The organism is Nitrobacter sp. NHB1 (assembly GCF_036964665.1).
Lineage (GTDB): Bacteria > Pseudomonadota > Alphaproteobacteria > Rhizobiales > Xanthobacteraceae > Nitrobacter.
The window spans coordinates 1-57223 of the sequence record NZ_JBAMDA010000001.1 but is presented as its reverse complement, the minus strand read 5'-3'; the positions used below and the strand labels follow the sequence as shown (position 1 = coordinate 57223).

Below are 57223 nucleotides of genomic sequence, written 5' to 3'. Positions count from 1 at the left end.
ACGTCAAAACCTGATGTAAGCCGCGTTGGCGCGTGAGACAACCGGAGTTTGACGCGGTACGGTAGCGGGGCTATGTCATGCACTCATGACCACATCGGAAAACGCCTCAGCCTGGCCGGACCTCAAGCCGACCGCGCTTCTCGTGCTCGCCGACGGCACCGTGCTCGAGGGCTTCGGCCTCGGCGCAGAGGGCCAGGCAGTCGGGGAAGTCTGCTTCAACACCGCGATGACCGGCTACGAGGAAATCCTCACCGATCCCTCCTATGCCGGGCAGCTCATCACCTTCACCTTCCCGCATATCGGCAACGTCGGCACCAACGACGAGGACATCGAAACGGTGAACATGGCGGCGACGCCGGGCGCGCGCGGCGTCATCCTGCGCAGCGCCATCACTGATCCCTCGAACTACCGTGCCGCCAAACACCTCGACGCCTGGCTGAAGGCGCGCGGAGTCATCGGCATCTCGGGCATCGACACCCGCGCGCTGACCGCACTGATCCGCACCAAGGGTATGCCCAACGCGGTGGTGGCGCACGCCAAGGACGGCCAGTTCGATCTGCACGGATTGAAGGAGGAGGCGCGCGAGTGGCCCGGCCTCGAGGGCATGGACCTGGTGCCGATGGTGACATCGAGCCAGCGCTACACCTGGAACGAGACGCCGTGGGCATGGGGCAACGGGTTTGGCCGGCAGGAAAGCCCTGAGTTCAACGTCGTCGCCGTCGACTACGGCATCAAGCGCAACATCCTGCGCCTGCTCGCCGGCGAAGGCTGCAAGATCACGGTGGTGCCGGCGACCACTTCGGCGGAAGACATTCTGGCGATGAAGCCCGATGGCATATTCCTGTCGAACGGCCCCGGCGATCCGGCCGAGACCGGGAAGTACGCCGTGCCGATGATCCGGAAAGTGATCGAATCGGGCACGCCGACCTTCGGCATCTGTCTGGGCCACCAGATGCTCGGTCTCGCGGTCGGCGCGAAAACGAAAAAGATGCATCAGGGCCACCACGGCGCCAATCATCCGGTCAGGGACGAGACCACCGGCAAGGTGGAGATCACCTCCATGAATCACGGCTTTGCTGTGGACGAGGCGACGCTGCCGAAGGGCGCGAAGCAGACCCACGTCTCGCTGTTCGACGGCTCCAACTGCGGCATCGAACTCGAGGGCAAGCCGGTGTTCTCCGTGCAGTATCACCCGGAGGCTTCGCCGGGGCCACGCGACTCGCACTATTTGTTCAAGCGCTTCGCGGAGCTGATGCGCGGGAGCAAGCGGACTTAACGTCGAATGCCGTCATTGCGAGCGGAGCGAAGCAATCCAGACTGGCTCAAAAAGAGAACTGGATTGCTTCGCTACGCTCGCAATGACGGGAGAACGCGCAACTTCATGAACGTCGGGAATCAGAATCCGGCGATCTCCTACGGCCTCGCCCGGAGAAGCCGCACAGCCCGGTGACGAATCCCTTCCGATCAGGCCTCGTTGCCGCCTTCCTGACGACTCGCCTCGAACAGGAACCAGGTGCGCCGCTCAGTCGCGTCGATGAAATTCTCGAGCAGGCTCGCGGTCGCAACGTCCTCATACTTGTCGCAGATATCATGGGCCTTGCGCATGGCCGCTACGACTTTCTTGTTGTCGTTCATCAGTTCGCGCAGCATCTCGCGCGGCGGGACATAGCTCTCGTCGTTGTCTTCGAGGGTCTGTAGCTTCGCGACCTGACCGATCGAGCGTAGCGTCGTGCCGCCGATTTTGCGAACCCGCTCGGCGATATCGTCGGTGGTGCCGAAAATCTGCTGCGACTGCTCGTCGAGCAGCAAATGGTAGTCGCGGAAATGCCGGCCGCTGACATGCCAGTGGAAGTTCTTGGTCTTGAGGTAGAGCGCAAAGGTATCGGCCAGGATAGTGTTCATGGCGGCCGAAATCTTGTCGACGCCTTCCTGCGAAAGATCGGTCGGCGTATCCAGCTCGGGATTGACTTTCCGCTGCGAAAGGGAACTTTTGGCTTGGGTCACGATGCACCCTCCTGTTATGAAAAGGCAGACAAATCGGGATTTTCGGCGCGCGATGCGAAGCCGGAAAACCCGCTCCAGACCCTGCAAACGCGCTATTCTGCGACAGTTCGCTAACGTGCTATTCTGCGACAGGTTCCTGGCGCGGAACATGAAGATTGGCTCAGACCGTCATGAATGACTGGATCGAGTACTACGACTCCCCCCACACGATTTACGTCAGCAAGCTGCACCGCGACGTGCATTTCAGGATCATCGCCCGCGACATCGTCGGCTACATCCCGTCGAAGCATTCCGCCGTACTGGACTACGCCTGCGGCGAAGCGCTCTCCGCGGAAACGGTGGCCGATGCCTGCGGCCGGCTTATCCTGGCGGAGCCCGCGCCGGGCGTTCGCGGTCGGCTGGTCGCGCGGTTCGCGCCCAACACAAAAATCCGGGTGCGCTCGCTGGAGGAACTCCGGCGCATGGAGGAGAAGTCCGTCGATCTGGCGGTGATGAACTCGGTCGCACAGTACATGACGCCGACCGCGCTCGACGCCGCATTCGCCGTGATCCGCCGTCTGCTCAAGCCCGCCGGCCGTCTGGTGCTGGGCGACATCCTGCAACCGAATGTAGGAATGACCGGCGACGTGGTCGCACTGCTTCGCTTCGCGGCGAAGCATGGCTTCGTGAAAGACGCGCTACGAGGGCTGGCCCGCACGGCCCTGTCCGACTATCGGCAGCTCCGCACCAGGATCGGGCTGCAACGTTACAGCGAGGCGGAGATGCTGGCCAAGCTCGCGGCCGCCGGATTCACAGCGACGCGGGCGCCGGCGAATATCGGCCATAATCCGTCGCGCATGACGTTTGTGGCACGGCACGCCTTCGAGCGTGGCCGCAACGCGGATGCCGCAAGGTAGGCGCATCGAAACAGACGCTTTGGTCAACCGAGCGGTTAACGTTAAGCGGCATTAAGACTCGCCGGCCGCCAATTGTTGCGGAATATTGCGGTCGGCCCGGTGGCGGAATGTCTACGCGGGGGCGCCGCAAACGCTTCACATCCTGGTTCAAGTCCAGGCTGGGCCTCCAAACGTTCTCCTCTCCACAAACTTTCGACGTGACGGATGCTGCGGCCGGATCGCAGCACCAGACAACGGCATGCGCGTTTTATCGCAAAGAAAAAGCCCGCAAAGTGCGGGCTCCTTCCGGCCGTCTTACCAGCGACGCCAGTGACGATGACGCCAGTGACGGTGACGGAACCGCGGCGGACCGTAGTAGCCCCATGCGCGATAATGGCGCCTGCTGGGCACGCAGCGGCCCCGGCCATTGACGTGCCAGCCGGGTCCGCAGCGCCAGCCGACTTGCGTGACGGCGCCGGTCGTGTCGTGCAGCGGCGCGGCAGGCATCGCTTGCGCCGACGCCATGCCGAGACCGACGGCGAAAGCGATAGAAGCCAAGAGTTTCACGTTGCTTTCCTCCTCGAACTTGGAAAGCAGAATCTCATCGCAACACCGCTGAACATGCGATGAAGGACTCCGCCGGGTTTTCGCCTCAGTCCAGCCTCCGTGGCTCCGCATTTCCGAGACGCGGCACGACCGATCCGGGCCGGATCTCCGCGTCCCTCATCACCTTCATGCTGTGACGGCGAAACGCACGCCGTCACAGACCATTCGTGCCCTCGCCAACTGAAATCGAATGATCGGCAAGCTGCACGCGTCCTGACGACGCGAAAAATCGCAAAAGCCGCAGGGGGCCGCGGCCGCGATTGTGATGGAGCGGATTCGATGAATCGAACATCGGTCTGCGACCTGGAAGCCGCTGCTTTGCCACTAAGCTAAACCCGCACGACGCAAAGATAGCACATCGCCGCCGCTTATGCGCTGAAGTTGCGATTAACGTTACAGTGAACAATCGCTCGACCCGGCGGGAATATCTGCAAATATGCCCGCGGCCCGGTGGCGGAAGTTCGACGCGGGAGCTGTGCAAAGCTTTTTATCCTGGTTCAAGTCCAGGCTGGGCCTCCAATTTCCTCGTTTTTGAGGACTACGCGATCGCCGCATCAGTCGCAGCGGCCAGCTTGCTCTCCAACCCCTTCGCCGCAGCATGGAGCTTGTCGCTCTCGGCGTCGAATCCGTGGCGAGCGAAAACAGCCGACATGTACGCCGCATCGTTATAGCTGACATAGACCTTGCCGGCCTGATCCTGCCAGACCAGCATTTTCAGCGGCAAATCGATGGCCAACATCGGATGCTGAAGAAACAGCGGCGTTCCGCCTTGTGGACTGCCGACCACCAGAACCGTCGCCGGCGGCATCTCAAGACCGACGGCCTTTGCCGCAGCGGCGTGATCGAGGCGCGTAAAGACCTTCAGACCGCTGTCCTTCACCGCCGCTTCCAGACGATCAAGCGTGGCCTCGAATGGGTACGAGCTTTGCTTCGTCACCAGATCAGTCGCAACTTGCGCCAAACCAGCCATAAAAAGCTCCAGACTGCGTGATCTTAACACAAGACCCTCGCCCGTGCGTGACACAACGGGTCGGCGGCGGAGCAGCAGCCGATTTGTTTCATACCCTGCCCCGCGGGGTCGCCTCAACCAGGGAACAGACGGCGCCGAAAGGACTTTTTGCGCGTCCAAACCGGGAATTGCCGGTTGATGAAGCCCTTATAATCCTTCCCCGACCTGGAAATCTGGTCTAAAGACACACCGCGCGCAAAGATCGCGCTCTTGCTCAAGGGACGCGCGACACGCGCGCCCTTTTTTTGTGCCCAGTTTTCATCCCCGGAACTTAATGCCTAAACGCACCGACATATCGACCATCCTCATCATCGGCGCCGGGCCGATCGTCATCGGTCAGGCCTGCGAATTCGACTATTCCGGCACCCAGGCGGTGAAGGCGCTGAAGGAGGAGGGTTACCGGGTCGTCCTGGTCAATTCCAATCCGGCGACGATCATGACCGACCCGGAGCTTGCGGACGCCACCTATATCGAGCCGATCACCCCGGAAATCGTCGCCAGGATCATCGAAAAAGAGCGCTACGTCATTCCCGGCGGTTTCGCGCTACTGCCGACCATGGGCGGCCAGACCGCGCTGAACTGCGCGCTGTCCTTGCGCAAGCAGGGCACGCTCGATCAGTACGACGTCGAGATGATCGGCGCGACGGCGGATGCCATCGACATGGCCGAGGATCGGCAACTGTTCCGCGAGGCCATGACCAGAATCGGCCTCGCGACGCCGAAATCCCGTCTCGCCAATGCCTCCGCGCTCAAGAAATCCGATCGCGACCGCCACCTCGCCGAGAAGGAAAAGCTCTCCGGCGACGCGCTCGCCGAATTCGAGCGGCAATGGACGCTCGGCGAGAACGAGCGCCGCAAGCGTTACCAGCAGCAGGCGATGGCGGAAGCGCTGATGGCGCTGTCGGAGATCGGCCTGCCTGCGATCATCCGCCCCTCCTTCACCATGGGCGGCACCGGCGGCGGCATCGCCTACACGCGCGACGAGTTTCTCGACATCATCGAACGCGGCCTCGACGCCTCCCCGACCAACGAAGTCTTGATCGAAGAAAGCGTGCTCGGCTGGAAAGAGTACGAGATGGAGGTCGTCCGCGACAGACACGACAACTGCATCATCGTCTGCTCGATCGAGAACCTCGACCCGATGGGCGTGCACACCGGCGACTCCATCACGGTGGCGCCGGCGCTGACGCTGACCGACAAGGAATACCAGATCATGCGCGACGCCTCGCTGGCGGTGCTGCGCGAGATCGGCGTCGAGACCGGCGGCTCCAACGTGCAGTTCGGCGTCGATCCTGCCGACGGCCGCATGGTCGTCATCGAAATGAATCCGCGCGTGTCGCGTTCCTCGGCACTCGCATCAAAAGCGACGGGTTTCCCCATCGCCAAGGTCGCGGCAAAACTCGCGGTCGGCTACACGCTCGACGAAATCGCCAACGATATCACCGGCGGCGCCACTCCAGCATCGTTCGAGCCCAGCATCGACTACGTCGTCACCAAAATTCCGCGTTTCGCCTTCGAAAAATTTCCCGGCGCCTCGACCACGCTGACCACCTCGATGAAATCGGTCGGCGAGGTGATGGCGATCGGCCGCACCTTTCAGGAAAGCCTCCAGAAGGCGCTGCGCGGACTGGAGATCGGCCTCACCGGCCTCGACGAGATCGAGATCGAAGGCCTGGGTCAGAGCGACGACAAGAACGCGATCCGGGCCGCGCTCGGTACGCCGACCCCCGATCGCCTGCTACAGCTCGCGCAGGCGATGCGGCTCGGCTGGAGCGACGAGGATATCTTCAATTCCTGCAAGATCGACCCGTGGTTCCTCGCCGAACTGCGCGGCATCGTCGAGATGGAGAACAAGGTCCGCGCCCACGGCCTGCCGGGCCACGCGTTTGGTATGCGCACGCTCAAGGCGATGGGCTTCTCGGACGCGCGCCTCGCGGTGCTCGCGGGCAAGCCCGAGGCGGAGGTCAAAACGCTCCGCCGCGCACTCGGCGTGCGCCCGGCCTACAAGCGCATCGACACCTGCGCCGCGGAATTCGCCTCACCGACCGCGTACATGTACTCGACCTACGAGTCGCCGTTCGCGGGCGCGGTGGCCGACGAGAGCGCGCCGTCGGACAAGACAAAGGTCGTCATCCTCGGCGGCGGTCCCAACCGCATCGGTCAGGGCATCGAGTTCGACTACTGCTGTTGCCATGCCTGCTTCGCGCTGTCGGACGCCGGCTATGAGACCATCATGGTCAACTGCAATCCGGAAACAGTGTCGACCGATTACGACACCGCCGACCGGCTCTACTTCGAGCCGCTGACGGCAGAAGACGTGCTGGAGATCATCGACACCGAACGGCAGAACGGAACGCTGCACGGCGTGATCGTGCAGTTCGGCGGCCAGACGCCGCTGAAACTTGCACGCGCGCTGGAGGCAGCCGACGTGCCGATCCTCGGCACCTCGCCCGAAGCCATCGATCTCGCGGAAGACCGCGACCGCTTCAAGCGCATCCTCGACCGGTTGAAACTGAAGCAGCCGAAAAACGGCATCGCCTATTCGGTGGAGCAGGCGCGACTGGTGGCGGCCGATCTCGGCCTGCCGCTGGTGGTGCGGCCGTCCTACGTGCTGGGCGGCCGCGCCATGCAGATCATCCGCGAGGAAAGCCAGCTCGGCGACTACCTGCTCGGCACCCTGCCCGAGCTTGTGCCCGCCGACGTCAAGGCGCGCTATCCGAACGACAAGACCGGCCAGATCAACACCGTGCTCGGCACCAACCCGCTGCTGTTCGATCGCTATCTCTCCGACGCCACCGAGATCGATGTCGATTGCCTCTGCGACGGCAAGGACACCTACGTCGTCGGCATCATGGAGCATATCGAGGAAGCCGGCATCCATTCCGGCGACTCGGCCTGCTCGCTGCCGCCACGCTCGCTCGATGCGGCCACCATCACCGAGCTGGAGCGGCAGACCCGCGAGCTTGCGCTCGGACTCGATGTCATCGGCCTCATGAACGTGCAATACGCCATCAAGGACGGCGATATCTACGTGCTTGAAGTGAACCCCCGCGCCTCGCGCACGGTGCCGTTCGTCGCCAAGGTGGTCGGCCTTCCCGTCGCCAAGATCGCGGCGCGGATCATGGCCGGCGAGAAGTTGGCCTCCTTCAAGCTCAAGCCACAGAAGCTCGGCCATGTCGGCGTCAAGGAATCGGTCTTTCCCTTCGCGCGCTTCCCCGGCGTCGATACCGTGCTCGGTCCGGAAATGAAATCGACCGGCGAGGTGATGGGCATCGACCGCTCGTTCGAGATCGCCTTCGCCAAGAGCCAGCTCGGCGGCGGTACACGTCTGCCGCGCAAGGGCACGGTGTTCGTCTCGGTCCGCGAAACCGACAAGATGCGCATCCTCGAAACCGTGAAGCTGCTGTCCTCGGTCGGCTTCAGGGTGATGGCGACTTCGGGGACGCAACGCTACCTGTCCGACAGTGGTGTTCCGGCCGAGAAGATCAACAAGGTTCTGGAGGGCCGGCCGCATATCGTGGACGCGATCACCAACGGCGAGGTGCAACTGGTGTTCAACACCACCGAGGGACCGCAGGCACTGGCCGACAGCCGCTCGCTGCGGCGCGCTGCCCTCTTGCATAAAGTGCCGTATTACACCACTCTTTCAGGTGCCGTGGCAGCCGCGCAGGGCATCCGCGCCTATCTGGGCGGGGATCTTGAGGTTCGCACGTTGCAGAGCTACTTTTCCGAGACGTAGGCCTGAATCGGACTTAATTGGCCCGATAACCGGTTTGCAGGAGCGCTGACAGAGCTGGAACCTGCCGGCCACGGAGACGTTTGTTCCGACCGAGGCCGGTCGTAAACAGCCAGGCGAATGCGGATTTTGCGGCCCAGGTCCGGAACCAGGAAGCCGCTTCGCGTAACGCCGCGGGACCGATGAAGTGAAGGACGAAGTGAGATGATCGAGAAGGTTCCGATGACCCGAGGCGGCCATGCCGCCCTCGCAGACGAACTGAAGAAGCGCCAGTCGGTGGACCGGCCGCGCATCATCGAGCATATCTCCGAGGCGCGCTCGCATGGCGATCTGTCGGAGAACGCGGAGTATCACGCCGCAAAGGAAGACCAGTCGCACAACGAGGGCCGCATCGCCGAACTCGAAGACAAGCTGGCGCGCGCCGAGATCATCGACGTCAGCAAGCTGTCCGGCGACACCATCAAGTTCGGCGCCACCGTGACGCTGATCGACGAGGACACCGACAAGAAGGCGGTATGGCAGATCGTCGGCGAAGCCGAAGCCGACGCCAAGAAGGGCCGCATTTCAATCACCTCGCCGCTCGCACGCGCCCTGATAGGCAAGAAGAAAGGCTCCTCGGTCGAAGTCGTCGCGCCCGGAGGCGCCAAGGCCTACGAGATCACCAAGGTCGAGTGGCGATAGCGGAGCGATCAAAGTCTCTCTCCGCCATTCGTTTGGCGAACACCTCTGTTCGTTTATCGAACACCTCCCTACGGCCGGATTTCGTTTTTTCTTGAACTGATTTTATTTCAACTTCGGCGGAACAGGATGAACGCGGTATGCGGCTTTCCCGTTTAAGCCTCGCAACCGTGATGACGGCGGCGATCGTCACTGGCGCGGCCCCCGCCGCCGATATGGATATCCCGCGACACCCGCCTGCGACGGAGATTTCGGTGCAAAAAGGCCCGCCGAATTGCGGCCGATGGACCGACGGCTGCGTGAATTGCGCGCGCGACGCCAAGACCACAACGCCACTTTGCTCGAATACCGGTTTTTCCTGTCAGCCCAAACCGGTCCGCTGCCTGCAGCCATGACCATCCGCCTTTGAGGCTGAAAGCCGGGGACACCGTCGCTGCCGGGACGCAATGACGCAGGACAAGCAAGCATCAGCGTGTTCCATATATGGAACAATTCAAGAGCCAAGCCATTGCCGTTTACGTCAGCCTCGGTGACGGATGCCAGGCGAGTGCCAAGATTTGCAATGTCGTAATCGGGGAAATCCGACATGGACCAGATGTTTTCAAAATGGCAGCCGACGGTGCTGAGCCTGCTACGTTTCATGAGCGGGCTTCTGCTGTTGCAACATGGCACCGCCAAGCTGCTCGGTTTTCCCGCGCTGCCGATGTTCGCCGATCTGCAAATCGGCTCGATGGTCGGGATCGCAGGAATCATCGAACTGGTCGGCGGTGCGCTGCTGGTGGTCGGGCTGTTTACGCGCGCAGCCGCCTTCATCGCGTCGGGCATGACGGCGGTCGCCTACTTCATGGTGCATGCGCCGCAGAACTTCATGCCGATCCTCAATCACGGCGAACTGGCCGCGCTTTACTGCTTTGTTTTCTTCTACCTGGTGTTCGCCGGCGGCGGTCCGATCAGCCTCGATGCGATGCTGCGCAAGAAGGGCTGATGCCACCAGATATCGTCATTGCAGGCTCGCGGCAAAATCAGCGCTTGTCGAACCTCAGCCCGGCACCTTCAGTTCGAGCGGCACCGCGGCGGCGTATTTTGAGTTGTGCAGCACCAGCGAGGTTCGCACATTGCGCACATGCGGCGCAGCGGTGAGATGCGAAACGAAATCCTGAAATGTCGTCATATCGGGCGCCACGCATTTCAGGATGAAATCGACCTCGCCCGACAGCATCCAGCATTCGCGCACCAGCGGTTCTCCGCGCACGAACTCCTCGAACGCGCGCAAGTCAGCCTCGGCCTGACTCGACAGATGCACCGACGCGAAAACGGTAACCTCGAAACCGAGCCGCTGCGGATCGAGCAATCCGCGGTAGCCCTGGATGTAGCCCTCCTCCTCCAGCGTCCGGACCCGGCGCAGACACGGCGGCGGCGAAATGCCGACCCGTTTAGCCAGTTCGACGTTGGTGATCCGGCCGTCGGCCTGAATCTCGCTCAGAATCTTAAGGTCGATCTCGTCCAAGCTTTTCGACACGCGCGTGCAAACCCCGAAGCTGGGCCCAAACGAAGAGAATCTCCGCGAGCCAAGCCTATTAACGTGGATCGGGCAGCCTGCGCAATTTTATTGCGCAGCATCCCCACTTTCGCGTTTAGAGGAATTTTTGCAGTGACGGGTTGCAAATCCCGCATAGCTAGCCAGATATTACGAACACCAATTTGACGCTTTTCCCGCCGCCTCCGCACCGCCTCCACAGGCCTTTCGCCGCCGGCGCGCGGACCAGTTTCTCCCCATGGGGTCCCGACCGATGCCTGCTTCCGCCCACGCCAAGGTTGTCATCATCGGCTCTGGTCCAGCAGGCTATACGGCGGCCATCTATGCTGCGCGCGCCATGCTGGAACCGGTGCTGATCCAGGGCATCCAGCCCGGCGGCCAACTCACCATTACGACCGATGTCGAAAACTATCCCGGCTTTGCGGACGTGATCCAGGGGCCATGGCTGATGGAGCAGATGGAGAAGCAGGCGACGCATGTCGGCACCAGGATCGTCACCGATATGGTGAATTCACTCGATGTGTCGCAGCGGCCGTTCCGGCTGACCTGCGATAGCGGCGAGGTCTACCTTGCCGAGACCGTGATCCTTGCCACCGGCGCGCAGGCACGCTGGCTCGGTCTGCCGTCCGAGGACAAGTTCAAGGGATTCGGCGTCTCGGCCTGCGCCACCTGCGACGGCTTCTTCTACCGTGGCAAGAACGTGATCGTGGTCGGCGGCGGAAACACCGCGGTCGAGGAAGCGCTGTTTCTGACCAATTTCGCCTCGCAGGTCACCCTCGTTCATCGCCGCGATCATTTCCGCGCCGAACGCATCCTGCAAGATCGCGCATTCAAGCATCCCAAGATCAAGGTGGTCTGGGACAACGTCATCGACGAAATCTGCGGCGCCGAAAATCCGCCCAAGGTCACCCATGCCCGGCTAAAGAACGTCAAGACCGGCGCCGTGAGCGAGGTCGCAGCCGACGGCGTTTTCGTCGCGATCGGCCACGCGCCGGCCACCGAACTGGTGGCGGGCAAGGTCAAGCTGAAAAGCTCGGGCTACGTCGAGGTTGCACCGAACTCGACGGCAACGTCGGTGCCCGGCCTGTTCGCAGCCGGCGATGTCGCGGACGAGGTTTATCGCCAGGCAGTCACGGCCGCGGGCCTTGGCTGCATGGCTGCACTGGAGGCCGAACGGTTTCTCGCCGCGCATGCGAGCGACCGCGCGGCTGCGGAGTAACAATGCTACGGAATCGCGACGGTTTTACCGACATGGACTGGGACAAGCTGAAGGTGTTTCATGCCGCCGCCGAGGCCGGCAGCTTCACACACGCCGGCGAACAGCTCGGGCTGTCGCAGTCTGCCGTATCACGGCAGGTCGGCGCGCTGGAGCAAGAGCTTTCGGTGGCGCTGTTTCATCGCCATGCGCGGGGACTGATCCTGACCGAACAGGGCGACCTGCTGTTTCGCACCGCGCACGAGGTCTTCATCCAATTGCAGGCGGCGCGCGCCAAGCTCACCGACAGCCGCGAGCGGCCGAGCGGGGACCTCAAGGTGACGACGACGCCGAGCGTCGGCATCAACTGGCTGATTCCCCGGCTTGGCGAATTCACCGCGCTCTATCCGGAGATCCGGATCTCGCTGATTCTCACCGACGAAGAACTCGATCTGTCGATGCGCGAGGCTGATGTCGCCATCCGCACACACAAGCCGACCCAGCCCGATCTCATTCAGCGCAAGCTGTTTGCGATCGGTTTTCACGCCTACTGTTCGACCGAATACGTCAAACACTTCGGTACCCCGCGGACACTGGAGGAACTCGACGGACATCGCATCATCCTGCTCAGCGATACATATGCGTCGGCTCATCTCCAGAATCGCAATTGGCTTGTCCAGGCCGGCCGCAACGGCTCAGGACCGCGCCAACCGTACTTTACCGTTAACAACATACTGGGCCTGTTCAGCGCCTGTAAGCAGAGCCTCGGCATAGCTGCGCTGCCGGATTATCTGGTCGGCGAGAACAACCGCCTGGTGCAACTGTTCAGCGAATCCGATTCGATTCAGCTCGATACCTATTTCGTGTATCCTGAAGAGTTGAGGGCCGTCGCACGTATTCAGGCCTTCCGCGATTTTGTGGTCAGCAAGGCGCAGCGCTGGCCGTCCTGATCCGCCCGCGGCGGATTTTTTGCGATGCCCAGGCTCGCGACAGCGTCGTCCAAACTCCGGACTCCGCATGACAGACATGCGGTCTCGTCGATTGTCGCGACGCCCCGGCGAGGATCATACTTCACATATGCCAAGGCTTCGCGCGCCGTACTTTGCCCCCTCCTCCCAGCGGCGGCGGGGCCTGGCTATCAGTTTTGTATGGCGACTATGTTGGCCGCACATACCGGTTCGCGTGAAGAAAACGCGTCAAATCAAAATCATAGAGGCCCGCTTCTGATACCGTCAGAAGCGGAAAAGTTCTACGCTGCGTGCTTGTGCATGGTCCCGCTCGAGGACACCGCGCCACGGATCGCCTTGACGGAGCGTTCGATCGCCGCCCACAGCCGTCCGATTTCCGAGGCGGCTCGGCCCTGGGAATCGTATTCGCGAGCGCCTTCGCCATGTGCAAGCGCCAGCAGCAGGTCGGCGCGATTGGTAATCTGACCGCTCCAAACCGGAGCGCGAAATTTCGCAAGAGCCTCGCGGGCAATGGTGACGATCGGGCTTTCGGAGCCATCGCGCATTGCCGGCGCGCCGTTGATGACAACGGCATAAGGCCTGCGCGCGGACCGGCAGGTCTGGATGGTATCCTGAACGGCATTGACGTCGAAGACGCCCGGCCGCGCCGGGATCACGACCATGGTCGCATTCCGGATGGCGTCATCGACGACGGCCGACAGGTTCGGAGGCGTGTCGATAAAGACCCACTCGAAACCGTCGCGCTTCGCGGAGTTGATGATCTCGGTTACGGAACGGTTGGCTGTCCGGATCGGAGGTTCGTTGGTGCCGCGCAGCTTGTGCCAAAGCGTCAGCGATCCCTGCGGATCTGCATCCACCAGCAAACAGGGCCTCGAAGCCTTATGAACCTGCGCGGCAAGATGAGCGGCCAGGGTGCTTTTGCCTGAACCGCCTTTACGCGATGCGAAAACAATAACGTTCATACCTTGGTCTCCAGATTGACCCGGGAGACTAAGATGAATCAGCATGCTGATTCGTTAAAGACAAATCTTACTGTCAATTGCCGCCGCGCGTGGATTTTTCATGCCGTACTGGCATTTGAGTCACACCGCCGTTTGATATTTGAGTCGCGCATGCGCGTTTCGCGGCTTTCCGCTCCATCCATTTGCGTTCGACCCAGCCGAGCATCCGCGCCATCGGTCCTTGCAGAAACGGCAGATCCTGCGCGATCAGGATGAGTCCCAGCGGCAACATCCACAGCCCCAGCACCGGCAGAAAACTGAAGATGCCGCCGACGATCAGCACGATCGCCAGCGGAATACGCACCAGCCGCGATGACGGCTTGCGCACCCAGCCGATGAATTTCGCCAATCGTGGCGGCATTTTGCCTTCGAACCAGGCAAAATGCCGATCCAACTCTGCTCGGTGATCGTTGCTCACTGCTCGCTCCGTAGCGGAAAGATGTCGATCGGTCACCGTGGAACAACGCGGCGGGATGTCGCGCAAACAACCCGACCGCTGAATAGCCCGAGTCCCTTCATTCGGTGTCGGAAAAATCGGCTTTCAAATTAGAGGCCGAACGTCCAGACGACACCCACCACCGCCAGCGTCAAGAGCGTGCTGAGCATCCAGCCGATGGCGTAGTTTGTCTCTTCGGGCACGATCCCGCGCATGTCCTCGATAGGCATGCCATGGGGCGGACGCCAAAGGTGCAAATCGGTCATTGAAACCTCCCTTCGCGGACGTTGCCGCAGGGATTCAATGGCGAACGGGCGGCGCGGGTTCCACTCGGCGGCAAATCTTCGAAATCGCTAGAGCCTGTTCCGCGTGGCTTGACGCAACCGCGCACAACCGTCATGCGTATCACGTCAGTCGGCTGGACGGCCGCTCCCGCTATGGTCGAAAGGCTGCGGGAGAGGAAAGTCCGGGCTCCATCGACATACGGTGCCGGATAACGTCCGGCGGGGGCGACCCCAGGGACAGTGCCACAGAGAACGAACCGCCTCCTCCCCGGAGCAGGCAAGGGTGAAAAGGTGCGGTAAGAGCGCACCGCGTCTCCGGCAACGGGGACGGCATGGCAAACCACACCGGGAGCAAAACCGAATAGGGACGGCATCGCGAGAGGTTCGCCTTCGGCGATAACATCGCAGGGCCATGTCGGGCCCGCTGTCCGGGTAGGTTGCATGAGGCAACGTGCAAACGTTGTCCCAGAGGAATGGCCGTCACGTATCGCGTGTGCAAGCGCGCGGTGCCCTACAGAACCCGGCTTACAGGCTGGCTGATATATTCGCGAAGCGTTTTTCGCGCGAAGCTTGTCCTCGGGCTTGACCCGAGGATGGACTTTCCGGTTCGCGTCAAGAAAACGCGTTTCACTGTGAATGAGGGGTCCGGCGCATTCACGCCGGACCTCTCGCCATTTCGGAAAATGCGCAGCGGACGGCTTGCGGATATCAAATACACCCGCTTGCGAGCCCTACTCGTCGTCATCCGCATCGTGGCTATGCGAATGGCTCTTGCTGCCGCCCAGCGATCCTGTCACCGCAGGCCCGCGACCGGCATACGAGCCGCGCGCGGCGCGCGCCGCGATTTCCTCGCCCGATACCGCCGCCGGCTTGCAGACCGAGCGGCGGCTCGCGCGGCGCATCAGATCGACGTGGATGTGATTATAGTGATAGACGTTCGCGCCGGGCGCCAGCACCGTGGTGAAGCGCTGACAGGCCGACGCTTCCACATCGCGCAGGAAACCCTGCTCTTCCGGCAGCCCCTTCCAGCCGTGCTGCACCGAAACGTATCGTCCGTCAGCCAGCGCAAATCCGGCGATATCGAGCGCGTTGCCGAAGGCGTGCTCGGAAATATGTGCGTGCGGATTGCCGTTCATGCCGCGGCAGGAATAGGCGGATATCTGCTTGATCTCGACGACGCGCGCGCCGAACCAGCGCATCGCCGCCGGCTGCACCGCATCCGCGAACCAGCGATCGAGCGCCGAGACGATCGGACAGGCAAGCGTCGCGGCCGGCTTCACCGTGACGGGCCCGACCGCGTTCGTGATCGTCCCGCGCGCCGGTCCGAGCCGCGGCAACGACGGATTTTGTGACGAGCCAACGACTGGCGTTGCGGGATATGCCGACGACCGCTCGCCGCCGTAGGACTGGGATTGGAGCCGGGATTGCAAATCGGGATACGGTTGCGCGTAACGATCACCCGACGGATAGGACGATGCGCGATCCGCTCCCTCTGCCGGCAATGCGATCTGGTCGTCGGCCGGATGCACGCCGGGCGCGCTCAGCGAGACCGGGCCGCTCGGCCCGCCGCCATAAGCGGACTGACGAGCGGCTGTTTCCGGATACGACGGCGGCGGTGGCGAATAGGACGGCTGGGCGACCGGCCAGCGCGGCTGATTGCGACCAATCGACGCAGGGGGCCTGATATCCTCGTCGGCAAAGCCGTAAGCCGGACTTTCACCGAGCGCCGAGACCTTCAGAGGAAATTCGGCGCCGCAAATGCCGGGACCACTGATCGGGCGGATACGAACGAGTTCGGCGCTTTCTTTGACCTCGCCGGATTTCAGACATGCGACTTCGGCCTTGGCCCGCCACGGTTCGCGTTCCGCGGTCTGAAAGAAACCGCGCCCGCAACCGGCCAGCGACACAAGGACGACGGAGCCGACGAGATACAAGGCAACTCTGCGCGTCATCCGCGCACGTTCAACGAATTTATTTAAGGCTTCTTCAACGGGTTGCTTTCAGTCCTTTTTAACCATGTTGCGGCGATGCACAACGGAAGCGGGCAGCAAGGCTGACTTTTTCCGCCGGGAACGGGTTGCCAGCTTCCGCGTTGGGACCAACCAACGGCGTGATCGATCAGGGAGTCGTCGCATGACTTTCGCCGGCCGCATGAGCGTTGTGACCGCCTACATCGCGCTCGCCTTCGTCGGCGCGATCGTGTTGGGCGTTTTCTAGCGACCCGCCCCACACGACTTCGGTTCTGCTTCTCTGCTTCCGCATTCACCGCGTCGGGTGAGTACGGATGCAATCGGTGCAGCCGCGCTGCACTGGCATCCATTGCCCGCTGCCTGTAGACTCGGAATCGGGGCAATCGCGCCGGGGAGCCAATGCGGCCGGAGCTCAATCTCAAAACCATCCTGCTCGGCATCGGGGTCCTTGCGGTCTCGTTCCTTGTCAGTCTCAAGGCCATGGACTGGTTGTCGCCGCGTGGAATCACCAAGCCCGCCCTTGCGACATTGCCGCGGTTGCCCCCTGTCAACCGCAGTTCGAGCATCGTCGCGCCGATCACAATCCCGCTCGCCGTCATTCGCGACGCCGCCGACCGCGCCGCTCCGCACACCTTCGCCGGCAAGGCCGAGAATCCGGCGGCGCAGATCCTCCAGAACGCGGACATCGGATGGACCGCATCGCGTGGTGCGATCAGCGCCACGGGCGCTAACAACGTGCTGTCGCTCTCGACGCCGCTGACCGGCACCCTCAAGGTCACGGGATCGCTGTCGGCCAATGCCCAGGGCGCGGTCGGCAACGCGCTCGCAAGCCTGCTCGGCGGCAACGTCGCCAAGCAGATCGGCCGCGTGAACATCAAGAACCTGAACGCCAACGCCGAGATCAAGGGCAACGTCGTGATGACGGCGCGGCCGGTGCTGACCGCGAACTGGCGCATCGACCCCAACATGACCGCGCAGGTCAATCTCGGCGATACCAACGTCTCGGTCGCAGGCGCCCGCGTCAATGTCCCCTCACAGGTCAAGCCCGTCATCGACAGGGCGGTCAACGAACAGCTCGCGAACCTGCAACAGCGCATCCGCAACGATCCCGCGCTGGAGCGCAGCGCGCGGCTGCAATGGGCACAGATGTGCCGCTCGATCCCGTTGCAGGGCGCAGCCGGGTTGCAGGACCTGTATCTCGAGCTGAAGCCGGTGCGCGCCGTCGCAACTCAACCGCACATCGACACCAGCAACGTTACGCTAACGCTCGGCGTCGAGGCCGAAACGCGGATCACCACCGCGGCAACCAAGCCGGACTGTCCGTTTCCCACGAGGCTCGCCATCGTGCCGGCCACACCGGGCCGACTGAACATCGGTGTTCCGATCGACGTGCCCTTCACCGACATCAACAGGATCATCGAGGCGCAGTTCGCCGGCAAGACGTTTCCCGAGGATGGCAGCGGCCCGGTCGCCGTCACCGTCAAGCAGGCCAGCGTCGCGGCTGCGGGCGACCGGCTTCTGATCTCGCTGCTGGTTCATGCGAAGGAGAAAAAAAGCTGGTTCGGTTTCGGCGGCGAGGCCACCGTCCACATCTGGGGCAGACCGGTGCTCGACCAGGCCCAGCAGACCCTGCGCCTGACCGATATCCAGCTTGCGGTCGAATCCGAAGCCGCATTCGGCCTGCTCGGCGCCGCCGCGCACGCCGCGATGCCCTATCTGCAACAAACCTTGGCCGAGAAGGCAACCATCGACCTCAAGCCGTTCGCATCGAATGCGCGAGAGAAGATCGCCGCGGTCATCGCGGGTTTTCAGAAGAACGAGGACGGGGTCAGGGTCAAAGCCGAGATCACCAGCCTGAAACTCGCCGACATCGCGTTTGATTCCAAAACGCTGCGCGTCATTGCGGAAGCGGCGGGCGCCGTGAACGTCGAGGTCAAGACACTGCCGGCACTGTAACAGCCCGGATGAGGCGACGATGAAGCCTTTCAATGCGTAGGCTGGGCCGAGCCGTTCGAAGAACGGCGTCGCCTCGCTTTCACGTTGCCCGGCCTCGGCCAGCCGCGTCTTTGATCGGATTTAAGGTTTCAAGACCCGGATGCCCGGCATGAAGCCGGGAATGACGATTCAATCAAACCCCGTCACGCTCAGATCTAGTCCTCGAATTTGAACGAGACCCTGAGCTTGGCGCGATAGGCCTCGACCTTGCCCTTGTCGTCCAGTTGCATGTCGAGTTTGACAACTTCCGCGACGCGAAGATCCCGGAGCGATTGTCCCGCCCGCTCGACCGCCGCCTTGGCCGCCTTCTCCCAGGATTCCTTGCTGGTGCCGATCAGTTCGATCACCTTGTAGACACTCTCAGCCATGTCGTCCTCCGTTCGATGACAGAACCCAGGTCGGTCCTGCCGACTGTAAGCTAACAACGACGTCTCCGCCGATAGCCGCTGTTCCGCGGCATTCGCGCCGGTTCTCCTCCGAAAGCGGGAGAGCGAACTCGCTCCGATGATGCGCTCCGTTTGAACGAGAATTGCTCGACCGGGGATGGCAGGCATGAAGTCGCCTGTATACCGCCATACAAAACGCGCCCGGCCAAAAACCGGGCGCGCTGCTGTTCCACCGTTCGATCCGCCAACTCAGGTCGAATACTTGAACTCAGGCATCGCCTTCAACTGTTCCTTGGTCGCACCGAAAACCGCGTGATCCGGATACCACGGATTGGTCTTCGTGTTCGTCGCTGCCGGCGCGGATGTCGCCGCGCCTGTGGTGGTCTCCGAACTCTTGCTGCTGCCCGCCGGCGCTGTCGTCGAGGCCGATGTCGACGGCACAGGCGTGTCGACGAACTTGAGCTTGTCAAAATTCACCGCAACCAGTCGCTCGCCGACACCGAGGAATCCGCCGACGCCAATCACCGCCGCGTTGATCTTTCCACTCTTGTCAAGCAGCAGATCGCTGATCGAGCCGAGTTTCTCGTGGGCATCGTTGTATACGTTCAGGCCGATCATTTTCGACGAGCGCCAGTCGCCATGATAGCCGGACTCTGACAACGGAGCCGCCGGAGCACTCATGGTGTTCGTCGTCGTGGTGGTTGACGTTTGCGCGACCGCCGCCGTCGCCAGCAATGCGGATCCGATCAATGCGGCGGTCATATACCTGGAAATCATCAGTGCACCTCCTTCGATTGAAATGAATAGCGAGAACACACGACTCCGGCAGTGGTTCCCGAAAACATTCCGGATTGTTGGGGTTCCCCGAGGGAACGGAACGGCTCGCCCACTTAGCAGCGCACCCCATCACCGCGCGAGCGATACATCGATGAAGCAATCAAGCAGCGAGCACCAACGCGCCGACGCCACCGCCGTTCCTGCGATATGCGGCAAAACGACGCGATGGTGTGACCGCCAGAACAGACCGCCGTCAGGCGGCTATCACGCTCGGCTCGCCGTTGATCTCGGCGAAGAACGCGACTGCTTCGAACTGGTAGCCGCAGTGGGCGCACTGCCAGAGATACCAGGTCCGGCGCGGCTCGTCCTCGAACCAGACCGGCGTGGCAATCGGCTTGCCACATTGCGCGCAAGGGTTTTGATGAGGCAAATAATCAGATACGACAGCGGCCATGATGCTTCTCCCATCCGCTTCTGCTTTTGCCGTTCGCGGATTCGTGCGCAGTGATGACGCCAGCCGCCGATGCCCACGGCGGCACGCTCTCGCTCAACGACCGGAAGCCACCGGGGTTCCTTTTTTTTCGACCAAGACGATGGAACCCGTACCAGCCCATGCGCCGGCTTCGCCGTTTTGCCACAGGAAAGTCGCGATTGAGGCGATAGGCATAAGGACGATCGTGAAGGGGCATTCGTGCTAAATCTCAGCAAATGCGTTCCGTTTCTTGTCCTTGTTGTGCTGGCATGGCCGCAGCCCTCGTCTGCGCAGCGGGCGCAATACGAGTCGATGGTGGCGGCGCACGCGCAAGCCAACGGCGTTCCCGTCGAACTGGTCCACCGCGTCATCGTGCGCGAGAGCCGCTACAATCCGCGCGCCGTGCACCACGGCAATTACGGCATGATGCAGATCAAGCTCGCGACCGCGCGGGGTCTTGGCTACACCGGCACCGCCGAAGGCCTGCTCGATCCCGAAACCAATCTCACCTACGCGGTCAGGTATCTCGCCGGCGCGTATCGGGCGGCTCACGGCAACCACGACCGCGCCGTGGCCTATTATGCCGGCGGCTACTATTACGCGGCGAAGCGGCAGCGGCGGCAGCGTGCCCGGCACGAAACCATGAGCGCCGACGCACGAATCCCCGGCGCTCCACTGTCGATCGCGCCGCGCTGACAATGGAAGATTGCGCCTTGCCGCGCGTTGACACCGACCCCTTTCGGCCTAAATTAGAGGTGTTCCGAGGGGTGTTCCGTCAGGGAGCTGAGATACCGCACCGAGCGCGATTCACGCGACAGCGCGGTGACCCTTTGAACCTGATCCGGGTCATGCCGGCGAAGGGACAGGGATGTTTCAGAATACGCGGGAGATAGGTGGGGATTCCCCCGTCGCAGTGATCGGCGCAGGCATTGCCGGCGCATGGCAGGCCCTGCTGTTCGCGAAAGCCGGGCACGCAGTCACGCTTCACGAACGCGGCGGCGACGCGATGACGCAGGCCACCAGCCACTGGGCCGGCGGCATGCTGGCGCCGTGGTGCGAAGCTGAGGTGTCCGAACCCCTCGTTACGCGTCTCGGTTTTCGCTCGCTCGCGCTGTGGCGCGAACACGTTCCCGATACGCCTTTCAACGGGTCGCTGGTGGTGGCGCATCCGCGCGACCGCTCCGACTTCGAACGCTTCGCGCGCATGACATCGGGGCATCGGCGCGTTCAGGCCGATAATGTGAGCGAACTTGAACCGTCGCTCGACGGGCGGTTTCGCGAGGCGCTGTTCTTCCCGGACGAAGGCCATGTCGAGCCGCGCCGCGTGCTGCCGCAACTGCACGCCCGCATTCGCGCCGCCGGCGGCAAAATCGAATTTAGCAGCGCGCCCGAGGCCGCCGCCATCGAGGGCCTTGCGATCGATTGCCGCGGCCTTGCCGCGCGCGATACGTTCCCGAACCTGCGCGGCGTCAAGGGCGAGGAGATCATCGTCGAAACCGACGAGATCGCGCTGTCGCGCCCGGTGCGGCTCTTGCACCCGCGCTGGCCGCTCTACATTATTCCGCGCGAGCACAACCGCTTCATGATCGGCGCCACCTCGATCGAACGTGAGGACGACGGCGTCAGCGTCCGCTCGGCGCTTGAGCTGCTCAGCGCGGCTTACGCCGTGCATCCGGCCTTCGGCGAGGCGCGGATCGTGGAGATCGGCGCAGGCCTGCGGCCCGCGTTTCCCGACAACCTGCCGCGCATCGCGATCGACAAGAGCCGCATCGCGGTCAACGGACTTTTCCGTCATGGTTTTCTGCTGGCGCCGGCGCTCGCGGAACTGACGCTCGCTTACGTCGCACGCGGCGAGATCGATAACGAGGTGATGCAATGCGGGTGACGCGATGCAAGTGACCGTCAACGGCGAACAGCGGGAGATCGCGGCGCAGACCGTGGACGCGCTGCTAAGCGAGCTCGACTACGGGAACACGCATGTTGCTATCGCCGTGAATTTCGACGTGCTGCCGAAAAACCGCTGGGCAGACACGGCTCTGAAAAGCGGCGACGAAATCGAGATCATCACGCCGCGGCAGGGAGGGTGAACGATGCATGGGAGCGCCGTACCAATGCTGAAACTCTACGATCGTGAATTCTCCTCCCGGCTGCTGATCGGCACGGCGCTGTATCCGTCGCCGAAAATTATGCAGGACGCGATCCGCGCCGCGGGCAGCCAGATCGTCACGGTGTCACTGCGGCGGGAAACCGCGGGTGGCAAGACCGGCGACGCGTTCTGGTCGCTGATCCGCGAGCTCGATGTCACCGTGCTGCCCAACACCGCCGGCTGCAAAAGCGTGCGCGAAGCCGTCACGACAGCGAAACTCGCACGCGAACTGTTCGGCACGTCGTGGATCAAGCTCGAAGTCATCGCCGACAACGACACGCTGCAACCCGACGTGGTCGGCCTGGTCGAAGCCGCCGCCATTCTCATCAAGGAGGGCTTTGAGGTGTTTCCCTATTGCACCGAGGACCTCGGCGTCGCCATGCGCCTCGTTGAGGCCGGTTGCAAGGTGGTGATGCCATGGGCCGCGCCGATCGGCAGCGCGAAGGGCATCGTCAATCGCGACGCCTTGAGGCTGCTGCGCGAGCGGCTGCCCAATATCACTCTCATCGTCGATGCCGGGATCGGTGCGCCCAGCCACGCCGCGCAGGCCCTCGAACTCGGCTACGACGCCGTTTTGCTCAACACCGCCATCGCCAAGGCCGCCGATCCCGTCGCTATGGCCGGCGCGTTCAGGCTCGCGGTCGAAGCTGGCCGCGGCGCCTTTGAGGCGGGCCTGATGGAAGCCCGCGACTTCGCCTCCCCCTCAACCCCCGTGGTAGGGATACCCTTCTGGCATGCCGTATCCTGATCGGTTCTATCCTGTCGTCGATACGCTGGACTGGGTGCGCCGCCTGACCGGACTCGGCGTCGGCACGGTGCAGTTGCGCGCAAAAGACCTCAACGATGGCGAGTCGCTGCAACTCGTCACCGACGCGCTGCGGATCGTCAAGGGCACGCCGACGCAGCTCGTGGTCAACGACTACTGGCGCGCGGCGATCGTGGCCGGCGCGAAGCACGTTCACCTCGGCCAGGAGGATCTCACGACGGCCGACATCCACGAGATCCGCAAGGCGGGGCTGACGCTCGGCCTTTCCACCCATGACGATGCCGAACTCGATACCGCGCTCGCAGCCGAGCCGGATTATGTCGCGTTGGGGCCGATTTTCTTCACCACTTTGAAATCGATGCGCTTCGAGCCGCAGGGCATCGCGAAAATCGCCGAGTGGAAAGAGCGCGTCGGCAACATCCCGCTGGTCGCGATCGGCGGCATCAAGCTCGAACAGGCGGCGGAAATTTTCGCCGCCGGTGCTGACTCGATCGCCGTGGTCAGCGACGTAACGCAGAACCCAGACCCCGACGCGCGGGTGCGCGCGTGGCTGGAACAAGTCCGTGAAACCGCATGAGGTACCGTCATGCAGACATCCATCTTCATCGCACGGCTGATCGGCCCGGTCATGATGACGGCCGGTCTCGCCGTGCTGCTCAACCGACAGAGTTTCCACTCCATGGCCGAGGAGTTTTTGGCCAGCCGCGCGCTGATGTTCCTCGCCGGACTGATGGTGATGCCGGCCGGCCTCGCCATCGTCCTGACGCACAATGTCTGGACCGCGGACTGGCGCGTGATCGTGACGCTGTTCGGCTGGCTGCTGGTTATTGCCGGCGCGATCCGCATCGTCGAACCGCCATTTCTGTTTTCGGGGGCGCGCGCATTCCTGCGCCACGCTGCCATGCCGATCCTGGCCGGATGCATCTGGCTCGTGATCGGCCTCGTCTTCTGCCTTCTCGGCTATCTGCACTGAACGCAATTCCTCGTACCGGAGAAACGCCATGAACATCCGCTCCAATCCGGACACCACGCGCCCCGCCGTCACCACGGGCGCCCTGCCCTCCTCCCGCAAGGTTTTCTCCGTGCCCGAGGCCGCACCCGACCTGCGCGTGCCGCTGCGCGAGATCATCCTGAGCGAAGGCGCGGGCGAGCCGAACCTGCCAGTCTACGACACATCGGGACCCTATACCGACCCGGACGTCACCATCGACGTCAACGCCGGCCTGTCGCGCACGCGCCTTGCCTGGGTGAAGGAACGCGGCGGCGTCGAGGAATATGACGGTCGCGTCATCAAGCCCGAGGACAACGGCAATGTCGGCGCGTCGCACGCAGCGAAGTCGTTCACCGCGCATCACAAGCCGCTGCGCGGCCTCGATGGCCACAAGATCACCCAGCTTGAATTCGCTCGCGCCGGCATCGTCACCAAGGAGATGATCTACGTCGCCGAACGCGAGAACATCGGGCGGAAGCAGCAACTCGAACGCGCCGAAGCGGCGCTGGCCGACGGCGAAAGCTTCGGCGCCTCGGTGCCGGCCTTCGTCACGCCGGAATTCGTGCGCGAGGAGATCGCGCGCGGCCGCGCCATCATCCCCTGCAACATCAACCACGCCGAACTCGAACCGATGATTATCGGCCGCAACTTTCTGGTGAAGATCAACGCCAACATCGGCAACAGCGCGGTGACCTCATCGGTCGAGGAGGAAGTCGACAAGATGGTGTGGGCGATCCGCTGGGGCGCCGACACCGTGATGGATCTCTCGACGGGACGCAACATCCACACCACGCGCGAATGGATTTTGCGCAATTCGCCCGTTCCCATCGGAACGGTGCCGATCTATCAGGCGCTGGAGAAGTGCGACGGCGATCCGGTGAAACTGACCTGGGAGCTTTATCGCGACACGCTGATCGAGCAGTGCGAACAGGGCGTCGATTATTTCACCATCCATGCCGGCGTGCGCCTGCCCTACATCCACCTCACCGCCGACCGCGTCACCGGCATCGTCTCGCGCGGCGGCTCCATCATGGCGAAGTGGTGCCTCGCCCACCACAAGGAGAGCTTCCTCTACACCCACTTCGAGGAGATCTGCGACCTCATGCGCAAGTATGACGTGTCGTTTTCATTGGGAGATGGTCTGCGTCCGGGCTCGATCGCCGACGCCAACGACCGCGCCCAGTTCGCCGAACTCGAAACCCTCGGCGAACTGACGCAGATCGCGTGGAAGAAAGGCTGCCAGGTGATGATCGAAGGCCCCGGCCACGTGCCGATGCACAAGATCAAGATCAACATGGACAAGCAGCTTAAAGAATGTGGCGAAGCGCCGTTCTATACGCTGGGACCGCTGACCACCGACATCGCGCCGGGCTACGATCACATCACCTCGGGTATCGGCGCCGCTATGATCGGCTGGTTCGGCTGCGCGATGCTGTGTTATGTCACGCCGAAGGAGCACCTCGGGCTACCGAACCGCGACGACGTCAAGACCGGCGTCATAACCTATCGCATCGCGGCGCACGCCGCCGATCTCGCCAAGGGCCATCCGGCGGCGCAACTGCGCGATGACGCTCTCTCTCGCGCGCGGTTCGACTTCCGCTGGCAGGACCAGTTCAACCTCGGCCTCGATCCGGAAACGGCGGTGGCCTTCCACGACGAGACGTTGCCGAAGGACGCGCACAAGGTGGCGCACTTCTGCTCGATGTGCGGCCCAAAGTTCTGTTCGATGAAGATCACGCAGGACGTGCGCGACTACGCCGCCACGCTGGGCGACAACGAGAAGGCGGCGCTTTATCCCGACGGTAAGCTCGCCGGCGTCGGCATGACGATGAAAGGCGTCATTGAAGACGGCATGGCGCAGATGAGCGAGAAATTCAAGGAGATGGGCGGACAGGTCTATGTCGAAGCGGAAGCCGTGAAGGAAAGCAACAAGGTGTTGTGAATGTGCAGGGTGGGTTAGGCGAAGCTAATCGACCAATTCCTGCCCGACCACGCGGGCATTACGCCTCGCCAAACTCGCCCTTGCATCGGCATCGCCTGCCCGGTCGAGCGGAAACAAGCTGCGCCACACGTCGCGATGAAACGACGAATGCGGCCAGTCCTGCACCTTGCCAACGAATCCGTGCTTCACTGGAGTGATGAGCAGCGCCGGTGTTCTAACGCTTTATGCTTGAGGACCGCATGATCGAGACGATCTCACGCAACAAGGCCCCATGTTGGGGCCTTGTTGCTATGCGCAATCGCCTTGTGAAGGTACTGCGCCTTTCAAGCGAGACCAGCCCGGTAGGCGCTGAGGGTAGCGTAGCTCGAAGCTTTGAAGCGATGATGAAGGTCAGTTAGCGACTATCGGTCTCTTGACCTGGCGCCGCATTGGCGGCCTCTTTCATCTCCTCGGCCCTCGTCTTTAAATCGGCTTCGATTTGCTGGATAAGAGACTCATCGCATTGGTGAGCGGGCCAGCAACTGAGTTCGGCAATGTAGCCATGAGTGAGCCTCACTGCCGTTTCTACTGAATTCTTTTCAAGATTTTCATGAGGGCCTTGACCATCGACGTCGTAGGTACCGCCTTCTCTTCCTACCACCCGAACGACCTTGAAAGTCCGCGTGTCAATGCCGAAGCAGATTTGCAAAATCTCTTTCTTTTTTTTAAATCCGAACACAGTCGCACCCATTCTTGCTGTCCACACCCCCGTACCTAGCACAGATATAACTCTGCTGCAGAAAAAGGGTATGCTGAGTTCAATCACAATGGCGGTTGCGCGTCTATTGCTTTGCGCCGGCGGTGCGGCGCTCGCTGACGCGGACCGCCGCTATTTCATCGTGATCGCAAGGCCCGAGAGATCGGCGTTGGCCATCAGGCCATACTGACGGCCGGAGAGTTCCAGCACCGCACCATTCTGGTTGGTCAGCACGATGGCGCGGGCGCCGCCGCCGATCGCCAGCCCCGCGCCCGCCGCGCCATAGACGCCAGCGACATCGGAAGGCCGGCTGATGTGGCTGACGCGGCCGCGCAGCACGGTCTTCGATCCGCCGAACACCAGGCCGTAATCCAGTCCGCCGATCGAGAGCGGATAGCGCCGGCCGCGAAAGGTGAGCGTGCCGCCGCCGCCGGACGCGCCGATGATCCAGCCGCCCTTGTAGATCGTCAGCGTCACCGCGCCGCTGTCGGCGCGGGCAGCGGAGGACAGGCCGAAGCAGACGGCCAGCGCGAACAGGACTGCGCGAAACAGAGACGATGACGGCATACGGGAATTCTCCGGGTGCGAAGGGCGGAAATGATTCGGACGGCCCGCAAGCGTAGGGACCGAGCGCGGCAGGTGCAATCCGCATGCTCGACTGCCGCGATATCGATGCATCGCCGGTCACGGGCGCGGTGCTGTTCGGCATCGGCTGGGGGTTGGGTCAACCTTGTGTCCGGGTCCGGCGCCGGTCAATCTCGCGGGACTGAGCGGACCCGTGATCGTCTTCGTAATCGCGATGGCGGCGGGGATGGCCGAATACGATCTGTTGCGCGATGCGTTCAACCGACGAAGCGATTCGCCGCTGCATGAGACCGCAATCGATGATTGCGATGACCGGGGACACACCTCGCGTTAGAATATCATTCAGATATAACACTCTACTGTTACGCGCATTTTTGCCACCAAAACAATGATTTTTCCCTTATTTTTCAGGTTCTTCCTGGTCCCGCACGGTGTGTTAATAATCTGGTAACTATATCATTACAGCTTCGTAACGGGGGACGGGGGTCTCAATCCAGTCGGCTTTTTCTTCGGAAGCAAGCCGCTTCGCGAGGGACTGATGACCCAGAATTTGCAAACCGGAGCGCAAAGCTCGCCGCAGGATCAAGCTGCGCTCACGCCCGACGCGGTGATTCCGCTATTGGTCGGCTCCACGGTCACCGAAGTCGAACGGGAGCTTGTGCTGCAGACGCTGGCGCGTTGCGACGGCAACCGCACCCGCGCAGCAAGGGTGCTTGGCGTGTCGGTTCGCACCCTGCGCAACAAGATACGGCAGTATGCCGCCAGCGGGCTCGACGTGCCCGATCACGGCTGACGTTGAAGTGACGATCGCCCGAACCAAAATGTGCTTCCGGTAATTTTGCGCGGCATCAAACCGGATTCCGCCGCGCACTCCGCTTGCCGTTGCGCGCGCGCCCTCCTATGAACACGGACACGTTCATCCCTCGCGCACGCCGGACGCGCACGGCCTGCGCTTCCGATCGCAGGCATCTCTCTTCATGACATCGACACCGACAACCCCGAAAGCCGAAAGCCGGCCGCAGAGCTATGCGCACCATGGCGTCACCATCACGGATGATTACGCCTGGCTGAAGGATGCGAACTGGCAGCAAGTGTTGCGCGAGCCGTCGCTGCTGGCGCCGGACATCCGCGCCTATCTCGATGCCGAGAACGCCTATTCGAATGCCCTGCTCGCGGAGACCGAGCCGCTGCAAAAGCAGCTCGTCGCCGAAATGCGCGGCCGCATCAAGGAGGACGATTCCACCGTCCCCTCGCCCGACGGACCCTTCGCCTATTTCACGAAATACCGCGAGGGCGGCCAGCATCGCATGATCGGACGGCAGCCGCGCGAAGGCGGCGACGCCCGCTTTCTCATCGATGGCGACGAACTCGCCGAAGGCAAGAAATTCTTTCAGCTCGGCGGCGCGCGTCATTCTCCGGATCATCGCCTCGAGGCGTGGAGCGCCGACGATCGCGGCTCGGAATATTTCACGATCCGGATCCGCGACTGGGACAGCGGCACCGATCTCGCCGATGTCATCGAGGAGACCGACGGCGGCGTGGTGTGGAGCGCGGACTCGTGTGCGTTCTACTACGTCAAGCTCGACGACAATCATCGCCCGATGCAGGTCTATCGCCATCGGCTCGGTACGCCGCCGTCCGATGACGTGCTCGTTTACGAGGAGCGGGACACCGGCTGGTTCACGCATATTCATGAGAGCGCCAGCGGTCGCTTCTGCGTGATCGCCGGCGGCGATCATGAAACCTCCGAGCAGCGGCTGATCGATCTCGCCGAGGCCGAGGCGACACCGCGCTTGATCGCAGCGCGCGAGGACGGCGTGCAATATTCCGTCGCCGATCGCGGCAATGAGCTTTTCATCCTCACCAACGCCGACGGCGCCATCGATTTCAAAATCGTAACCGCGCCGCTGGCAGAGCCAGAACGCGCGAACTGGCGCGACCTGATCCCGTATCGCCCCGGCACCTATGTGCTCGACTTTGAGCTTTATTCCGGCCACATGGTGCGGCTCGAGCGCACCAATGCGTTGCCGTCGATCGTCATTCGCGATCTCGCGACCGGGAACGAGCACGCGATCGCTTTCGACGAGGCTGCCTATTCGCTCGATACTCATGGCGGCTACGAATTCGACACCACGCGGCTACGCTTCAGCTATTCGTCGATGACGACGCCCACGGAAGTGTTCGATTACGACATGGCGAGCCGCTCGCGAACTTTACGCAAGCGCCAGGAGATTCCGTCGGGACATGATCCCGCGAATTATGTCGCCACCCGCGTCGTGGCGAAGGCGAACGACGGCGCCGAGGTTCCGGTCTCGATTCTGCATCGCAAGGATTTTGCGCGGGACGGCCGCGCGCCGCTGCTGCTCTACGGCTACGGCTCCTACGGCCACGCGATGCCGGCGTCGTTCTCGGCCAACCGGCTGTCGCTGGTCGACCGCGGCTTCGTTTACGCCATCGCGCACATCCGCGGCGGCGCGGATAAAGGCTGGGGCTGGTATCTCGACGGCAAGCGCGAGAAAAAAACCAACAGCTTCGACGATTTCGCGGCTAGCGGCCGCGCGCTGATCGCGGCGAACTATACCTCTGCGAAGAGGATCGTCGGCCACGGCGGTAGCGCCGGGGGCATGTTGATGGGCGCGGTCGCCAACCGGGCCGGCGAGTTGTTCGCCGGCATCGTCGCGGAGGTGCCGTTCGTCGACGTGCTCAACACCATGCTCGACGACACGTTGCCGCTGACGCCGCCGGAATGGCCGGAATGGGGCAACCCGATCGCGAGCGAGCAGGATTTCCGCACCATCCTGTCCTACTCGCCTTACGAGAACGTCGCGGCGAAGGACTATCCGGCGATCCTCGCCATGGGCGGGCTGACCGATCCGCGCGTCACCTACTGGGAGCCGGCGAAATGGATCGCGCGGCTGCGCGCCACCATGACGTCGGGCGGCCCGGTTCTGCTGCGAACCAACATGGGTGCGGGACACGGCGGCGCTTCCGGCCGCTTCGACCGCCTCGACGAGGTCGCCCTCGCCTATGCCTTCGCGCTGTGGGCGGTGAAACGCGATCAGGCAGCCTAGTCTAGTCTAGCAGTCTGCTGAAGAACCTCTCGCCACGGAGGCGGCTTGATAATTCACTTTATCATCTCGAATCGGCGGAGGCGATCATGCGCGGCAGGTTTACCGATCAGGGCGGGCTGTTTTCGTACATCGCACCGGATAAGCGGGTGCGAGCGAACCATCCGCTGCGGACGGTCCGGGACCTTGTCCGGGATGTTTTGAGCGATTTGAACCGCTGCCTTGGGAGGCTCCACGCCAGCGAGGGACGCCCTTCGATCCCTCCGGAGCAATTGCCGAACGCCTTGCTGCTGCAGGTGTTCTACGGCATCCGCTCGGAACGCCAGTCGATGGAGCAACTCCTTAGATCGATTTCTGTTGAATGTGAGAGTTGATTTTCATGAGCTCCGGATGCGCTTTCAGCAAAGCCTTTAAGCCCGGGTAATCCATCTCGACCGCATGATGATCTTCAATCAAAAGTTTGACGAGTTTGAAGTCGTCGTCGGTGTCGACGGTGATACGCCAGTCGCTGAGATCTTCTTCATCCGTGCAGTACTCGTGGCGAATATCCGGCATCGACGTGCGAATATAACCTGTTACATGCTCGCGCTCGGACGGGAGCTTGGCATTCTCCGCGGCGAAGTCGAGTGAGCGTCGGGGAAAAATTTCGAATTCCATGCCGCGAGGATAGGTCCGCTTTTCGCCGTTCGAGAGATAAACGGACTCGCTCTTCAAGCCCAAATAGATGTCGAGGCCGGCGCGAATCACGTCTGGACAGATGAGTGGGCAGTCCGACGTCACGCGAATCACGTGGCGAGCCTCGTGTGCGCGCGCCGCTCTTTGGTAACGTTCCAGTACGTCATTCTCACTGCCGCGAAACACCGGAACGTCGAGCGCAGCGCAGAGTTCGACAACGGGACCGTCGGAGAGATTCGTTGTCGTCGCGACGATCACGGGCACGCCGACATCGGCGAGGCGATCGAGATGCGTTTCAAGAAGTGTGCGTTCCCCGGCGCGCATCAAGATCTTGCCCGGGAGGCGAGTGCTCGTCATGCGCGCCTGAGTGATGATTACGACTTCATTTGGCATCGTAGAAACCGAGAACGGCGTTCATCATAGTCGACGTCTTCGTCAGATGACTGCGGGAACATCGGCAGGCTCAGCGTGGATTGTTAATAGCGCGAGGCGTTCGCAAAGTTTCGGCGGTTGATAGCGCTGGTTAAGCAGATCAAAGTCGTTTTGGACTGCGAGCACGATATATCCTCCAAGGCTGTGCTCTCCTACCATCGTCAAACGCATTCCAGCAATCCTATGAAACACTCAACCCGGCAAGCCTATCGATGTAGCGCGCCGATATTCCAAGGATTCGTAAACGTTCCGTTCCAAATCCTGGCTCGATCGGCCTTTGCTAGCTGCTGCTCCGCTTTATATCGACCCTTGGAGTACCTCGCATAGTCGACAGCATAGCCGCCCCGTACCAACCACGAGCCAATATCTTGGCGTTGTGCGTAGTGCAGATCGCAACGACCCGCCGACGCTATATTGGCTGATTAATCAGGCCCGCTTTTCCATCAGGAACCACGTCAGGTCGTCAGCAGGGAATGCCGGGTCTCGACGATAGATAAACCCGTAATCGACAAGTTTTAAATCAGGGTACTTGTCCATCATCTCGCCGGCAAAATCCCGCTTCCACAAACGCCCACTGTGACCGCGATAGCTGATCTCGACCACGGAGGGATTGTAGTACTCCGCCACGAGGACATAACGATTGCTGGCCTCATAGAGCCTTTCATAGGCCACCGGCAGCATGTCAGGATTGAGGTGGATCAAGACACCGGCGGTAAACGCCAGATCGACGCTTGACCACTCGACCGGCTCGAACAACGTCGTATTGGAAGCAGCTATTCCGGGTATCGTCGCTAGCCTTTCAAAGGCTTGGCTGTTTATTTCGATGGCTTGGAACGCTGCGTATGGAAGCAGGGTCTTGAGGGCCAGAATATTAAGGCCGATGTTGGCGCCAAGCTCTCGAACTGACCGGACATTGCTGCATCGCTGGACAATTCGGGCAAACATCGCGATTTTGGCGGCCAGCACTTCCTGACTTTGATTCCGGTCGATGTAGTTGTCGCCAAACTCCCCGGCCCAGAATTCCTCTTGTGCTGTGATCTGGGTCATACGTGCTAGTTTCCCTTGAAGTTTCACATGATCCTTGCAACCACAACGAGCGACGGATCCTTGATGTTGTTTTCGATAATCCCATGGATTGATGAATTTGCCTTGCCATATTCCAAATGCCCGCGGCCCTGGCGGCGTTCTCATCGGCAGCATATTAGAGCATTTTTGAAGCACCTTTGATAAGATCTGGAGACCGTGCATTGTACGCGCTCTCGTCACGAACCCTGCTGAAGACCAACGTTCCTTCCATTGGATCTGGGCGTGCAGGCGCGCTATTAAACCCTCGGCAATGTCAGGCGAGCCGCGGAAGAGGCAGATGGAAGGGTTATTATGGATCGCGAGCAGGTCAGGGCTCATTGGCGGGACTGGGCATCGAAATTCGGCACCGCGCTCGGCGCCACCACCAGAACCGGAACCGCGAAGATGCTCGAGATCGACGCATTGGCGCGCCGGATGACTGCGATCGGGCTCGGCGATGCGCCGGCACACGTTCTCGAAGTCGGTTGCGGCAATGGCTTGAACTGCTTTGGCCTTGCCGCACAATTCCCGCGCATGCAACTCGACGGCATCGACTATACTGCTGAAATGATCGACGCCGCGCGTGAAGCAGCCGTTGCCAACGGCTTCCAGGACAGATCCAGCTTCCGAATCGGCAATGCGCTCGAACTTTCGGCGGCGTCGGGATTGCTGGCGCAATACGATGTTGTTTTTACCGATCGCTGCCTGATTAACATCGAATCGGTCGAACTGCAGATGCGCGCCATCACCGAACTTGCCGCAAGGGTGCGGGGGGGCGGACACCTGATCATGATCGAGAATTCGACGGCGACCTATGATCGGCAAAATCATTGCCGCACCTTGCTGGACCTGCCTGTGCGCATGCCCGCCGCATTCAACCTGTTCTTCGACGAAACACGCATCCTGCCGCACCTCCAAACGCTCGGCTTTGAGGTCGAGATCGAGGATTTCATTTCGCTTCACGATCTGATGCTCTATGTGCTGGTCCCGGCCATCAACGGGGGCACCGTAGATTACGACCATCCGCTGGTCCACGCGGCAACCCTGCTCAACAAAGCGGTATCGGCGGAGATATCGAGCGCCTTCGGCGCCTTTGGGCAAGGCCGGATGTTTGTCTGTCGGAAACCTTGATGCCAGAAGCTGACGCCAACCCGCTCCACAGCGGCCTATTTCTGGATCTTGACGGCACACTCGCTGACAGCCTGACGGCGCTGAAAAACGTCTACCATTCCTTCCTCGCCTCCTTCGGCGCGAGCGGCGACGACGTCGAGTTTCAACGGCTCAACGGACCGCCGCTTGGCGAGATTATCGAACGGCTGAGGATGGCTCACAAGCTGCCGGGAAAACCGGCCAGTCTCCTGCAAAAATACTCGGCCATGGTGTCGCAGGCGCAGCAAAGCGCGCGTCCCGCTGCCGGCGCATATGAGTTGCTAGCGCACGCCCGCGCGTGCGGGTTGAAGATCGCCGTCGTTACGTCGTCGCCCAGATTGTCCGCGCAAAGATGGCTCGCATTCGGAGGGCTCGTCGACAAGATCGACGATGTCGTCGGCGGCGATGAGGTGAGCGCAGGCAAGCCCGCCGCCGAACCCTACATCAGGGCACTGAGCCGGCTGAATTGCTCGGCCGCCCTGTCGCATGCCGTCGAGGATTCCCGCATCGGCGCGATGTCGGCAGTTGCCGCGGGGCTCAAAACGTGGGCATTGGCGCCGCCGAACAATCGCGCCGGGTGGCCCGGTCAGGTCGTGTTCATCGAACGTCTCACTGATCTCCTTGGAAGAATACCGACATGCTGAATGTTCACCTGCTTCAGTCGGAGCCGAGAGTAACGCTGGGAGCGGCAGCGCCAACCATCGGCCCGGACATCGAGGCGCGCGTGGACGAAATCTGGCAGCGCGAAAAAGAGCTACGCTCCCACGATCTCTACAACGGGCGATTGTTCAGCGTCGATCATTGTGATGCCAAAACGATCGTCGGCTGGATTTCGGAGTACCGCTACTTCCTCGCACAACGGCGCGAGCCGAGCCTTCATGCCGCGCTGAAGATCAAACCGCTCGCCGTCACAGGTATCCTGTCTTGTTCGGATGGCGTTTTATTCGGCCGGCGCAGCGGTCGCTCTGAGATGGACGCCGGGTGCTGGGAGCTGGTGCCGTCAGGCGGCGTTGACGACGCGGCAGTCGGGTCGGCCGGACAGGTGAGCCTCGAACGATGCATTCTGATCGAACTCGAGGAAGAAACCGGCATCAGCGCGTCCGAGCTGTCGGCGCATTCCAGAGCCGTCGCGCTGGTCGAGGATCCGCAAAGTCACGTCACCGACGTCGGAATCATGCTCTCGATCGCCTCCTCGGCTGCGCAGATCCAGCACCGCTTCGCGGCGCTTGAGAATCGTGAATATTCTGAACTTGAAATCGTTGCACCCGCCGACGTGCGGGCGTTTCGGCGCAACCGGGCTGACTCGTTGGGCGCTGTTTCCGCCGCCCTTTTGGATACTCTACTGCAACCCGGCCTATGCTCCGGCTTCCTGAGCAGCGCCTTTGAAGTCACGCAGGACCGCACCAATAAGCGATTGAAATAACTTATGAAAATCGCCAAAATCTGCGGTGCCCTCGATGCAGCTTTGATCTTCGTCGCGCAAACCTCGTAAACCAGCCGCCGAGGCAATAGTTTCCGCTAAGTGGCAGCGTTGCTGCGAGCCGAGTCTTCCAGTTCGCACCAGGAGCGTAAGTTGTGATGCAGAGCCCGGAACTCACCATCGGGGAGCGCAAGATCGGCCCGGACTGTCCTCCTTACATCATCGCCGAACTGTCGGCGAACCATAACGGCAAGCTTTTGAAGGCGCTGGAGCTGATCGAAGCAGCAGCCGCCACCGGCGCTGACGCGATCAAGATCCAGACCTATACGGCCGACACGATGACCATTCCTCACGATGGCGAGGAGTTTTTGATCAAGGGCGGCCTGTGGGACGGCTACAGACTCCACCAGCTCTACCAGCAGGCTCACACACCATATGAATGGCATGGGCAAATGTTCGCGAAGGCGCGTGAGCTTGGGATCACGATCTTCTCTAGTCCCTTTGACGAGACCGCCGTCGACCTGCTCGCAGGGCTCGATGCGCCCGCCTACAAGATCGCATCGTTCGAGGTGATTGACCTGCCGCTGATCAAATATGTCGCCAAACAGGGCAAACCGATGATCATCTCGACCGGGATGGCCAATCTCGGCGAGATTCAGGAGGCGGTCGAAACAGCGCGCAGCAACGGCGCCGGCGGCATCGCGCTGCTGCACTGCACCAGTGCCTACCCTGCTCCGATCGAGGAAGCGAATGTGCGCACGGTGGCGCATCTCGGCCAGGCCTTCAACGTTGTGTCCGGCCTTTCCGATCATGCGCCTGGCTCTGCCGCCTGCGTCGCTTCGATCGCGCTGGGCGGCTCCATAATCGAGAAGCATTTTACGATCTCGCGCGCCGACGGTGGTCCAGACGCAGCGTTTTCGCTCGAACCGCACGAGTTCAAGCGGCTGGTCGACGACTGCAAGTCGGCATGGTTCGCGCTCGGATCTGTCGACTATGGCCTCGTCGAGAGCGAAAAGGCCAACATGCGGTTTCGCCGTTCGATCTACGCAGTCAAGCCGATCAAGGCGGGGGAGCCTCTGACGAGCGAGAATATCCGCGTCATCCGGCCCGGCTTTGGCCTGCCGCCAAAGCATCTACCCGACGTCATCGGCCGCACCGCCGCGTGCGACATCGCCTATGGCGAAGCGCTAAAGTGGTCAGTGATCGCGTGACGATCCCGCCATCCCGCCGGATGACAGGGCGGGCTTGCCGCGAAAACCCGAGAGGGTTCTCCTTTTTGGCTGCCTAACCGGGGATGCTTATCTGAAACCCATCTAACGTCGGTTGAGCAGAGTCCGGAAAATATTAATCCTGGTCAGCAAACCGCTTCGAACTCGTCACGGGAAATGCCTCTCTCGAAACCAGCATTGGCAAGTCATCTCGGAGAAACGACTTTAGGTTCATGAAGAGGGGATCTTCTTCCAATCTAAAATTCGACAACGCCAGCGTCGCACTGCGAAAATATTCTTCAGGGGCCCAACGCTTATCGGGAATTAAAATCGATTTACTGCGAAATCCTTGGAGTATGCAGTAGGAATAAGCCACTGCGCGCCGACGCTGATCCACCGGCATCGACCAGACCTTTCGCGACACATTCAACAGAATGCTCCTCAGAGCTTCCATGCTAGATGCCTCCTCGATAATACCAAGGCCAGAAAACTTGTCTTCGCCCGTCGCGATCATTCTCTGTCCAGCCGCGGCCATTTCGTAGAGAACCGTTCCACGAACCGTGAGACCAGCATCGCAATGCTTCATGACCTCACCAGCGCTGAGGGCGCCATTTGCAAATCCGATATTTCTGATGTCGGCGCAGTATTCACGCAGCGTATCCCACGAACGCTTCCCATCATAGCTGTCGTTCAGCGGATGCGGCTTAATAATCAAGTTGAGATGTGTCAGTTGCCGCGCAAGATCAACGACGTCGACAACAGCTTGCCAGTAATCGTCCGATAGTTGCTTTGGCCGCGTCAGCGGGGCGTCTTGAAACGCATGCGCAAATACGCAGACCGTAGAATTCTCGGGGTTAACACCGCAGCTCTCAAGGAAAGCCTCGCGAGAAACCGGTAGCTGATCAACAACTTCACGGTTCAATAGCGGGTCGATAGTCCGCGCCAGCGTGCCTTCAACAGCGCCGCCGAATAGGTCAAGCCTGGGATCATCCAGCAGAGCTTGATCGAAAGCGTACCTTTCCAGCATCTCTTTGCAGTCGCTGGGAAGACCGGACGACAAGTCGGTTAGATCCCGATATCGCGTAACAGCAATTGGAATATACTGCTCTACCAGGAATGTTGGTGCACCGTGCATGGCCGAAAAATCAGCCAGCTGTCCCGATACCGAATAGCAAATGTGCCCCAATACACTCGCTCGAATCGAGGACTTTCCAAATATCATGGGAAGAGCTTCGTAGTCGGCCAACACGAGCTTTGCAACTGCGATGAGCTCGTCGCTCAGATTGTCGATGGTGCCGAAGCCAAATCGTCTCAGAAATTCATTGTAAATCAGAAGACCGTGTCGTGGGGATTTCGGGTCTGACAGCGACCGAATTGCATGCCTGAGCGAAGACCCCGATTTACCCTGTAGTCGCTTGCGAAGGTCACTCTCTGCATTGGCTGACCAGACCGGATCAGACAGGCGACGATTGCGAAATTCGGAAATATTGCAAAAGCGACTGACGCCAAACGAGCGAGCGAGCGCCTGGTTCGCTTCAACGTCTGTCCTTCGAACATCACCAAAGTCATCGGCGAAAATCCCGACGATTTCACCTCCCCATATGTGCTGTATGCACTTCGCAATTACACAATTTGCGAACAGGTGGGAGTGCACGTTGGCATTGTGATAAAGGTCAAGAATTATGACGCGGTCGGACTTGGGCGGGGGAGAAGATGCCCAGAACCGCCGATTTTCTTCCAGAAACTCGCCGATATTCATGGTGCCACGAAGATCCCTGCGATCTGTTTTTAAATTTTTGATCGCGCAAATCAACCCGAAAGATCACGTTCAAGTTTCGAGCGCGTGGGATAACCGTTCTATAACGTAATCTTGCTGTTCGGCGCTCAGGTTTGGGTGAATGGGCAACGTTAGTGCGAAATCGTAATATTTTTCGGAAGCCGGAAAGTCGCCACGGGAGAATCCCAAGGCCCGGTACCATGGTTGCAAATGGACCGGGATGTAATGGACGTTGACGCCGATACCTGAAGAGCGCATCGCCGCAAAAACCTCGGCGCGAGTACGTCGCACGGTTTCGTCCAGTTCAATGACATATAGATGCAACGCCGAGAGAGTGCCCTCCGGCACGAACTGGCGAATCACGGGAAGACCAGCAAGCCCTTCGTGATAACGCGCCGCGATCGTCTGCCGCCGGGCAATGAATTTGGCGAGGCGATCAAATTGCCTCACGCCGAGCGCCGCCTGGATGTCGGTCATACGGTAGTTGAAGCCGAGCATCACCTGCTCGTAGTACCAAGGGCCTTCGGGAACGCCGGTCATATCAGCGGGATCGCGCGAAATGCCATGGTTGCGCAGCAGGCGCATCCGATGGGCGATCTCGGCAGAACGCGTGGTCGCTGCACCGCCTTCTCCTGTCGTCACAATCTTGACGGGATGGAAGGAAAAAACGGTAACGTCAGCGAGCTCGCTCGAACCGACGGGCCGATTCTGGTAGTATCCGCCAACGGCATGGCTCGCGTCTTCAAGGATGCGGAAGCCGTGTCGGTCCGCCAGCCGGCGGATAGAGGCAAGATCTGCGGAAGTACCGGCGAAGTCCACTGGGACGACAACCTTCGGCAGGGTGCCGTCGCGCTCGGCCGCTTCGAGCTTGGTAGCTAGTGCCTCGACATCCATGTTTCGGGTCTTGGCATTGATATCGACGAAATCGACGATCGCTCCGCAGTAGAGACCGCAGTTGGCGGAGGCCACAAAAGTGTTCGGCACCGTCCAGAGTCGATCCGATGGGCCGAGCCCGAGCGCAAGACAAGCGACGTGCAGCGCCGCAGTCGCTGAGGAAAAGGCTACCGCTTCAGGCGCGTCGACTGCCCGCGCCAACGTCTCCTCAAACCTGGGCACCATCGGCCCTTGGGTTAGGAAATCTGACCGAAGGACTTCGACGACCGCCTCGACATCGGCGCTAGAGATGTCCTGACGACCATAGGGAATCATGTCTTGACCCGTTCATAAAATTCCCGGATTTGTTCTACAGAATACCGGACGGGGTTTGTACCGGAGTTGTACGAGAAACCCCGCGCTACAGGAGCACCAGTCTCACCGAGACGGTTCTCCAAATAATCATAACCGCGATCGTGGAACTTGATCGACGGTCGAATTACATAATGATCACTAAATTCAAGCGTCAAATGGCTAACATCTGCAGGGCACATTATCTCGTGCAGCTTTTCGCCCGGCCGGATACCAATCAAGTTCTGTGGCAGGTGCGGCGCCATCGCCGTTGCAAGGTCGACTATCCGGATCGACGGCAACTTCGGTACACAAATCTCGCCGCCATGCATACGCTGGAAGCACTTCAGAACGAAGTCGACGCTTTCCTGCAACGAGATCCAGAAACGAGTCATGTCGGTGTCGGTAATCGGCAACGACGTCGCGCCTTGCGCTATCAGTTTTTCGAAAAATGGGACGACCGATCCGCGCGAGCCGGCAACGTTACCGTAGCGCACGACCGAGAAGGCGGTACGTCGTTTGCCTGCCATATTGTTGGCAGCAATGAACAGTTTATCCGATGCAAGCTTGGTAGCGCCATACAGATTGATCGGGTTAGCCGCTTTATCGCTTGAGAGCGCGATCACCTGCTCAACGTCGTTGGCAAGCGCGGCTGCCACGATGTTCTCCGCGCCATGAATGTTGGTGCGGATACATTCCATTGGATTATATTCAGATGCTGTCACCTGCTTCATAGCGGCAGCATGAACGAGATAGTCAATCCCACGCGTCGCTTCGATCAAACGCGCGCGGTCACGCACATCGCCAATTAACCAACGAATACAGGGCGCGTTTACTTCCTGCTGCATCTCGAATTGCTTGAGCTCATCTCGTGAATAAAAAACGAGGCGCGCCAAGTCGTAGCGCTCGAGTAGTACATTCGCAAATTTGCGCCCGAAAGAGCCCGTACCGCCGGAAATAAATACGGATTTGCCGTTGAACACTTGGACCTCTCTTTACCTGGGAATGGCGTAACCGAAGTCCGCGCGATGTCAATGACAGGTCAGTCAGACTAAATCAACGACGTGGCGAGTGGTGGTGGCTTTCCTGTTTCGCCAACCAAGGCGAGCCGGCCAAATTGGCCCGCTGTCTTTATCCAACAGCTCCCTTTGTAACCGTCAGCGCGCTGAAGGAATGCTATGACCGACTCGTGGCGCGCGGCCGAGTTTTCACCTTTACGGTCACCGGCTTTCCCTCTCAGATCGTCGTGCGCTCTACGTGGTCGAGGCCGTTGCCGCGGGCGAGGTCTTCATTGAGCGCAACATCCGCGCAATTCGGCCAGGATATGGACTGGCACCGTACCATCTCGACCTGATTCTCAACCGACGCGCCGCCCATGTGATGAAGCGCGGAACGCCGCTCACATCCGACGACGCCTTAGGCTCAAAATCCATTTTTGACTAATTTCGTACGCACCGCTCCTGACATCGGCGACAGGAGGGCAGGCAGAATACTGGCGGCGCTTCTATCGCAACTGATCGGCCAAGTCTACGACGGCGCCATCGATGATGGTCACCACCCATCTCGCATTCCGTCGCAAGCGCGAAGGAGACCGCGCATGGCGCGGTTGATTGAGATCTGTACCGTGATCGATGATTACGGCTACCGGATGAGCGCGAGCTTTTCGAGAGAAGGGCATTTGTGGAACATAACGGAACATCAGACGTTCTTTTCCGCGAATGAGCAGCGCCTTGCCCCGGCGCAGTCGCCCGACACCGTGTCCACGGTGCTGAAGCGTTTTCGGCTGCGCGAGGAGCGCAACGGAAGTGGCAGGTAAGAACGCTCCGCTGTGCATAGCGACATGGCAATGCTGGGAGGTGGGCTTGGCGAGGAAACGCATTGGCATTCTCACGGGCGGCGGCGACGTCCCCGGTCTCAATGCAATCATTAAGACCGTGACTTATCGCGGCAGTGAGGACGACATCGAGGTCGTCGGTCTCCGCCGTGGTTGGGAGGCCCTGACGCACCTAAACCTCGAGGACCCGACCAGCAGATTTCACTACCTCATCCCGTTGAACCGTGAAAACACCCGCACCATCGACCGGCGCGGCGGCACCATGCTGCATTCGAGCCGCACCAATCCGTCCAAAATGAAAAAGTTACCCGACCATCTCGTCGGCACTGACCTTCCAGTTGCCACGAATACCAACGGCGGCACCGAAACCAGGACCTGGGACCTGACCGGCCAGGTGCTCGCGAACTTGTCAGGACTAGGCATCGAACACCTGATCGCCATTGGCGGCGACGACACGCTCAGTTATGCGGCCAGGCTCAACAAACTCGGCGTCAAGATCATCGCCATTCCGAAGACGATGGACAACGACGTCCGCAACACCGAGTACTGCATTGGCTTCTCGACCGCGATCACCCGCGCCAGCGACGCCATCCAGCGGCAGCGCACCACTGTCGGCTCGCACGAGCGCATTGGCATTTTCCGCGTCTTTGGCCGCGATGCCGGATTTACCGCGCTATACACCGCGTATGCGGCCTCGATCCGGTGCGTCATACCGGAGTACAAGGTTGATCTCAACAAGCTGATCCAGTTGCTCCTTGAGGAGAAGCGCGCCAACCCAAGCAACTACGCGCTGATCGTGCTCAGCGAGGGCGCCGAGTGGGAGGGCTACAAGGTGCATGAATACGGCGAGCCTGACTCCTACGGTCACCGCAAGAAGGCGAGCGTCGCCGAAGTGCTTGCCGACGAAATCAAAGGGCGCGCCGGCGAGGAGACTATCGTCTCTGACCTCACCTATGACCTGCGATCGGGCGACCCGGACTTCATCGACAAGCTCGTCGCCCTGACTTTCGGTAACATGGCATACGATGCTGTCCTGAAAGGCAGGACCGGCCTGATGTCAGCGCTGGTAGAGGGCCGCTACGACCTGGTGCCCATCCCTGACGCCAATCTCGGGCCGCGCAAATTGGACGTCGCCAGCACGTACAACACGGAACGCTACCGCCCCATCTACGCAGATAAGCGGGGGCTGCCGATCTTTCTCAACCGCGCGTCATAGGGTGGCAGGTTGTCTACGAGATTCAAATCGCTCGCCACCCCGATGCCAAGTTCGGTCTCGCCTTTTGCCACCGCCTCTGCAATTTCAGTACCGGAGGGTTCCAGTCGACTTTTCGCCTTCACTTCCGAAATCCCCAAGCGTTTCAGCAGGGCGATCGTGTAAAGACTGGCACCGCCGCCAGGTGCGGGATCGCCAACGGCGACCGACTTTGCCGCCAGCGGCGCGCGCTTGAGCGCATCCGCGAAGCTGGGGTTGGGCTTGACCGCGCCCTTTCTTGACAAAAACGGTGAAGCCGACCTGAGCGATTTCCACGCGGCTCCCCGCGAGCAGCTTACCTGCTCCTGCAATTCTTCGTTTTGTTTGCCAGAGACGATCGCCACGTCGACGTCCTCGCCCTTGATAACGCGCTCGGTGATGACGTCGAGCGGTGCATAGGCGGCCGTAACCTTGTGGCCCGACGAGTTCTCGAACTGCGGTAAGAGTTCGGGGAACAGCACCCGAAAGGAAGCCGGGCCGAGCAGCTTGATCTCGGCCGCACGCGTGGGGGATGGCGTGGCTGCAATCAGCAGAAAAGCAGACAGTCCTATCACTTGCGGAAACAGCAAATGTCGAAGCAACGAAATGTCTGAACATGCCGTCCTTCTCTTTTTGCAGACCGGTTACCCGGCGGCGGCGGCGGCGAGCACGGCGTTGATGGCGCCGCCCTCGAGAAATCCACAGTCGGTGTTCGCACATGCCGGAAAAGTGATCGAGATCCATGTACGCAACTCGAGGCATTGGCGGAACCAAGTGTCCACGTTGATGTTTGAGGCTTGAAATACATGGTTCCTACCAGGTGGCCCATATGCTGGTGGAACTTGCGCGGTCAAGCGCACGCGGGCGTGGCCGATAACCCATGATCGGACGAATACGGGTCCGTAATGCGGCGGCTGGCTTACGGGTAAGTATGCCGACGGCTGGATGGGCAGATTTAAAAAATGTGAGTGACAAAAAATGTGAGTGACAACAGGCCTCGCGGCCGAACAAACGCACCGAGGAGACGCTGATGAGCTGGATACTTGACCTCGTTAATCCCCGAGAGCGCAAGTGGGAAGAGTTCTATCGCAACCGCTGGTCGCACGATAACGTTTTCCGCAGCACGCATGGCGTCAACTGCACCGGTGGCTGCTCCTGGGCGATCTACGTAAAAGACGGAATCATCACCTGGGAGATGCAGCAGACGGACTACCCGCTCCTTGAGCGCAGTCTGCCGCCCTACGAGCCGCGTGGCTGTCAGCGTGGCATTTCCGCCTCCTGGTATGTCTACAGCCCGATCAGGATAAAGTATCCCTATGTCCGCGGTCCGCTGTTCGACATGTGGAAGGAAGCGAAGGCGTCGAGTGCCGATCCGGTGCAGGCCTGGGGTGCGCTGGTTGGCGACGAACAAAAGCGGCAGCGCATGCAGAAGGCACGCGGCAAGGGTGGTTACCGCCGCGCCAAGTGGGAGGAGCTGGTCGAGCTGATTGCTGCTGCCAGCTTGCACACCGCGCGCAACCACGGGCCGGACCGGATAATGGGCTTCTCGCCGATCCCGGCGATGTCGATGCTGTCGTTTGCGGCCGGCACACGCTTTTTGTCGCTCATGGGCGGATCGTTACTGAGCTTCTACGACTGGTACGCCGATCTGCCGACCTCGTTCCCGGAAATCTGGGGCGATCAGACCGACGTGTGCGAAAGCGCGGACTGGTACAACAGCAAGTTCATCGTTTCGATGGCGTCGAACCTGAACATGACCCGTACCCCCGATGTGCATTTCATCGCGGAAGCACGCACCGAGGGAACCAAGTTTGTGGTTCTTGCGCCGGACTTCAGCCAGATCGCCAAATACTGCGACGAGTGGATTCCGATTCAGGCGGGACAGGACACGGCGCTGTGGATGGCGGCCAATCACGTCATCCTCAAGGAGTACTACATCGACCGCCAGGTTCCGTACTTCATTGATTACGTCAAGCGTTACACCGACCTTCCGTTCCTGGTGGAGCTGGAGCCCAACGAGAACACGTACAAGACGGGTCGCTTGCTGCGTGCCAAGCATGTTCCGCGCTACAAGGATGTCGAGAACGGCGACTGGAAGATGCTGTTGCTTGACGCCAACAGCGGCGAGTTGCGGGCGCCGAAGGGTCAGGTGGGTGATCGCTGGGGTTCTGTGCACGGTAAATGGAACCTGTCCGGCGAGGACACCCTGGACAATAGTCCGCTCGATCCGGTGCTGAGCTTTATCGATCGATCCGATGACGTGGTGCAGGTCGGGTTCGACGATTTCGCGAACGGTCGCGTCGTCTCGCGCGGCGTGCCGGTGCGGCGTGTCGCTACGGATAAGGGCGAGATTCTGTGCGCGACCGGCTTCGATATCATGATGTCCCAGTTCGGCCACAGCCGGGGCCTGGAAGGCGCGTTTGCGACCAGCTATGACGACGACGATGCGCCCTATACGCCGGCATGGCAGGAGCGTCACACCGGTATCGGTCGCGAGACGGCGATCAGATTTGCGCGTGAGTTCGCGACCAACGCAGAGTTCACCAACGGCAAATCCATGGTGATCGTGGGCGCCAGCGCCAACCACTGGTTCTACAACAACCTCTGTTACCGGTCGGCTACGGTCGCCTTGATCCTGTGCGGTTGTTGCGGCGTCAACGGCGGTGGTATCAACCACTACGTCGGCCAGGAAAAGCTTGCGCCCGTTGCGCCATGGGCTTCGATTGCTCTGGCTCTCGACTGGTCCAAGCCGCCGCGGGTCGTGCAGTCGTCGACCTGGCATTACGCCCATAGCTGTCAGTGGCGCTACGAGCAGGAGTTTACCGAGTATGGCCTGACGGCACCAAATCCGAAATGGGCCAAGGGTCATTCGATCGACCTCGAGGCGAAAGCGGTGCATAACGGCTGGATGCCGTTTACGCCGCACTTCAACCGCAACCCGCTCGACGTTGCGGCTGACGCTGAGCGTGCTGGCGCGAAGACCACTGAGGACATCGCCGCTCACGTCATCGATCAGGTCGTCAGTAAGAAGATTCAGATGGCGATCGACGATCCCGATGCCGAGGAGAACTGGCCGCGGTTGTGGTTCATCTGGCGTGGCAACGCGATCCAGTCCAGCGCCAAGGGACACGAGTACTTCCTGCGGCATTACCTCGGGGCGCACGACAATGCGATCGCCGAGGATCGTGCCAGAGGCAAGACGCATACGGTAAAATACCGCGACACGGCGCCGCGCGGGAAGTATGACCTGGTGGTCGACCTCAATTTCCGTATGGATACCTCGTCGCTCTACTCCGACATCGTGCTGCCGACGGCGTTCTGGTACGAAAAGAACGACCTCAACACGACGGACCTGCATTCGTTCCTGCACGTGCTGGGACAGGCGGTTCCGCCGGTGTGGGAGTCCAAGACGGACTGGGATATCTTCAAGCTGATCGCCAAGAAGGTCAGTGAGTTGGCTCCGCTGGCGTTTTCCAAGCCGGTGCGCGATGTGGTCCTTCAGCCGCTCATGCACGACACCCCGGACGAACTGGCGCAGCCGGAGATTCTCGACTGGGCCGAGGGCGAGTGCAAGCCGGTGCCGGGCAAGTCCTTCCCGCACGTGCGCGTGATCGAGCGCGACTACGCGAACTTGTACAACAAGTTCATCTCGTTCGGACCGAAGGCGCGGGAGGATGGCGTTTCTGCGGTCGGTGTGAATGTCCCGATCAAGAAGCAGTACGACCAGATGCTCGACAATCCCATCATGCCGATGCCTGATCCAAGGCATATGCGGTGCGTCGAGTGGGGCGGCAAGCGGTATCCGAGCCTTGAGGACGTGCTGGACGGCTGCAATACGATACTATTGTGTGCGCCGGAGGCGAACGGCGAGGTGTGCTACCAGGCCTTCCATAATGAGGAGCATCACGTCGGCCTGCCGCTTGTTGATCTTGCTGAGCCTACCCGAAACGTCACGACGACTTTCTATGACCTTACGCGTCAACCGAGGCGACTCCTTACGAGCCCCTGCTGGACGGGTATGATCAACGACGGACGCGCTTATTCCGCATGGTGTATGAACGTTGAGCGCCTGGTGCCTTGGCGGACGCTGACCGGCCGGCAAACGCTGTACATCGATCACCAGTGGTACCTCGACTTCGGCGAGCATATTCCAACCTACAAGCCGCGGCTTAATCCGCGCAAGACCGGCGACATCGTGAAGAGCCGGGTCGATGACCGCTCTCTGGTGCTAAACTACATCACGCCGCACGGAAAGTGGAACATTCACTCGACCTACAAAGATAACCACCGCATGTTGATGCTGTCTCGCGGCATGGATCCGGTGTGGATCAATGACAGAGACGCGGAGAAGGTAGGCATTGAGGATAACGACTGGGTCGAGGTCTACAACGACAACGGTGTGGTTGTTACCCGCGCCAACGTGAGCCGCCGAATTCAGCCTGGCACCTGCATGTACTACCACGCGGTCGAGCGTACGGTGTACATTCCGAAGTCGCAGGAGCGTAAGTGGCGTGGTGGCGGACACAACAGTCTGACGCGTACTCGTATCAACCCGCTGTTTTTGGCCGGTGGATATGCCCAGTTCACATACGGCTGGAACTACTGGGGTCCGACTGGTATCTTAACGCGTGACACCCACGTCGTCGTGCGCAAGACGGAGAAGCTGGAATGGTAGGGCAGCCCCGCGACGCATGAGCCTGAGTAGTACGAACTCGCCCGGCGCATTTCGGTGCGCCGGCGCGAGTCGGCGCCGGAAAGTACGTGAGCATCAACTGCACGCTGCGCACCAATGGCGCAATCCGTCACATCTGCGCTTGGCAAACCGGACACGGATAAGCCTGGTCTTATGGCTGACAGTCTTATGGCTGACAAAGGCTTTCTTACGTCTGGATAAGACGGCAAACGCGAAGCCTGAAGACGTGGTTCCTCACACAGGCTTACCGGCTATGTCCCGCAGAAGGTTTGCTGGATTTCTTCCCCCGGTGCCGGCGGCTTTCCATAGTCCGCAAACTGCGGCTGGTCATCGTAGGGATACGCCAGCACCTCGACGAGTTCGTGAAATTTATCGAAGTGTCCCGCTTCGGCGTCTTGAATGGCCGCTTCAATGCGGTGATTGCGCGGGATGAACATCGGATTGGCTGCCAGCATGGCGGTGCGGCGGGCTTCGGCGGGGCGCTCTTCAAGCAACAGGCGCTCGCGCCAGCGTGCGGCCCATTCGTCGAAGACGGACGGGTTTGCGAAAAGCGTCCGCACGCCTGCATTGCCCTTCGTATCTGCTGCGGCCTCGCACAGGGCGCGGAAGGTCAACGTGAAATCCGCATGATTCTCAGCCATCGATGCCAGGAGACCTGACGCGAGTTCGAGATCGCCTTCCATCTCGCTTGCAAGACCCAGCTTCTGCCGCAGGCCGGCAAGGTATGCTTCGTTGTAATGCGCGTTGAAGAGCTTGATCGATGCGTTCGCGGCTTCAATCGCCTTGTCGGCGCCATCCGCCATGAGCGGCAGCAGTGTCTCGGCGAATCGGGTCAGATTCCATTTGATGACGGCGGGCTGATTGGCGAACGCATAGCGCCCAAACTGGTCTATCGAACTGAAGACCTTGTCCGGATGGTAGGCGTCCATGAAGGCACAGGGGCCGTAGTCGATCGTCTCGCCCGCGATCGCAGTGTTGTCGGTGTTCAGAACACCGTGGATGAAGCCGATGAGCATCCATCGGGCGGCCAGCCGGGCCAGGGCCGCGACCACCGCGTCGTAGAAGGCGCGATATGGGTCTTCAGCCGAGCGCGCGTCCGGATAGTGCCGCTCGATGGCGTAGTCCGCGAGAATACGAAGATTTTCCACGTCGCCCCGCGCGGCGAAATACTGAAACGTACCGACGCGCAGATGGCTCGATGCAACGCGGGTCAGGACACCGCCCGGCAGCATACGTTCGCGCATGACGTTTTCACCGGTCAGCACCGCGGCGAGGGAGCGCGTCGTCGGAATGCCGAGCGCGGCCATGGCCTCGCTGACAATGTATTCGCGGATGACAGGACCCAGCGCGGCGCGGCCATCGCCGCCTCTTGAGAAGCGGGTTCTGCCGGAACCTTTGAGCTGAAGGTCATAGCGTTTGCCCGCAACGTCGACGACTTCACCGAGCAGGATGGCGCGCCCGTCGCCGAGCTGCGGTACGAAATCCCCGAACTGATGTCCGGCGTACGCTTGCGCGATCGGCTCGGAACCGGGTGCAATGACGTTGCCGGAAAGAACGGCAACTCCTGCGGGACTTTTGAGGAACTGAGGATCAATGCGCAACCGCCGGGCGAGCGCATCGTTCACGCGCAGGAGGCTGGGCGCGGCCGCCGTCGCCGGCTTCACGCGCTGATAAAATGCTTCCGGCAGCCGGGCATAGGTGTTGTCGAACCGGATGGGCGCTGCCGCGTTTGCGGACGCGGGACGGACAATTTTTGCTGAGGAGGTCATGGCTTAAAGTCGTTCCTCGGCCACGAAAAGCAATGGCGGTTTGACGGGTCACAACGGACGTTATGCCCTTTCACAGCAATCGTGTCGATATGCAGGTCGGGAATGAAGATGTCCCGCACTTGCGCAAGGATTGCGATCGTGCCGCGGTGTTAGCTGCGCAGCCCCGGCGCTTCCTGGCCGGTGCGTGCGACGTATTCGGTGTAGCCGCCGCCATACTGGTGGATGCCCTCCGGCGTCAGCTCCAGCACGCGATTGGAGAGGACGCTGAGGAAATTTCGGTCGTGCGAGACGAACAGCATGGTGCCCTCGAAATCCGACAGTGCCGTGATCAGCATCTCCTTGGTCGCAAGATCGAGATGGTTGGTCGGCTCGTCCAGCACCAGGAAATTCGGCGGATCGAACAGCATCTTCGCCATCCCCAGCCGCGCCTTCTCTCCACCCGACAACACCCGGCACCGCTTCTCAACGTCGTCGCCGGAAAAGCCAAAGCAGCCGGCGAGTGCGCGCAGGCTGCCCTGCCCCGCGGTCGGAAATGCATCTTCCAGCGACTGGAACACCGTGCGGTCGCCGTCAAGCAGATCCATGGCGTGTTGGGCAAAATAGCCCATCTTGACGCTGCCCCCGACCGCCACCGTGCCGGCGTCGGGCTCGCTCGCACCGGCCACCAGTTTGAGCAGCGTCGACTTGCCGGCGCCGTTGATGCCCATCACGCACCAGCGCTCGCGCCGGCGGATCATGAAATCAAACCCGCCATAGATCCGCTTGCTGCCATACCCCTTGTGGACGTTCTTCAAGGCGACAACATCCTCGCCGGAGCGCGGCGCCGGCGGAAAGTCGAATGCGACCGTCTGGCGGCGCCGGGGCGGCTCCACCCGCTCGATCTTGTCGAGCTTTTTCACCCGGCTCTGGACCTGCGCCGCATGCGAGGCACGCGCCTTGAAGCGCTCGATGAACTTGATCTCCTTGGCGAGCATCGCCTGCTGGCGCTCGAACTGGGCCTGCTGCTGCTTCTCGCTCAGCGCACGCTGCTGCTCATAGAACTCATAGTTGCCGGAATAGGTGGTCAGCGAGCCAGAGTCGATCTCGATGATCTTGGCGATTACGCGGTTGATGAACTCGCGATCGTGCGAGGTCATCAACAGCGTGCCGTCATAATCTCTGAGGAACTGTTCGAGCCAGATCAGGCTTTCGAGATCGAGATGGTTGCTCGGCTCGTCCAGCAGCATGACATCGGGACGCATCAGGAGGATACGCGCCAGCGCCACGCGCATTTTCCAGCCTCCAGAGAGCGCGCCGACGTCACCCTCCATCATCTCCTGGCTGAACCCGAGGCCTGACAGCGCCTCGCGCGCCCGGCCATCGAGCGCATAGCCGTCGAGCTCCTCGAAACGATGCTGCACCTCGCCGTAGCGCGCGATGATCTCCTCCATCTCGTCGGCGCGATCCGGGGCGGCCATCGCGGTCTCGAGTTCGCGGAGCTCGGCGGCGATCACGCTGACGGGCCCCGCTCCTTCCATCACCTCCGCCACGGCACTGCGGCCGGACATCTCGCCGACGTCCTGGCTGAAATAGCCGATGGTGATGCCGCGATCGATCGAGACCTGCCCTTCGTCGGGCAGTTCCTGGCCTGTGATCATCCGGAACAGCGTGGTCTTGCCGGCCCCGTTTGGACCGACGAGGCCGATTTTCTCACCCTTGTTGAGCGCTGCGGAGGCTTCGATGAAAAGGATCTGGTGGCCAGCTTGCTTGCTGACGTTGTCGAGACGGATCATGAGGTCATTTTGAGGGAAAGAAGTGTTGCGGTCTCTTAGTCCATGTGGGCGGCAAGTGGAAGCCCGGCCGCGCCTGGGTGGCCTGACAAATCCCTGGCAATTCTGCGCCCCCTTGCCAATTATGGTCGAGACTGCGTGTTTCCCGTCAGCACCCCTGAGACAAATTGAGGGACTTTCCGAAGGGAAGATTTCTGGTTCATCGTAGCCGCAAGGAGCGAAGATGAGACAGAAATCCGGACGGGGCAAGGCGCCTGCGCAAGCGATTTGACGTCTGTTGCGAAATCCGCAACAGCCTGCAAATGTCAGCAATACTTACCCACTTGGAGAGGATCATTCTTCCGTCAGAAGTAACCAGTCAAGTCCCGCATAATCGCCGAAGTATGCCTGTCGGGCCTGCGAAGAGGTGGTGGTGCAGGCTCCGGCGCCGGCACGGCTGATCGAGGGCGGATTGCCGACCGAAGCGACAGTGGCGCAGGTCCTCGTCGCCAAATACGCCGATCACTTGCCGCTCTACCGCCAATCCCAGATCTACGCCCGGCAGGATCTGGTCTGGTTCCGGGATCTGCCCAGCTTCCGGGATGCAAAGGTTGCGTGCCAAGCTCGACCTGATCAGCCAGAAGACCAAACTCGCCGAGGCGATCCGCTACGCGCTGTCGCGCTGGGAGGGGCTCACGCGATACCTCGATGACGGCCGCATCGAGATCGACAGCAACGTCGTCGAACGCTCAATCCGGCCGATTGCGCTCAACCGCAAGAACGCGTTGTTCGCCGGCTCCGACGGCGGCGGCGAGCACTGGGCCGTCATCGCCTCGCTGATCGAGACCTGCAAGCTTTGCAGCATCGAACCGCATAACTATCTGGCCGACGTCATCACTAGGATCGTCAACGGCCATCCCAACAGCCAGATCGACGACCTGCTGCCTTGGGCCTATACCGCTGCGCTGGATACCAGGGAAGTGGCCTGAAAACACCGCTTACCCTTGCTCCACTCGCTCCAAAAATCGGCACTCTCGCCGGCAGGACAGATCCTTCGCATCCCGGAAGCTGGGCAGATCCCGGAACCAGACCAGATCTGTCTGACGCGGGAGCGGCTCTGAGCTGACTGGAACCCTGCCAGGAACGGGAATTCTTGGACCGGAGACGGAGGCCGAAGAAGGGGCACATCCACGAACGGAGACAGCCACTCACAAAACCAGCGTCAGAAAAGCCCGCCAACGGCGGGCCCTTTTCATCGGCCCCTGGAAATGCGAGAAATAGTAGACTGAGTGGTGGCGGACGCAGTCAGATGCGAACCGGTCTCCGCTGCGATTTCCCTGTTAACAGGGAAAAATACAGGGAAAACGGCGTTTCTTGCTACGGAGCGGCTTGGGGCGGGTCCTCAACACCGGGTTTTTCAGCACTTTTGGGGAGTTTTCCCTAGTGAGCTTATCAGGAAAAACTTTGATGGTATCAGGGAAGGTCATCTGCTTAGATTAGGACCAACAAATCAAAATGATCTCTTATGAGAGAGACCACGCAAAATGCCTTTGCTGTTAGATTCCAGGGCGGAATCCATAGAGGGCGTCCTTGCTGAATTTAGGCGACGCGGTGTCGCGTCCGAGGATGCTGAGATCGTCCTATCCGTCGGAGCCTACCGCGCCCCCGATCGCCGACCGGTGCCATTCGCAGCCGCTTCAATGAAGCATGGCGATGAGGTGTTCGCGATACCTCTGGTTTCGTTCAAGGATTTTCAGGCGTCGTTGATCGACGGCACTCCCATGGCTCGAACGGAAATTTGGGCGCTCGATGGTGCTCAGATCTTTCCTGACGGATCTGTGAAACTGGCCCAGCAAGAGGGTTTTCCGGATGGGCTATTGGTCAGCAATCTTCGTCTTCTGAAAGCAAGCCCCACCTACCACTGGTCGGAATTTGACAGCTACGTCGTAGAGCTGGCTCTCGAGGGGCTCCCCTACGAGGTATTCCGTGAGTTTGCGCCCGGCATTCTACCACTGGCAGTTCTTGATTTTGCGAGAGTTTCAACGGTCAAGATTCAGCGACTCAAGAACCTGCTCAATCGCTTGGAAGACCGTCTGCAAGACGTGTGGGAGCGGAACGATATTCTGACAGCCGAAGGCCGCACCGCTTTCAGAAAATGGCAGGGCCGACGTAGCCTGAGACAGGCGATTACCCGCACCCTGAGAGAGTCGGGAATGAGACCCGCTCGAGAACAAGGTTATGGTCGGCGTTCCTCGCTACCAAACAACGAATCCATACAATAGCGAGCCTGAAAGGGCATCAGCTGCGTATCTTCGCCCTCTCCAATCAGCAACCTTGCGATATGCCGGTTTGTGAGTGGCTGACTTTACGGAACTCAGCCAGAGTTCCGTAGCCTAACAGCTTACCCACCCCTTAGTAATTGGTCCGCGTTTAGCGGAGCAAAGAGCCATGCGGAAAAGAAAAAAGATCATTGCTCGATCGGCAGCCGACATCCTCCCTTTTCAACATCCAGCGATAAATCAGGTAGCTCTAAGCGATCTAAAGCTACCGGCCCGCAAGCTGAGAACTCACAACCGAGCCTCGCGGCGAAAGCTGGCTGCCATTCTGCGGACAGTCGGATTTATTGATCCGGTCGTTATCGACGAAAATAACAATGTTTTAGCCGGAATCTTGCGCTGCGAGGTTGCCGGCGAACTTGGACTGGACACAATTCCCGCCATCCAGATCAGCCATATGAATGAGATCGAGAAGCGAGCCTATGTCCTGGCCGCCAATCGCCTTGGCGAAGATGCCGGATGGGACCAAGAGCTTCTTGCCATTGAGCTTGGCGAACTCGCGATTGCCCTGCCAGAAGCTGGAATTGAACTCGAGGCGACCGGATTCAGCATCAATGACTTTGATCAGATCATGTCTGATCGAGGAGACCCGTCTCCCGATCCGGTAGAACCCGAGCTACCGGCGCCTGGACGCCCTGTGACTCGACCAGGCGACCTCTGGCTTTGCCATAGAGGCCGGCTCTACTGCGCCGATGCGCTGCAGCCAACGAGCTATGTCACGCTGATGGCGGGCCGGCGCGCCACCATGACGTTCACCGATCCCCCTTACAACGTCTCGATCCGTAAACACGCGCGCGGGCTCGGACGCAGAAAACATCGAGAATTCGCGATCGCGTCGGTGAATTGTCAGACGTCGAATTCTTGCGGTTTCTTCAAACCGTATTCGGGCTTATCGCCGACGTGAGCCTCGACGGCAGCATCGTTTTCTCATGCATTGATTGGGCCCACCTTCGGATCATGCTTGACGCAGGGGCTGATGTATTTTCCGAGCTTAAGAACATCTGCGTTTGGGTCAAATCGAACGGCGGAATGGGCACGTTCTATCGCTCGCGCCACGAACTGATATGCGCCTTCAAGGTAGGCCAGGGACCGCACATCAACACGTTTGAGCTAGGCCAATACGGACGCTCCCGAACCAATATCTGGGAATATACCGGACTTAATGCCTTTAAATCCGGCCGTGACGACGAACTGGCAATGCATCCGACGGTGAAGCCGGTCCGCATGATTGCCGACGCCATGCTCGACTGCTCAAAACCTCAATCCGTCGTTCTCGACCCATTCATGGGTTCAGGCTCGACCCTCCTGGCCGGCGAAATGGTCGGCCGACACGTCTATGGTCTCGAAATCGATCCCGAATACGCCGACGTTTCGATCCGCCGCTGGCAAGCCTTTACCCATCGCGACGCCATTCTGGAATCGAGTGGCCAAACGTTCGAGGAAGTCGAGGCAGAACGCAATTCCACCGTCACACAGCCTGCCCAAAAGACCCGATCTTCGCGTCGGGGGGCCAGCCATGGCTAATCGTCATCGAACCGGAAAATATACCGTGGGCAAGGGACGCTCCCCTGTCGCGACGCGCTTCAAGGCAGGCAGGAGCGGAAATCCGAAGGGCCGACCCAAGGGGTCGAAAAACGCTCAAAGCCTGGCAAAGGCAGAGCTCAGCCGGAAGGTTGTGGTCACCGTCAACGGCCGAAAGAAATCGATGACCGTTGCAGAAATCGCCTCGCGCAGGCTCGGCGACAAAGCGATGACCGGGGATGCCAAGGCATTCAGCTTCCTGATCGCAGTTGCAGGCGTAGGTAGTGGCCCCGATGAATCGCTGGCTGATCGTATCACCACGCCCGAGCAAGATCGGGCCATCCTGGCCGAGTATTTCAAACGAAAGGGGTTCACGGAATGAAAAAGCCAAAGCCTCGACAGACGATTCGCCGTGCGAAGCGACCGGTTCGGGCAAGATCGTTAAGCGCCGATCCCACAGTTGTCGATGCCCTCGTTGCGGCTGCACGCGACGATCTGGTTACGTTTATTCAGCTTTGCTTTTTTATTTTGAAGCCGACGACAAAGCTGCTGATGAACTGGCATATCAAGGCGATTGCGCATCAACTGGAGCAGATCAGGCTCGGTCAGCAAAAACGCCTCATTGTGTCGGTGCCGCCCCGACATCTCAAATCGATCATCACGTCAGTCGCATATCCGGCATTCATATTGGGGCACGACCCGTCCAAATCGATCATTGTCGCCAGCTACGCGGCAGATCTCGCGATCAAGCACGGCAACGATTTCCGCACAGTCATCGAGTCAGACATATATCGAAAGGTCTTTCCGACCGTTCATATTGCAAAGAACACCGAGAGCGAGGTGACGACCACCGCGGGCGGCTGCCGGATTGCGACATCCGTGGACGGTCCGATTACCGGCCGTGGCTGCGATATCGCGATCATTGACGATCCTTTGAAGCCCGGCGAGGCATTGTCAGACGTCCGGCGCGAGCGCGTCAACAACTGGTATTACCAGACATTCCTGTCGCGGCTGGACGACCCTCGCAACGCGGCCATCATCCTTGTCATGCAGCGACTGCACCAGGACGATCTCGCCGGGACGCTTCTGCGATCGTCGGAAGATTGGCTCTACTTGAAGTTGCCAGCGATCGCGACATGCAACGAGACTATCCAGGTTGGGCCAAATCTGACTTACGAGCGTCGCGAGGGTGAACCGCTTCATGCGAAGCGCATATCGCTGGAGGAGCTTAACAAGCGCCGCGAAGAAGTCGGAAGCGATACCTGGCAGGCTCAATACCAACAAGAGCCGGTGCCTCCAGGTGGCTATATGATCAAACGGGCTTGGACTAGACGCTACGAGATATTGCCGCCACGAGCACGCGGTTCCCTGGTCATTCAGAGCATCGACACCGCAACGAAGGCAGGCCCTCTCAATGACTACTCAGTTATAACAACTTGGCAGGTCCATGACCATTGTTATTGGTTGACAGACGTTACGCGCAGACGACTGGAATATCCTTTTCTCAAGGCGTTTGTATTGGAACAGGCACAAAAGCATCGGCCGGATAAGATCCTGATTGAGGATGCCGGCACAGGTTCGGCCCTGATACAAGAGCTGAGGTTTACGCCGTACAACGTCGTAGGCGTACGGCCGGTGAACGATAAACTCACCAGGGCGCAGATCGTGGCCGCAAAGTTTGAAAGCGGAAAGGTCTTTTTGCCCCTCTCCGCTCCATGGCTAGCGGATCTGGAGGCGGAATTATTTTCTTTTCCTCAATCACGGCACGACGATCAGGTCGACAGCATCAGCCAGGCACTCTCCGACGAGGTTTCGTCATATGATCCCGGAGCACTGGCCGAGGGGCTGGCGCGGATCTTCTCACCGCAAGTTCGTTGGCACGTGACCTACTAATGGGAAGTTCTCCGGCTAAGCGACCATATGAGACTGCTAACGAAAAAAGAGCTGGGTCAGAATATCACGCAGATCCTGCTTCAATATCCTTGAATATGACCCATCTCGGGGATCGACGCCGATTGCCGGGAAACGAAACCGGGCTGATCAGAACGACAACATGATGGCAGCCCGGCGTTCGGGGCATCACGTTCAGTCGTCTCCGGAGGCATCAATCGGCTGAAGGCCGCCAACGATCAATCCGCTTCAGACAGTATCATATTTTGGAAATGCCCGCTGTAACCGCTCAATGGTCGTCCGCTACTTCGGGATTTTGGACGCGCAGACCGTGTTGCGGTTGCCCGTACTGTTCGCGCTGCGCCGTGCCTTGGCCAGCATCAGCAGCCGTTCGATTTCCAGGCGGCCGACGGTCACCTCACCTCTTCGCCAGCGTCAGAAACTCGCGCGGCGCCAGGATCATCGCATGCACGCGGCAAGGTCGGCGGGAAGCGGATCGGAGGGATCACGGATCAATCATATTTGTTGCAAAAAAACCGTGCGCGATCTTCGTCGTAAAACCAAAAATATCGGCTTATATAGATGTGCCAAACCAGTCATGAGCCAAGTGGAGCCAGGCATGCTCATGCTGACTTCTAGCAGGCTGTTGAAAGGTCTCTCGTTTTCAGAATGCCATCGTGATTCAATTGACCCGCTGTAGGGAGGCGGATTTGCGAGGGTCTGACGAGAGAACGGGATCGTTGTTCAGCAACGTGGATTTGGAAGCCCGGGTTCGGAAGGATCATCCGCTTCGCACGATCCGTCGATGCTCGCTATTATGGAGCACGATTTCGCAGCGCTCTACGCGGGTATCGGGCGGCCGTCGATCGCGCCAGAGAAGCTGCTGCGGGCGATGCCGCTGCAAGCGTTTTACTCGGTGCGCTCCGAGCGCCAACTGGTGGAGCGATCCATCGTGTCGGAAACCAATGCTGTGCCTACCGCAAATCAAACCCTGGCATATTGATGGCGCAGTCCGCCCAGAATCGAACGACAGCTAATGCGCTAGGCTGTCTCGGCGACGCGTGACATCGGCGCGTTCTTGTTTAATG

53 protein-coding genes, 3 tRNA genes, 1 other RNA gene, 5 pseudogenes and 1 riboswitch are annotated in these 57223 nt (G+C 60.5%); of the genes and pseudogenes, 37 read left to right on the top strand and 25 right to left on the bottom strand.

The features are described 5' to 3' along the window. Window positions 1-85 precede the first annotated feature (85 nt). Complete coding sequence (carA, locus tag V4R08_RS00305) at window positions 86-1276, top strand: glutamine-hydrolyzing carbamoyl-phosphate synthase small subunit (RefSeq protein WP_335577497.1); 1191 nt, start codon at window positions 86-88, stop codon at window positions 1274-1276. A 188-nt stretch (window positions 1277-1464) separates the two neighbouring features. Here carA and V4R08_RS00300 read toward each other — a convergent pair whose 3' ends face one another. After that, the gene (locus V4R08_RS00300; RefSeq protein WP_335577496.1) at window positions 1465-2004 is read right to left on the bottom strand and encodes a Dps family protein; all 540 of its coding nucleotides are present in this window, start codon (window positions 2002-2004) and stop codon (window positions 1465-1467) included. Window positions 2005-2174: 170 nt separating this feature from the next. On the opposite strand from V4R08_RS00300, the gene V4R08_RS00295 reads away from it, so the two are divergent. Both V4R08_RS00295 and V4R08_RS00290 read left to right on the top strand, forming a co-directional pair. After that, window positions 2175-2900: a class I SAM-dependent methyltransferase gene (locus V4R08_RS00295; protein WP_335577495.1), complete on the top strand. Its 726-nt coding sequence runs from the start codon at window positions 2175-2177 to the stop codon at window positions 2898-2900. Window positions 2901-2993: 93 nt separating this feature from the next. Further along, window positions 2994-3069 (top strand) — tRNA-Cys (locus V4R08_RS00290). Window positions 3070-3194: 125 nt separating this feature from the next. Here the strand turns inward: V4R08_RS00290 and V4R08_RS00285 are convergent. After that, window positions 3195-3446: a GCG_CRPN prefix-to-repeats domain-containing protein gene (locus tag V4R08_RS00285; protein WP_335577494.1), complete on the bottom strand. Its 252-nt coding sequence runs from the start codon at window positions 3444-3446 to the stop codon at window positions 3195-3197. Between the two features lie 305 nt (window positions 3447-3751). Continuing rightward, window positions 3752-3824 (bottom strand) — tRNA-OTHER (locus V4R08_RS00280). A gap of 105 nt (window positions 3825-3929) precedes the next feature. Here V4R08_RS00280 and V4R08_RS00275 point away from each other — a divergent pair. Further along, window positions 3930-4004, top strand: a tRNA-OTHER gene (locus V4R08_RS00275). A 19-nt stretch (window positions 4005-4023) separates the two neighbouring features. Here the strand turns inward: V4R08_RS00275 and V4R08_RS00270 are convergent. Beyond that, on the bottom strand, window positions 4024-4422 hold the full coding sequence (locus V4R08_RS00270) for a DUF302 domain-containing protein (protein ID WP_335577493.1): 399 nt from the start codon (window positions 4420-4422) through the stop codon (window positions 4024-4026). A 346-nt stretch (window positions 4423-4768) separates the two neighbouring features. Here V4R08_RS00270 and carB point away from each other — a divergent pair, with 346 nt between their 5' ends. Together carB and greA are read left to right on the top strand one after the other, a co-directional pair. Further along, the gene (gene carB / locus V4R08_RS00265) at window positions 4769-8233 is read left to right on the top strand and encodes a carbamoyl-phosphate synthase large subunit (protein WP_335577492.1); all 3465 of its coding nucleotides are present in this window, start codon (window positions 4769-4771) and stop codon (window positions 8231-8233) included. A 201-nt stretch (window positions 8234-8434) separates the two neighbouring features. Then, entirely contained in the window at window positions 8435-8911 is a 477-nt protein-coding gene (gene greA / locus V4R08_RS00260) for a transcription elongation factor GreA (protein ID WP_335577491.1), read from the top strand. Between the two features lie 186 nt (window positions 8912-9097). Here greA and V4R08_RS00255 read toward each other — a convergent pair whose 3' ends face one another. After that, window positions 9098-9496 (bottom strand): hypothetical protein, encoded by a 399-nt coding sequence (locus V4R08_RS00255; protein WP_335577490.1) that lies wholly within the window; start codon window positions 9494-9496, stop codon window positions 9098-9100. Here V4R08_RS00255 and V4R08_RS00250 point away from each other — a divergent pair. After that, window positions 9495-9893: a DoxX family protein gene (locus V4R08_RS00250; RefSeq protein ID WP_335577489.1), complete on the top strand. Its 399-nt coding sequence runs from the start codon at window positions 9495-9497 to the stop codon at window positions 9891-9893. The two genes, V4R08_RS00255 and V4R08_RS00250, sit on opposite strands and share 2 nt — an antisense overlap. Before the next feature lie 54 nt (window positions 9894-9947). Here the strand turns inward: V4R08_RS00250 and V4R08_RS00245 are convergent, their stop codons facing one another. Further along, entirely contained in the window at window positions 9948-10427 is a 480-nt protein-coding gene (locus V4R08_RS00245) for an Lrp/AsnC family transcriptional regulator (RefSeq protein WP_335577488.1), read from the bottom strand. Between the two features lie 271 nt (window positions 10428-10698). Between V4R08_RS00245 and trxB the strand changes: the two genes are divergently transcribed. Both trxB and V4R08_RS00235 read left to right on the top strand, forming a co-directional pair. Then, window positions 10699-11664, top strand: a complete 966-nt coding sequence (gene trxB / locus V4R08_RS00240) for a thioredoxin-disulfide reductase (RefSeq protein ID WP_335577487.1) — start codon at window positions 10699-10701, stop codon at window positions 11662-11664. A 2-nt stretch (window positions 11665-11666) separates the two neighbouring features. Continuing rightward, on the top strand, window positions 11667-12590 hold the full coding sequence (locus tag V4R08_RS00235) for a LysR family transcriptional regulator (RefSeq protein WP_335577486.1): 924 nt from the start codon (window positions 11667-11669) through the stop codon (window positions 12588-12590). Window positions 12591-12889: 299 nt separating this feature from the next. On the opposite strand, the gene V4R08_RS00230 is transcribed toward V4R08_RS00235, so the two are convergent. From V4R08_RS00230 to V4R08_RS00220, 3 genes are all read right to left on the bottom strand, one after another. Beyond that, the gene (locus tag V4R08_RS00230; protein WP_335577485.1) at window positions 12890-13570 is read right to left on the bottom strand and encodes an AAA family ATPase; all 681 of its coding nucleotides are present in this window, start codon (window positions 13568-13570) and stop codon (window positions 12890-12892) included. A 73-nt stretch (window positions 13571-13643) separates the two neighbouring features. After that, complete coding sequence (locus tag V4R08_RS00225) at window positions 13644-13970, bottom strand: hypothetical protein (RefSeq protein WP_335580134.1); 327 nt, start codon at window positions 13968-13970, stop codon at window positions 13644-13646. 185 nt (window positions 13971-14155) lie between these two features. Continuing rightward, window positions 14156-14311, bottom strand: a complete 156-nt coding sequence (locus V4R08_RS00220) for a hypothetical protein (protein ID WP_335577484.1) — start codon at window positions 14309-14311, stop codon at window positions 14156-14158. Between the two features lie 144 nt (window positions 14312-14455). Between V4R08_RS00220 and rnpB the strand changes: the two genes are divergently transcribed. After that, an RNA gene (gene rnpB / locus V4R08_RS00215) (RNase P RNA component class A) lies at window positions 14456-14873 on the top strand. 187 nt (window positions 14874-15060) lie between these two features. Here the strand turns inward: rnpB and V4R08_RS00210 are convergent. Then, window positions 15061-16281, bottom strand: a complete 1221-nt coding sequence (locus V4R08_RS00210) for an extensin-like domain-containing protein (protein ID WP_335577483.1) — start codon at window positions 16279-16281, stop codon at window positions 15061-15063. Window positions 16282-16698: 417 nt separating this feature from the next. On the opposite strand from V4R08_RS00210, the gene V4R08_RS00205 reads away from it, so the two are divergent. Continuing rightward, window positions 16699-18255: a DUF4403 family protein gene (locus V4R08_RS00205; protein WP_335577482.1), complete on the top strand. Its 1557-nt coding sequence runs from the start codon at window positions 16699-16701 to the stop codon at window positions 18253-18255. A gap of 194 nt (window positions 18256-18449) precedes the next feature. Here the strand turns inward: V4R08_RS00205 and V4R08_RS00200 are convergent, their stop codons facing one another. The 3 genes from V4R08_RS00200 to V4R08_RS00190 form a co-directional block, all read right to left on the bottom strand. Then, entirely contained in the window at window positions 18450-18662 is a 213-nt protein-coding gene (locus V4R08_RS00200) for a dodecin family protein (protein ID WP_335577481.1), read from the bottom strand. Window positions 18663-18929: 267 nt separating this feature from the next. Continuing rightward, window positions 18930-19457 (bottom strand): PRC-barrel domain-containing protein, encoded by a 528-nt coding sequence (locus tag V4R08_RS00195; RefSeq protein ID WP_335577480.1) that lies wholly within the window; start codon window positions 19455-19457, stop codon window positions 18930-18932. 253 nt (window positions 19458-19710) lie between these two features. Further along, window positions 19711-19911 carry a hypothetical protein gene (locus tag V4R08_RS00190; RefSeq protein ID WP_335577479.1) on the bottom strand — a complete coding sequence of 67 codons (201 nt, stop codon included), beginning with the start codon at window positions 19909-19911 and terminating at the stop codon, window positions 19711-19713. Window positions 19912-20148: 237 nt separating this feature from the next. Here V4R08_RS00190 and V4R08_RS00185 point away from each other — a divergent pair, with 237 nt between their 5' ends. The 7 genes from V4R08_RS00185 to thiC all read left to right on the top strand — a co-directional run bounded on the left by V4R08_RS00185 (window position 20149) and on the right by thiC (window position 25774). Further along, entirely contained in the window at window positions 20149-20625 is a 477-nt protein-coding gene (locus tag V4R08_RS00185; RefSeq protein ID WP_335577478.1) for a transglycosylase SLT domain-containing protein, read from the top strand. Window positions 20626-20682: 57 nt separating this feature from the next. Further along, a riboswitch (TPP riboswitch) is annotated at window positions 20683-20810 on the top strand. Beyond that, window positions 20798-21814: an FAD-dependent oxidoreductase gene (locus V4R08_RS00180; RefSeq protein ID WP_335577477.1), complete on the top strand. Its 1017-nt coding sequence runs from the start codon at window positions 20798-20800 to the stop codon at window positions 21812-21814. Its footprint overlaps the riboswitch before it by 13 nt. Before the next feature lie 4 nt (window positions 21815-21818). Continuing rightward, window positions 21819-22016 (top strand): sulfur carrier protein ThiS, encoded by a 198-nt coding sequence (gene thiS, locus V4R08_RS00175; RefSeq protein ID WP_335577476.1) that lies wholly within the window; start codon window positions 21819-21821, stop codon window positions 22014-22016. Window positions 22017-22040: 24 nt separating this feature from the next. After that, window positions 22041-22823, top strand: coding sequence for a thiazole synthase (locus V4R08_RS00170; RefSeq protein ID WP_335580133.1), 783 nt, complete (start codon window positions 22041-22043; stop codon window positions 22821-22823). Continuing rightward, window positions 22810-23418 carry a thiamine phosphate synthase gene (locus V4R08_RS00165; protein WP_335577475.1) on the top strand — a complete coding sequence of 203 codons (609 nt, stop codon included), beginning with the start codon at window positions 22810-22812 and terminating at the stop codon, window positions 23416-23418. Before V4R08_RS00170 ends, V4R08_RS00165 begins: the two co-directional genes overlap by 14 nt. A gap of 9 nt (window positions 23419-23427) precedes the next feature. After that, a complete protein-coding gene (locus tag V4R08_RS00160) occupies window positions 23428-23814 on the top strand; it encodes a hypothetical protein (RefSeq protein WP_335577474.1) in 387 nt (128 codons plus the stop codon). A 28-nt stretch (window positions 23815-23842) separates the two neighbouring features. Further along, window positions 23843-25774, top strand: a complete 1932-nt coding sequence (thiC, locus tag V4R08_RS00155; RefSeq protein ID WP_335577473.1) for a phosphomethylpyrimidine synthase ThiC — start codon at window positions 23843-23845, stop codon at window positions 25772-25774. A 58-nt stretch (window positions 25775-25832) separates the two neighbouring features. On the opposite strand, the pseudogene V4R08_RS00150 reads toward thiC, so the two are convergent. From V4R08_RS00150 to V4R08_RS00140, 3 genes and pseudogenes are all read right to left on the bottom strand, one after another. Then, a pseudogene (locus tag V4R08_RS00150) lies at window positions 25833-25972 on the bottom strand (REP-associated tyrosine transposase); the annotation flags it as partial. A 196-nt stretch (window positions 25973-26168) separates the two neighbouring features. Then, entirely contained in the window at window positions 26169-26504 is a 336-nt protein-coding gene (locus V4R08_RS00145) for a hypothetical protein (protein WP_335577471.1), read from the bottom strand. A gap of 138 nt (window positions 26505-26642) precedes the next feature. After that, entirely contained in the window at window positions 26643-27077 is a 435-nt protein-coding gene (locus tag V4R08_RS00140; protein ID WP_335577470.1) for a hypothetical protein, read from the bottom strand. A gap of 211 nt (window positions 27078-27288) precedes the next feature. Here V4R08_RS00140 and V4R08_RS00135 point away from each other — a divergent pair, with 211 nt between their 5' ends. The 4 genes and pseudogenes from V4R08_RS00135 to V4R08_RS18330 form a co-directional block, all read left to right on the top strand. Then, window positions 27289-27429: a hypothetical protein gene (locus tag V4R08_RS00135; RefSeq protein WP_335577469.1), complete on the top strand. Its 141-nt coding sequence runs from the start codon at window positions 27289-27291 to the stop codon at window positions 27427-27429. A gap of 204 nt (window positions 27430-27633) precedes the next feature. Further along, window positions 27634-27888: a helix-turn-helix domain-containing protein gene (locus V4R08_RS00130; protein ID WP_335577468.1), complete on the top strand. Its 255-nt coding sequence runs from the start codon at window positions 27634-27636 to the stop codon at window positions 27886-27888. Between the two features lie 184 nt (window positions 27889-28072). Continuing rightward, the gene (locus tag V4R08_RS00125; protein ID WP_335577467.1) at window positions 28073-30166 is read left to right on the top strand and encodes a S9 family peptidase; all 2094 of its coding nucleotides are present in this window, start codon (window positions 28073-28075) and stop codon (window positions 30164-30166) included. Window positions 30167-30252: 86 nt separating this feature from the next. Continuing rightward, window positions 30253-30504: pseudogene (locus V4R08_RS18330) on the top strand (transposase); the annotation flags it as partial. A gap of 1 nt (window position 30505) precedes the next feature. On the opposite strand, the gene V4R08_RS00115 reads toward V4R08_RS18330, so the two are convergent. From V4R08_RS00115 to V4R08_RS00105, 3 genes are all read right to left on the bottom strand, one after another. Beyond that, window positions 30506-31231, bottom strand: a complete 726-nt coding sequence (locus tag V4R08_RS00115; RefSeq protein WP_335577465.1) for a cytidylyltransferase domain-containing protein — start codon at window positions 31229-31231, stop codon at window positions 30506-30508. A 42-nt stretch (window positions 31232-31273) separates the two neighbouring features. Next, the gene (locus V4R08_RS00110; RefSeq protein ID WP_335577464.1) at window positions 31274-31441 is read right to left on the bottom strand and encodes a hypothetical protein; all 168 of its coding nucleotides are present in this window, start codon (window positions 31439-31441) and stop codon (window positions 31274-31276) included. A gap of 255 nt (window positions 31442-31696) precedes the next feature. Next, entirely contained in the window at window positions 31697-32674 is a 978-nt protein-coding gene (locus V4R08_RS00105; RefSeq protein WP_335577463.1) for a pseudaminic acid biosynthesis-associated methylase, read from the bottom strand. On the opposite strand from V4R08_RS00105, the gene V4R08_RS00100 reads away from it, so the two are divergent. From V4R08_RS00100 to pseI, 4 genes are all read left to right on the top strand, one after another. Beyond that, entirely contained in the window at window positions 32648-33466 is an 819-nt protein-coding gene (locus V4R08_RS00100; RefSeq protein WP_335577462.1) for a class I SAM-dependent methyltransferase, read from the top strand. The two genes, V4R08_RS00105 and V4R08_RS00100, sit on opposite strands and share 27 nt — an antisense overlap. After that, window positions 33466-34128, top strand: a complete 663-nt coding sequence (locus tag V4R08_RS00095) for an HAD family hydrolase (protein ID WP_335577461.1) — start codon at window positions 33466-33468, stop codon at window positions 34126-34128. Before V4R08_RS00100 ends, V4R08_RS00095 begins: the two co-directional genes overlap by 1 nt. A 140-nt stretch (window positions 34129-34268) precedes the next feature. Continuing rightward, a complete protein-coding gene (locus V4R08_RS00090; protein ID WP_335577460.1) occupies window positions 34269-34907 on the top strand; it encodes an NUDIX hydrolase in 639 nt (212 codons plus the stop codon). 155 nt (window positions 34908-35062) lie between these two features. Then, window positions 35063-36115 (top strand): pseudaminic acid synthase, encoded by a 1053-nt coding sequence (pseI, locus tag V4R08_RS00085; RefSeq protein WP_335580132.1) that lies wholly within the window; start codon window positions 35063-35065, stop codon window positions 36113-36115. A 133-nt stretch (window positions 36116-36248) separates the two neighbouring features. Here pseI and V4R08_RS00080 read toward each other — a convergent pair whose 3' ends face one another. From V4R08_RS00080 to pseB, 3 genes are all read right to left on the bottom strand, one after another. Next, window positions 36249-37871, bottom strand: a complete 1623-nt coding sequence (locus tag V4R08_RS00080; RefSeq protein ID WP_335577459.1) for a hypothetical protein — start codon at window positions 37869-37871, stop codon at window positions 36249-36251. Window positions 37872-37940: 69 nt separating this feature from the next. Then, window positions 37941-39098, bottom strand: a complete 1158-nt coding sequence (pseC, locus tag V4R08_RS00075; protein WP_335577458.1) for a UDP-4-amino-4,6-dideoxy-N-acetyl-beta-L-altrosamine transaminase — start codon at window positions 39096-39098, stop codon at window positions 37941-37943. Beyond that, window positions 39095-40096 (bottom strand): UDP-N-acetylglucosamine 4,6-dehydratase (inverting), encoded by a 1002-nt coding sequence (gene pseB / locus V4R08_RS00070; protein WP_335577457.1) that lies wholly within the window; start codon window positions 40094-40096, stop codon window positions 39095-39097. The genes pseC and pseB overlap by 4 nt, the downstream gene beginning before the upstream one ends. A gap of 271 nt (window positions 40097-40367) precedes the next feature. Between pseB and V4R08_RS18165 the strand changes: the two are divergent. From V4R08_RS18165 to V4R08_RS00060, 3 genes and pseudogenes are all read left to right on the top strand, one after another. Then, a pseudogene (locus tag V4R08_RS18165) lies at window positions 40368-40556 on the top strand (SAF domain-containing protein); the annotation flags it as partial. Between the two features lie 154 nt (window positions 40557-40710). After that, window positions 40711-40929, top strand: coding sequence for a hypothetical protein (locus tag V4R08_RS00065; protein WP_335577456.1), 219 nt, complete (start codon window positions 40711-40713; stop codon window positions 40927-40929). Window positions 40930-40975: 46 nt separating this feature from the next. Then, on the top strand, window positions 40976-42163 hold the full coding sequence (locus tag V4R08_RS00060; protein ID WP_335577455.1) for a 6-phosphofructokinase: 1188 nt from the start codon (window positions 40976-40978) through the stop codon (window positions 42161-42163). Here V4R08_RS00060 and V4R08_RS00055 read toward each other — a convergent pair. After that, window positions 42115-42780, bottom strand: coding sequence for a molybdate ABC transporter substrate-binding protein (locus V4R08_RS00055; RefSeq protein WP_335577454.1), 666 nt, complete (start codon window positions 42778-42780; stop codon window positions 42115-42117). The genes V4R08_RS00060 and V4R08_RS00055 overlap by 49 nt on opposite strands. A 428-nt stretch (window positions 42781-43208) precedes the next feature. On the opposite strand from V4R08_RS00055, the gene V4R08_RS00050 reads away from it, so the two are divergent. After that, window positions 43209-46853: a nitrate reductase subunit alpha gene (locus V4R08_RS00050; RefSeq protein WP_335577453.1), complete on the top strand. Its 3645-nt coding sequence runs from the start codon at window positions 43209-43211 to the stop codon at window positions 46851-46853. 269 nt (window positions 46854-47122) lie between these two features. Here the strand turns inward: V4R08_RS00050 and V4R08_RS00045 are convergent, their stop codons facing one another. Together V4R08_RS00045 and V4R08_RS00040 are read right to left on the bottom strand one after the other, a co-directional pair. After that, the gene (locus tag V4R08_RS00045) at window positions 47123-48640 is read right to left on the bottom strand and encodes a protein adenylyltransferase SelO (RefSeq protein WP_335577452.1); all 1518 of its coding nucleotides are present in this window, start codon (window positions 48638-48640) and stop codon (window positions 47123-47125) included. Window positions 48641-48789: 149 nt separating this feature from the next. Continuing rightward, window positions 48790-50412, bottom strand: a complete 1623-nt coding sequence (locus V4R08_RS00040; RefSeq protein WP_335577451.1) for an ABC-F family ATP-binding cassette domain-containing protein — start codon at window positions 50410-50412, stop codon at window positions 48790-48792. Window positions 50413-50785: 373 nt separating this feature from the next. Here V4R08_RS00040 and V4R08_RS00035 point away from each other — a divergent pair. The 7 genes and pseudogenes from V4R08_RS00035 to V4R08_RS00005 form a co-directional block, all read left to right on the top strand. Beyond that, a pseudogene (locus V4R08_RS00035) lies at window positions 50786-51377 on the top strand (IS66 family transposase); the annotation flags it as partial. 711 nt (window positions 51378-52088) lie between these two features. Continuing rightward, window positions 52089-52670, top strand: coding sequence for a hypothetical protein (locus tag V4R08_RS00030; protein WP_335577450.1), 582 nt, complete (start codon window positions 52089-52091; stop codon window positions 52668-52670). A 166-nt stretch (window positions 52671-52836) separates the two neighbouring features. Next, window positions 52837-53628, top strand: coding sequence for a ParB/Srx family N-terminal domain-containing protein (locus tag V4R08_RS00025; RefSeq protein WP_335577449.1), 792 nt, complete (start codon window positions 52837-52839; stop codon window positions 53626-53628). Then, window positions 53625-54248, top strand: a complete 624-nt coding sequence (locus V4R08_RS00020; protein ID WP_335577448.1) for a DNA-methyltransferase — start codon at window positions 53625-53627, stop codon at window positions 54246-54248. Before V4R08_RS00025 ends, V4R08_RS00020 begins: the two co-directional genes overlap by 4 nt. Window positions 54249-54273: 25 nt before the next feature. Then, the gene (locus V4R08_RS00015; protein WP_335577447.1) at window positions 54274-54627 is read left to right on the top strand and encodes a DUF5681 domain-containing protein; all 354 of its coding nucleotides are present in this window, start codon (window positions 54274-54276) and stop codon (window positions 54625-54627) included. Next, window positions 54624-56138 (top strand): phage terminase large subunit, encoded by a 1515-nt coding sequence (terL, locus tag V4R08_RS00010; RefSeq protein ID WP_335577446.1) that lies wholly within the window; start codon window positions 54624-54626, stop codon window positions 56136-56138. Before V4R08_RS00015 ends, terL begins: the two co-directional genes overlap by 4 nt. Window positions 56139-56845: 707 nt before the next feature. Then, window positions 56846-57081, top strand: a pseudogene (locus tag V4R08_RS00005) (transposase); the annotation flags it as partial. Between the last annotated feature and the right edge of the window lie 142 nt (window positions 57082-57223).

Bases quoted from the DNA above. Each gene is read 5' to 3' on its own strand.
- carA (WP_335577497.1), top strand. From the start codon at position 86: ATGACCACATCGGAAAACGCCTCAGCCTGGCCGGACCTCAAGCCGACC.
- V4R08_RS00295 (WP_335577495.1), top strand. From the start codon at position 2,175: ATGAATGACTGGATCGAGTACTACGACTCCCCCCACACGATTTACGTC.
- carB (WP_335577492.1), top strand. From the start codon at position 4,769: ATGCCTAAACGCACCGACATATCGACCATCCTCATCATCGGCGCCGGG.
- greA (WP_335577491.1), top strand. From the start codon at position 8,435: ATGATCGAGAAGGTTCCGATGACCCGAGGCGGCCATGCCGCCCTCGCA.
- V4R08_RS00250 (WP_335577489.1), top strand. From the start codon at position 9,495: ATGGACCAGATGTTTTCAAAATGGCAGCCGACGGTGCTGAGCCTGCTA.
- V4R08_RS00255 (WP_335577490.1), bottom strand. From the start codon at position 9,496: ATGTCGGATTTCCCCGATTACGACATTGCAAATCTTGGCACTCGCCTG.
- trxB (WP_335577487.1), top strand. From the start codon at position 10,699: ATGCCTGCTTCCGCCCACGCCAAGGTTGTCATCATCGGCTCTGGTCCA.
- V4R08_RS00235 (WP_335577486.1), top strand. From the start codon at position 11,667: ATGCTACGGAATCGCGACGGTTTTACCGACATGGACTGGGACAAGCTG.
- V4R08_RS00230 (WP_335577485.1), bottom strand. From the start codon at position 13,570: ATGAACGTTATTGTTTTCGCATCGCGTAAAGGCGGTTCAGGCAAAAGC.
- V4R08_RS00225 (WP_335580134.1), bottom strand. From the start codon at position 13,970: ATGCCGCCACGATTGGCGAAATTCATCGGCTGGGTGCGCAAGCCGTCA.
- V4R08_RS00220 (WP_335577484.1), bottom strand. From the start codon at position 14,311: ATGACCGATTTGCACCTTTGGCGTCCGCCCCATGGCATGCCTATCGAG.
- V4R08_RS00210 (WP_335577483.1), bottom strand. From the start codon at position 16,281: ATGACGCGCAGAGTTGCCTTGTATCTCGTCGGCTCCGTCGTCCTTGTG.
- V4R08_RS00205 (WP_335577482.1), top strand. From the start codon at position 16,699: ATGCGGCCGGAGCTCAATCTCAAAACCATCCTGCTCGGCATCGGGGTC.
- V4R08_RS00200 (WP_335577481.1), bottom strand. From the start codon at position 18,662: ATGGCTGAGAGTGTCTACAAGGTGATCGAACTGATCGGCACCAGCAAG.
- V4R08_RS00195 (WP_335577480.1), bottom strand. From the start codon at position 19,457: ATGATTTCCAGGTATATGACCGCCGCATTGATCGGATCCGCATTGCTG.
- V4R08_RS00190 (WP_335577479.1), bottom strand. From the start codon at position 19,911: ATGGCCGCTGTCGTATCTGATTATTTGCCTCATCAAAACCCTTGCGCG.
- V4R08_RS00180 (WP_335577477.1), top strand. From the start codon at position 20,798: ATGTTTCAGAATACGCGGGAGATAGGTGGGGATTCCCCCGTCGCAGTG.
- thiS (WP_335577476.1), top strand. From the start codon at position 21,819: ATGCAAGTGACCGTCAACGGCGAACAGCGGGAGATCGCGGCGCAGACC.
- V4R08_RS00170 (WP_335580133.1), top strand. From the start codon at position 22,041: ATGCTGAAACTCTACGATCGTGAATTCTCCTCCCGGCTGCTGATCGGC.
- V4R08_RS00165 (WP_335577475.1), top strand. From the start codon at position 22,810: ATGCCGTATCCTGATCGGTTCTATCCTGTCGTCGATACGCTGGACTGG.
- V4R08_RS00160 (WP_335577474.1), top strand. From the start codon at position 23,428: ATGCAGACATCCATCTTCATCGCACGGCTGATCGGCCCGGTCATGATG.
- thiC (WP_335577473.1), top strand. From the start codon at position 23,843: ATGAACATCCGCTCCAATCCGGACACCACGCGCCCCGCCGTCACCACG.
- V4R08_RS00145 (WP_335577471.1), bottom strand. From the start codon at position 26,504: ATGGGTGCGACTGTGTTCGGATTTAAAAAAAAGAAAGAGATTTTGCAA.
- V4R08_RS00140 (WP_335577470.1), bottom strand. From the start codon at position 27,077: ATGCCGTCATCGTCTCTGTTTCGCGCAGTCCTGTTCGCGCTGGCCGTC.
- V4R08_RS00130 (WP_335577468.1), top strand. From the start codon at position 27,634: ATGACCCAGAATTTGCAAACCGGAGCGCAAAGCTCGCCGCAGGATCAA.
- V4R08_RS00125 (WP_335577467.1), top strand. From the start codon at position 28,073: ATGACATCGACACCGACAACCCCGAAAGCCGAAAGCCGGCCGCAGAGC.
- V4R08_RS00115 (WP_335577465.1), bottom strand. From the start codon at position 31,231: ATGCCAAATGAAGTCGTAATCATCACTCAGGCGCGCATGACGAGCACT.
- V4R08_RS00110 (WP_335577464.1), bottom strand. From the start codon at position 31,441: ATGCGTTTGACGATGGTAGGAGAGCACAGCCTTGGAGGATATATCGTG.
- V4R08_RS00100 (WP_335577462.1), top strand. From the start codon at position 32,648: ATGGATCGCGAGCAGGTCAGGGCTCATTGGCGGGACTGGGCATCGAAA.
- V4R08_RS00105 (WP_335577463.1), bottom strand. From the start codon at position 32,674: ATGAGCCCTGACCTGCTCGCGATCCATAATAACCCTTCCATCTGCCTC.
- V4R08_RS00095 (WP_335577461.1), top strand. From the start codon at position 33,466: ATGCCAGAAGCTGACGCCAACCCGCTCCACAGCGGCCTATTTCTGGAT.
- pseI (WP_335580132.1), top strand. From the start codon at position 35,063: ATGCAGAGCCCGGAACTCACCATCGGGGAGCGCAAGATCGGCCCGGAC.
- V4R08_RS00080 (WP_335577459.1), bottom strand. From the start codon at position 37,871: ATGAATATCGGCGAGTTTCTGGAAGAAAATCGGCGGTTCTGGGCATCT.
- pseC (WP_335577458.1), bottom strand. From the start codon at position 39,098: ATGATTCCCTATGGTCGTCAGGACATCTCTAGCGCCGATGTCGAGGCG.
- V4R08_RS00065 (WP_335577456.1), top strand. From the start codon at position 40,711: ATGGCGCGGTTGATTGAGATCTGTACCGTGATCGATGATTACGGCTAC.
- V4R08_RS00050 (WP_335577453.1), top strand. From the start codon at position 43,209: ATGAGCTGGATACTTGACCTCGTTAATCCCCGAGAGCGCAAGTGGGAA.
- V4R08_RS00045 (WP_335577452.1), bottom strand. From the start codon at position 48,640: ATGACCTCCTCAGCAAAAATTGTCCGTCCCGCGTCCGCAAACGCGGCA.
- V4R08_RS00040 (WP_335577451.1), bottom strand. From the start codon at position 50,412: ATGATCCGTCTCGACAACGTCAGCAAGCAAGCTGGCCACCAGATCCTT.
- V4R08_RS00030 (WP_335577450.1), top strand. From the start codon at position 52,089: ATGAAGCATGGCGATGAGGTGTTCGCGATACCTCTGGTTTCGTTCAAG.
- V4R08_RS00025 (WP_335577449.1), top strand. From the start codon at position 52,837: ATGCGGAAAAGAAAAAAGATCATTGCTCGATCGGCAGCCGACATCCTC.
- terL (WP_335577446.1), top strand. From the start codon at position 54,624: ATGAAAAAGCCAAAGCCTCGACAGACGATTCGCCGTGCGAAGCGACCG.